This window comes from Nibrella saemangeumensis, assembly GCF_039541915.1.
GTDB lineage: Bacteria > Bacteroidota > Bacteroidia > Cytophagales > Spirosomataceae > Nibrella > Nibrella saemangeumensis.
On the sequence record NZ_BAABHD010000075.1, the window covers coordinates 1 to 57,115 of the forward strand.

A 57,115-nucleotide genomic window follows, 5' to 3' on the forward strand; every position below is an offset into this window, starting at 1 on the left:
CCGATGGTACTGCCTTCACCGGTGGGAGAGTAGGTAGCTGCCACCTCATCTATTTACAACCAAGAGCCGATCCTCACCGATCGGCTCTTGCTGTTTTAGCCGGTTATTATTTTAGTAGAGTTGGTCGGCTTTCATTTTTAGCTAATCTCTTTTGCAAATACTCTTTCTGCGATTATATTTGCAGGGCAATTCGGGGTGTAGCGCAGCCTGGTAGCGCGCTACGTTCGGGACGTAGAGGCCGGAGGTTCGAATCCTCTCACCCCGACAAAACTTATATAGTACGTGAACTTGTCTACAGTAAATATGATTTGGTGGTGGCGTTCTTCTCTCGCGGGATGAGCAGTGCCACCTTTTTGTATATACCTTATACGTATTAAAGGCCTACTGTCATTCCAGTAGGCCTTATTTTTTGCGCTTAATCTCAGTTGTATATGGAACCTCAAACGCTTACCAAAACCTCAGTCTACACAGTCAGCAGCCGTTACAAGCGAATGCTGGCAGATATCATTACGCCGGTTAGTATATACCTGCGCATACGAGACCGCTTTTTAAATAGCATCCTGCTGGAAAGTTCTGACTACCATGGTAACGAAAATAGCTTCTCGTACGTTTGTTTTGATCCGGTCGCCCGCTTTGAATACAACAACCAGATCCTAAGTGTCAAACTGCCTGGAGAAGAACAACAAATTCAGACTGTCAATAAAGAAGAAGTACGACAGGCTCTCCAACAGTTTAAAGACAGTTTTTATCACGAGAAGCTGAATTTCCCTTTTATCACAAATGGACTGTTTGGCTATTTTGGTTTTCCATCGGTTGAAAGCTTTGAGGACATCACCTTAACGGCCCATACTCCTGAAGAAAATAATATTCCCGCTATTGTATTTCAGGTTTACCGGTATGTAGTTGCCATTAATCATTTTAAAGACGAATTATATCTCTTTGAGCATAGTTACACTAAAGAGGGCGAAGGGCAACCGGAGAGCAATATCGAGTACATAAGCTCTTTAATCACCAGCCGCAACTACGCTACTTACTCCTTCAACACGGCTGGTCAGGAACAATCGAACTTTACGGATGAGGAGTACAAGGCAGTCATTCAGAAAGGTAAAGACCACTGCAAGCGTGGGGATGTTTTTCAGATAGTTCTCTCCCGTCGTTTCTCCACTCCATTTATCGGTGATGAGTTCAATGTTTACCGCGCCCTTCGCTCGCTGAATCCTTCCCCTTACCTGTTTTACTTCGATTACGGCAGCTTTAAACTATTTGGCTCTTCACCAGAATCGCAGATTGTCATTAAAGACCGGAAAGCAACTATATACCCCATTGCTGGTACCTTCCGCCGGTCGGGTGATGATGCGGCCGATGCTGAATTAGCGCAGAAGTTGTACAACGACCCCAAGGAGTCAGCCGAGCACGTGATGTTAGTGGATTTGGCCCGAAATGACCTTAGCCGGAACTGTGATGTGGTTAAAGTGGAGACGTTTAAGGAGGTGCAGTTTTATTCACACGTTATCCACCTTGTTTCAAAAGTAGTGGGTGATTTAAATGCCGAGGCTGACCCACTCCAAATCGTTGCGGAGACCTTCCCGGCTGGTACTCTCTCCGGCGCTCCCAAGCATATGGCTATGCAGTTGATTGACCGTTACGAAAATATTAGTCGCGGCTTCTATTCGGGTTGTATTGGCTATATGGGTTTCGATGGGGAATTCAACCAGGCTATCATGATTCGTACCTTCATGAGTAAGGATAATACGCTCTTTTACCAGGCTGGAGCCGGTATTGTGGCGAAGTCGGTGGTGGATAGCGAATCGCAGGAAGTACATAACAAACTGGCGGCTCTTCGGACGGCGATTGAGCAGGCAAAAACCTTGTAATACGAAGAAGCTATGAAACTGCTGGTATTAGATAATTACGATTCCTTTACCTACAACCTAGTGTATATCCTGCGTGAGTTGGGACATAAACCAGATGTCTTCAGGAATGACAAAATTGCACTGGAAGACGTGGCACAGTACGACAAAATTTTACTTTCTCCTGGCCCCGGCATTCCGTCTGAAGCCGGTATTATGCAGGAGGTAATAGCTACCTATGCGCCGGAGAAAAGCATTTTAGGTATTTGCCTGGGTCACCAGGGCATCGGCGAAGTGTTTGGGGCGAAGCTGGAGAATATGGATGATGTACTCCATGGCGTTGCGCACAAGGCGTATATCACCGACCAAAGCGACCGGATTTTTAAAGGTCTTCCTGAGGAGCTACTGGTAGGCCGATATCATTCCTGGACCTTGGCAGCAGACTCCATGCCGCCTGATTTGAAAATTACGGTAGTAGATGAGAATGGGGAGGTGATGGGGCTTTCGCATACGAAGTACGACGTTAAAGGCTTACAGTTTCATCCAGAGTCGGTGTTGACGCAAAATGGGGCGCAGATGCTGGTAAATTGGCTGGAGGCTTAGTGTCTTAGCCAGCACCGAGACGTCCGGTACGCCGGGGCGGGACCGCCCTGCTGGCTTCATAATCTTTGAAAACAAAATAAGCCAGCAAGGATGCTGGCTGAGACAAATATGAAAGAAATCCTAAATCTCCTTTTTGAGTATAAGTCGCTTACCAAAGAACAGGCTAAACAAGTATTGCTGGGTATCGGACGGGGCGAGTATAATTCCTCACAGATTGCCTCGTTTCTGACTGTGTATATGATGCGTCCGGTACGGTTAGAAGAGCTGGAAGGCTTCCGGGATGCCATGCTCGAATTGTGCCTGCCAGTTGATTTGGCTGCTTACGACGCGATGGACCTGTGTGGCACCGGCGGAGATGGTAAAGACACGTTCAATATTTCGACGCTGTCAGCCTTTGTGGTAGCGGGTGCTGGTCAGCGGGTGGCAAAGCATGGAAATCATGGTGTATCATCCCTGTGCGGTTCGTCTACAGTGATGGAGTATCTGGGCCACCGGTTCACAAATGACATCGGAGAATTGCAGCGCAAAATTGACGAAGCATGGATTTGTTTTCTCCATGCACCGCTGTTTCACCCGGCCATGAAGAACGTCGCACCTATTCGAAAAGAGCTGGGTGTAAAGACGTTTTTCAATGTACTAGGCCCCATGATTAACCCCTCAATGCCTCAAAAACAGCTCGTAGGGGTGTTTAGTCTTGAATTAGCCAGATTATATGCTTATCTTTATCAGCAAACGGATAAGCAGTTTATGATCCTCCATACCCTGGATGGTTATGATGAGGTCTCGCTTACCGGAGCATTTAAGATAATTACCAATCGGACGGAGCAGTTATTGGAGCCTAATCAGTTAGGTTTTAACAGGTTACAACCGGAGGAGTTATCGGGTGGAGAGTCGGTAGAAGATTCGGCGCGTATATTCATGAACGTGCTGAATGATATAGCAACTCCGGCACAAAAGCAGGCCGTACTCGCCAATGCGGCAATGGCCCTGCTGGCGTCTGAGCGAGCGGCAACCAAAGAGGAAGCTATCGCAATGGCCCGTGAATCACTGGAAAGCAAGCGGGCTTTGGCCAGCTTCAAAAAATTAGTGGCGTAACCGCCCGTCGTAACTGGAGCGTTGAACGAGCGAATGAACATTTTAGAGCAGATTGTCCAGCAAAAGAAAATTGAAGTAGCCCAGCGTCGGGCAGGTACATCGGCGCGGGAACTGGAACAGCGTCCTTCATTCAAGCGTACTCCCCTGTCGGCCAGACAAGCTATTTCTGCCTCCGACTCGACGGGTATCATTGCCGAATTCAAGCGTAAATCCCCTTCAAAAGGTATCATCAATGCATCGGTGTCCGTAGCAGACACTACGCAGGGCTATGTACGCGCCGGAGCGGCCTGCTTATCGGTGCTGACGGATGAGCCTTATTTTGGCGGAACACCTGATGATTTGCTCGCTGCCCGGCAGGCAAATCCGGCTACGCCCATTCTTCGTAAAGATTTTATCATTGACCCTTACCAACTGCTGGAGGCCAAAGCCTGGGGCGCCGACCTGATTCTGCTCATCGCAGCCTGTCTGTCGCCGGAGGAGGTATCCAGCCTGAGCCGCACAGCGCATGATTTAGGTCTTGAAGTCCTGCTCGAAGTACATGATGAGGAAGAACTGGACCGCACGCTTACCGATACGGTGGATTTGGTAGGAGTGAACAACCGTAACTTGAAAACGTTCGTAACGTCCGTCGATACATCGCTGCGGCTGGCGGAACGCATACCCGATACGTTTGTTCGTGTTACGGAAAGTGGCCTGCAGGATGCTGCCACGATGCTTATGTTGCGGGAAGCCGGTTATCAGGGCTTCCTCATTGGCGAAGCGTTTATGCGAACACCTTCCCCGGCGGATGCCTTGGCCGGTCTGGTGGCTGATTTAAGACGGCAAACTCCTTCCTTCACAAACAATCATACGCTATGAAAGTAAAAGTATGCGGCATGCGTGATGCAGAGAACCTGAAACAGGTTGCGGCTCTGGGCCCCGATTTCATCGGGTTTATCTTCTACGACAAATCTCCCCGGTACGTGGGCGAAGATTTGGATGTAGACGCGGTGAAAGCGTTACCCCGTTCTATCAAAAAGGTGGGCGTATTTGTCAACGCCAGTCCCGATTACATTCTTCGGACTGTAAAGAAGTACGACCTGCAGTACGTTCAGCTGCACGGTACCGAAACCCCGGACTTCTGTCGGAACCTGCGCAACAAGGGTATTAGCATCATCAAAGCGTTTACAGTCGATTCTTCTTTCAATTTCAGTATGCTGAACAACTACAAACTTTTCTGTGACTTCTTTTTGTTCGACGCAAAGGGAGACCAGCCGGGGGGTAATGGCGTTCGGTTTGACTGGAAGCTGCTGAATCGCTACGACAACGAGAAACCTTTCTTCCTAAGCGGAGGTATCGGTCCCGACAATCTAGACGCATTGGAGCAACTGAAGCACCTGAAACTGTACGGCATCGACGTAAACAGTCAGGTAGAACTGGTAGCCGGCTATAAAGACGTCGATAAGGTGAGTGCCCTTATCAAGCGGGTAAAGCCCGTTGAGCGCGAAGAAGTGGCTTAAACAGCGTACAACATAGCGTAACCGAAAGAACGGCAAAACCTGCCGTGTGTGCTAATATTCACTTTTCTGAATAGCGTTTGACAATGGAGGAGGTACTAAAAGAAACCTCGTTTGAGGTAGATAATAAAGGCTTCTACGGGCATTTCGGAGGAGCATTTATACCGGAGATGTTGTACCCGAATGTGGAGGAACTGCGGGAAAACTATCTCCAAATCATAAATGAGCCGGCATTTCAGGCCGAGTTCCAGGCCTTGCTGGTCGATTATGTCGGAAGGCCTACCCCCCTGTTCCTGGCCCGTCGGCTGTCGGAGCAACTGAATACGACAATCTATCTGAAGCGCGAGGACCTTTGTCATACCGGCGCACATAAAATCAACAATACCATTGGGCAGATTCTGGTCGCCAAGCGCCTGGGTAAGCAGCGCATCGTTGCTGAAACCGGAGCAGGCCAGCATGGCGTAGCCACGGCTACTGTATGCGCGCTGATGGGTCTGGAATGCATCGTGTATATGGGTCAAATCGACATGGAGCGGCAGAAGCCGAATGTCGACCGGATGCGGATGCTGGGCGCTACCGTAGTACCCGCTACATCGGGCAGCCAGACGCTGAAAGATGCTACCAACGAAGCCATGCGGCACTGGATTAACAACCCGGTTGATACGCACTACATAATTGGCTCGGTGGTAGGACCGCACCCATACCCCGATATGGTGGCGCGTTTCCAATCGGTTATTTCGGAGGAGATTAAGAAACAACTTACTGATAAAATAGGCCGGCCCAACCCCGATTACGTAGTCGCCTGCGTAGGGGGAGGCAGTAATGCCGCCGGAGCGTTCTTCCATTACTTGAATGAGCCATCGGTGAAATTAGTTGCTGTTGAAGCGGCTGGTATGGGTGTAGCAACCGGTCATTCAGCTGCCACTACGGCACTGGGTAAGCCGGGTGTACTACACGGCAGCCGCACGATTCTCATGCAAACCGAAGATGGTCAGGTAACCGAACCCTATTCAATTTCGGCTGGTCTGGATTATCCGGGTATTGGTCCGCTGCACGCGCATCTGTTCGACAGCGGCCGGGGTGAGTTCTGGGCCATTACCGACGAAGAAGCGGTACGGGGTGCCATGGAACTAAGCCGTCTGGAAGGTATCATTCCCGCCCTCGAATCAGCTCACGCGCTGGCGGTACTACCTAAATTAGGCTTACAGCCAAATGACATAGTAGTCATCTGCCTCTCAGGCCGGGGTGATAAAGACCTCAGCACGTATACGAAGTATATTAATGCGTAAAACGGTTTGTAAAACGGTTTTGAAATCCGTTGTACGGGTATGATTCAGGAGCCTCTTATCAAAAACAGAATTACTAACCTCTTCAATCGCAGGCGCGAGGAGGTATTGAATATTTACTTCACCGCCGGCTTTCCCCAGCTAGACGATACCATGCCTATCCTTCGGGGACTACAGGCTGCCGGGGTAGATATTGTGGAAATCGGAATGCCGTACTCTGACCCCGTTGCCGACGGTGAAACCATCCAGCAGAGCAACATGCAGGCGCTGGATAACGGCATGTCGCTGAAGCTGCTGTTTGAGCAGTTGCAGGGCTGTCGCAGCGAAATTGATGTGCCTATTCTGCTGATGGGGTATATTAATCCCATTCTGCAATTTGGCGTTGAAGCCTTCTGCCGGAAGTGTAACGAAGTAGGCGTAGATGGCGTAATCCTGCCCGACCTGCCGCTAGACCTCTACCGGGCAGAATACGAGCCCACCTTCCGCCTATACGGTCTGCAAAACATTTTCCTGATTACACCGCAGACCGCCGAAAAGCGTATCAGTCTGATTGATGAAGTCTCTGAAGGATTTATCTACATGGTATCCTCGGCTAGTATCACCGGTTCGCAGACGGGCGTTACCGATACCATGGTGGCCTACTTCAACCGCATTCAGGCTATGAACCTGAGAAATCCGCGACTGATTGGCTTTGGTATTAAAGACAACGAGACGTTCCAGACAGCCTGCCAGTACGCCAACGGAGCCATTGTGGGCAGCGCCTTTATCCGCCACCTGCAGCACGGCCCCGCTACGGCTGAACGAATCAAGGAATTTGTTGATATGGTGAGAGGGGCATAGCAAACTGACCGGCCAGGCTCCTCTCTTGGGTTCTAAACAAACGGTTTCATTAATTGAAAGAAGCGCCGAATTCCCGCTGATGCCAAAATACGTTTCGGCATCAGCGGGAATTACAGAACGCTCCATAATACCGGTCAGGGCCGCTGCATATTGAAATTTGCTTATCAGATTTACTTGGGCCAGGTTCCAACGCCCCCAGCCAGGTTGTAAGCCTTAAAGCCCTGCTCGCCCAGCAGTTGACAGGCCATACCAGAGCGACTGCCGCTCCGACAGAATACAAAATAGTCTTTATTCTTATCCAGGGTGGGAAGGGCGGCCCCAAGCTCACCGGAGGTAATGTCCAGATTTCTGGCGCCCGGAATTGTTCCAGAGGCAAACTCACTCGCTGTGCGCACATCCAGTAACTCGGCATTCTGACTCTGCTGATAAAGACTTTTGAAGCCCTTTCCCTCAAGACTCTCAAATTTTTTGGGAGCAGATTTAAAAAAGTTTAGCATGGGTTTACTGTTTTCGTTTGTAAACTGTTTACTCATTTACTTAAGCAAAGTTCGCCAGATAATCTTACAGGTTCCGTGACCTTGGTCACATAAGTTGATATCTTACACACTATCCAGGTTATGTACTTCAATGGAGTTGCGGTGCAGAGTAATGGCCCCTCGTTGTTCCAGCTTTTTAAGCAGCCGCGATATTACTTCACGGGAACTGTTCAGTTCGTAGGCGATCTGCTGATGGGATAGCTTGATGTCGGGGCCACTTACCTTAATATGACGTTTGAGGTAGAACAAAAGTCGCTGATCCAGGCTCTTGAAGGCTACGCTGTCCAGCGTTTGCAGCAGTTCTTCGAATCGCTGGCGGTACGAAGCAATGACGAAGTTATGCCAGCTTTTATACTTAGCCAGCCAAGCTTCGGTCAGGTGGGCTGGAATCAGGATGACTTCTGAGTCCTCAACGGCTTTCATCATAACCTGACTTTTCTCGCTGCGGGCGGTACACATGATCGACAGGGCGCAGGCACTACCCGGTTCCAGATAGTACATCAGAAACTCGTTACCTTCCTCATCTTCCCGGTATACTTTCAGCAACCCGCTCAGCACCAGGACGGTTGACCGGATATACTGGCCGGTTCGCAGGGCCTCGTCGCCTTCTTTCAATTGCCGGAGTGTACTCTGATTAGCAATCTCCTCGGCCAGCAAGGGCTCCAGTTGGGGAAATTGCTGTTGTAGGGTAGTTTTCGCTATGCTTTCCATTCCGTGACTTATCTGAGGGTAAGATTCTATATAACATAACCGTTTTACGGCAAAAAAAGTAGCCGACACAGGCGTTGCCGCGTCGGCTACTTTTTCTATCGCTATTTATTTAAACTGATTAACGGCTTCACTTAGGTCGAGGACTTTCACTCCCGGCAAAGCCGCTGCTACGATGCTGGTTCCGGCCGCTGAGCGGTACCCACCGGCGCAGTGTACCACCACCGGTTTGTGAGTTGGAACTTCTCCGGTCCGCTCACGAAGTTGGGGCAGTGGAATGTTAATCGCATTGGAAAAAAAGGTTTGCCCATCCACTTCCGATTCGTTTCGCACATCGATAATGGTGTAGCGATCAGGGGCCTGCTTAAACGCATTCAGGTCAATCGTTGGGTTGATCACTTCATCAATTGTGCCGTCGATGACGAAGGCTCCCCTGATAAAGCTCTCATACCCAATCTTAGCTGCCTTGGTAATCAGGCTGCTGAGTTTTTCCTCGTTGTCGGCAACCAGGTAATAAGGTTCCCCTGGCGCTACGATACTGCCCAGCCAGGTTTCAAATTTGTCACCCTCCTGAATATTAATAGCGTTCTTCAGGTGTCCGCGCTTGAATGTCAGCTGATCCCGGCCGTCGATAATAAGGGCGCCTTCTTCAGGCGTATAGTTGCTGCCGAGTATTTTAACCCCTTCTATACTGACCTGAAAAGCTGGTGCTCCCTGTTTGTTGACCGCAACATTATACTCAAAGTATTTAGGTATAAACGGCTGGTCTTCCAACATCAGTTTGACAAACTCGGCCTCGCTCATCGACTGCAACGCATAATTACCAATCTTCTCTCTACCAATAGTACTTCGGTTGTCTTCACTTAATCCTTTACCACACAGCGATCCGGCCCCGTGTGCCGGGTACACCCATACGTCATCCGCTAGTTTCATGAGTTTCTCACGAGTGCTATGGTACAACTGGCGGGCGAGTTGCTCCCGTTTGGCCGTTGTCTTACCCGCATTTTCACGCAGGTCCGGCCGGCCTACATCCCCGATAAATAGGGTATCGCCGGTAAATACAGCGTTAGCTTTCCCGTCATGTTCCAGCACAACGCTGATGCCGTCGGGAGAATGGCCAGGCGTATGTATTGATTTCAGCTTAATCTTTCCTATTTGAATCTCTGCACCTTCGTCAAAGGCTTTATGCGGGTAATCGGCTCCGACCAGGCTATGCGCATAAATAGTGGCTCCGGTGGTCTGGTGGATTTCCAGGTGGGAGCTGACAAAATCAGCGTGAGGGTGCGTTTCGATGACGCCAACAATTCGGGCACCGTTAGCCTTAGCATAATCATAGTAAGGCTGCGGGTCACGGGCCGGGTCTACCAAAACAATTTCTTGCTGACACTCGCTTAAAATCGCATACGAGTAATGGGCTAATCCTTTATCTTTAAACTGCTCGATTTTCATACGAAAAACTCTTGGGCTTATCTTCATTAAAGCGCTGGACTATCCAGGGCCTCTTATAGTACAAAGATACGGTAGGGCAATTCCGGCTACTGTGACGAACGTCACAGTAGTGGCTGTTCAGGTCCGGTTATTATAATTCTTCATACCTGACGTCTTTTACCGAATCCTTGGCCGACTCACTGACCGACTGCTTTCCTAATTCAGGTACACGACAGCCGGCCGGACCACAACCTACGTTGAGCACAGCCTGAATCAGTAAAAAGGCACCTAACAGCCCCAGCAGCGGCTGACTGTCTGTGTAGGCAGTCCAAAGAATAACTGTACCAGCCACTAGCCGGACAATTCGCATTATATCCCAGTTCTTAAGCATGACTTTCATCGTTTAAACGTTAAAATGCCTACCCTTTCATCAGATTACCTGATCAGTAATGCAACTTTGTAAATCTTTGCAGAGTTAGCTTATTGCCGGTGTACGTAATTTGGTTATTACTCAGGCAGGCAATACAAAGTTTACTTCATCAACTAAGCAAGGCTTTGTTTTAGTTAATGCAAAGTTCAGAAATTGAGCAGGCAATTTCAGTGATAAAAGTCACACGATAAGTTGGCAGTTGAGTATAAAGCCTCAGTTGCTATTCAAAGCAGGAGGTTATTCTGCCAGTAGGGCGCTTCGTTCGCTTAGAGCTGGTTTATTTACACTTACTTAACAAATAGCTTTACATGGAGAATCCCGTTCTGATTTTTGGAGCCGGTAATTTGGGCGTCACGGCTCTTGATATTTTTCATCGTAATCAGGTAGTGGTCTACGGTTTTCTGGACGACAACAAAGAGCTGCACGGGAAAGAGTATGGAGCTATTTCGGTGCTGGGTGAAACCGACGACGATGGTTTTCTGAGGCTCATTGGGCAGAAATGCGAAGCCTGCGTTGCGATTGGCGATGCGCGGGTTCGCAAGCGGCTCGTGAAGATGCTGAATGACCGCCGGCATGTACAGCCCGTCAATGCCGTGCATGATACTGCGGTGGTATCAACGTTAGCCAGCATCGGCCACGGTAATCTGATAGCCGCCCGCGCTGTTATCAATCCATTTGCCACCGTTGGCCAGCATTGCATTATTCAATCGAGTGCAGTTATTGAAAGCAATGTTGAACTCGGTGACTACGTGCAGGTCGGTACCGGATCTGTTATCAACAGTGGCGTAAAAGTAGAAGATGGAGCCTTTATTGGCACCGGTGTTACCATAATAGCCGGGGTAACCATCGGTAAAAACGCCCGCATCGGCGCAGGTTCGGTCGTGGTGGAGAATGTAGATGCCAACGCTACCGTATTCGGTAACCCGGCGAAGAAGATTTAGTGGGCAGTTTACAGTAGGCAGACTTGAAAAGCAACTGGTGGCTCTTTTTATCTGCCTACTGCAACTTGCCTACTCGACGTAAGACAGCTCATTGGCCAGGAAATCCTGGTATGTCTTTTCCAGACCTTCTTTCAATTCGATGCGGTGACGCCAGCCCATGGCGTGGAGCCGGGAAACGTCCATGAGTTTGCGGGGGGTACCGTCTGGTTTGTCGGTGTTCCAGCGAAGTTCGCCCTCAAAGCCAACGGTTTCTTTTATCTGTTCGGCCAGTTCCTGGATGGTGGTGTCTTCGCCCGTGCCGATGTTGACAAACGGCGCGTCGTTGTAGTTCTTCATGAGGAAAACGCAGGCATCGGCCAGGTCGTCGGCGTGCAGGAACTCCCGGCGGGGTGAACCCGTGCCCCAGACTTCGACATACGGCTGGCTGTTGACTTTAGCCTCGTGGAATTTCCGGATGAGTGCCGGCAGTACGTGTGAGTTTTGCAGGTCGTAATTATCGTTTGGACCGTAAAGGTTGGTCGGCATCACCGAAATAAAGTTACTGCCGTACTGGCTCCGGTAAGCTTCACAGAGTTTAATCCCCGCGATTTTGGCAATGGCATAGGGCTCATTGGTTGGCTCCAGAAGACCGGTCAGCAGCGAATCTTCTTTCAGCGGCTGAGGGGCCATCTTCGGGTAAATACAAGAAGAGCCCAAAAACATTAGCTTCTCTACGTTTGACTGATGAGCCGCCTGGATAATATTGGCTTCAATCATCAGGTTATCGTACAGAAACTCGGCTCGGTAGATGTTGTTAGCCCAGATACCGCCTACTTTCGCGGCCGCCAGAAATACGTAATCCGGTTTCTCCTGCGCAAAAAACTCGGCTACGTCAGCTTGCTGGCGAAGGTCCAGTTCGGATGAGGTACGGGTAATGATATTGTCGAAACCTTCGGCTTTCAACCGGCGAACGATAGCAGAACCCACCATTCCCCGGTGGCCCGCGATGTATATTTTAGATTGCTTTTCCACTCTGTATCAGTGCAAATGCCGTGATTTAGCGTTAATTTTAGGATACTAAACGGCGCTCTTCAGCGTTGCAAAACTAACACTCTTTGCGTACCAATCGTTTGCCTGTATGGCCAGAATACCTTTTTTGCTTTTGCTTTCGCCGATATTGTTATACAACGGGGCTTCGGCACAGACAACCTCGGCGTCGACAACCTCGGCTCCTGCTTCCTTTACTACCAGCGAAAAACCAGTTTTAGCGCCCACCGGCACTAAGGGAAACAATATCAACGACCTGTTTTCCGGTGCATTACCTGACCTCGGCCTGAAGATAAAGCGGATGAAGGAGGCCAGCAAAAAGATGCCGAAGAAGAAAGTCTCGAAAACAGACTATGCTGGCTTACCGATGGTGAAGGCATCGACCAAATACGGCAGCGGTGACCGGGCTATCATTGAAGAATTTCATGTGTTGAAAACTTACCAGGATCCGAACCCGTATGCGCGGGAGATTTTCTGGTACGACTCTAAAGGTCGACGGGTGACGAGTTCGGTCATTAAAGACAAATCGCAGGCGCAACTGCTTCACGGTCCCTATAAACGGTACCAGGCTGGTAATCTCGTTGAAGAGGGTTATTATTATGCCGGTACGAAAGACGGCCGCTGGGAAAAGTATGACCAGAAGTTCATGCTGCTGGATAAAATCAATTGGTACCGGGGTTTCCCGGCAGAATCGCGCATCACCTACTACGATTCTGCCCATACGAAGATTAAGGAAATCATTCCCATTGAGTACGGCCAGACGAAGGGCCGTTACATGGCCTTTCACGAGAACGGCCAAATCGCTGTTGACGGTACCTACGACAATGGCATAAAAGTGGGCCGCTGGACCGAATATTACCCCAACCCTCAGCGCCGGATGCGTAGGAAGTTGATGCAGTACGGTCGCGACCGCTGGGACACTGATTTTGAGCCTTACGTTATCAGTGAGTGGGACGAAAAAGGCAAAATGGTCTACGAGAGACCGAAAGAGAAGACTACAACTGCGGTTGAGGAAGAAGAGACAGATAATTAGAGTAGGCAGGTTGCAATAGATAGGAAAAACACGAGCCGGACTATGAAAATAGTCCGGCTCATTTTATTGCTCATAAATTGTCGTTGACAATGGCTGCCTACTGAAGACTGCCCACTGCTTACTTAAATACTCCCTGGGGGTCGGGCTGCTTACTAAGAAGCTCGTTTAAGAAGGTTAGGTCAATTACCGACATATCCTGAACGCGGGCTTTGTGGAAGTAGTCCCAGGCTTTGGCGTACTCAGCCCGTTCGTAGTTCACCAGCGCCAATTTAATAAGTGCACTTGGGTTATTCGGTACGATGGTAAGCGATTTCTGCAGGAGCGATTCGGCATCGTTCAACTCGTTCAAATCCTGCTTTTCCTGGTACAGCCGAATCTGAACCGTAGCCAGGTCGGTCATCAGCACTACATTGGTGTCGGCAACATCCAATCCTTTTTTCAGCATCCGCACGGCCTGCCCCAGATCATTTCGCTGGTAGCTTACTACTCCCAGGCCCCAATAGGAATCTGAGTTTTTTTCGTTCAGCAGCCACGCCAGGTTAAAGCGGTAGGCGGCTGTGTCTAACTGACCTTCGGATAAATAGTCCCAGCCACGGGCGGAGAAAAACTGGCTGGCTTCGTGGCGGCTGCTAAAATTCTGGTCACACTCATTGAGGAATTGGATATCACGACCAATCTGCTCGGCTGTTTTGGCACGCTCGCCGAAGAGCGGCAGCACGTGGGCGGCCGTAGTCACCTGCGGGGCAGCCGGTGCCGTTGAAATAGCCGGCGATTCAACCGGTTTGCCTTTTACTGCGGTATCGGCCGTACGCGCCGATGTGATCAATTGCTTGTTTTCAGCCTGTGTAAACGATTTCTGAACCGGCTGAGCCTGCGTCAGAAAAGGCAATAGTGTAAAACCGCACAGCAGATACCGGGCGGTAACTGACGATACCACATTGGGGAAAATCCGAATGCTCATTCTGGACATATACTACTCTGTTCCGTTAGAACGAATAGACCAGTAAATTAGTGCATTATCCCAAAATTACCTGCGTCCATTGCGGGGCTTGGTACGACGGTTGCCGGACTTGGGACCGGTAGAAGCGGCTTTCGGTCTATCGCCGGCAGCTCTGGATTTACCCGGAGTCTTACTTTTGGTGTCCGCGCCCGGATGCGATTTTTTCTCGTGAAAGGCTCCCTGAAACGTTGGGTCCTCTTTTTTACGCTGCTCGTCAATTTCCCGCAGCATCGCCTGCTGCTCATCAAACGGTGTCGCTGTAACCTCCACGCCTTCCGGAACTGGCTCCCGTGGGATCTTCATCCGGATTATTTTCTCAATCTTCCTGATATGGTATTCTTCCGGTGCCGTCAGAAACGTTATAGCCTCCCCAGTACGGTTTGCCCGACCGGTCCTGCCAATCCGGTGAACGTAATCTTCATAGATCAGCGGGACGTCAAAGTTAATCACATGGCTGACTTCTGCAACATCAATCCCCCTGGCGGCAACATCCGTAGCGACCAGTACCCGGATGTTACCCTCCTTAAATGCCTCCATGGCGTTAATCCGGGTATTCTGGCCTTTATTGGCGTGGATAACTTTGATGCCGTCTTCGGCGACGACTTTCCTGGCCAGAAATCGATAAATGTTTTCGGCGTTTTGTTTGCTGCGCGCAAAAACAATGACGCGGATAAAGGCTTCATGGCTAATCAGATGCGCCAGCAGGTTTATTTTCGTCCGGAAGTTAGGTACTTCATATAACTTCTGACTGACCATATCGGCCGTTGATGCCTGAGGGGTTACCTCAACCCGCACGGGCGCTTCCAGAAACTCGGCCGACAGCCGCTCTACCTTTTCCGGAAACGTGGCAGAAAAGAGCAAATTCTGCCGCTTAACCGGTATTATCTCCAGAATGCTGCGGATCTGGTGCATAAACCCCATATCCATCATTTTGTCGGCCTCGTCCAGCACCATTGTCCGGATGTCTTTAGTTGCAATCTCACCCATCCGGTAAAGGTCCAGAAAGCGGCCCGGTGTGGCCACCAGAATATCGACGCCTTTCTGTAAGGTTTCTATCTGGGTTTTGGGGCCAAGACCGCCGTAGAGCGCCAGATGCCGCAAATCGGTATATTTCCCCAGCTCACCAATGGCCTGGTCAATCTGCATCACCAGTTCACGGGTCGGAGCCAGAATGAGCGCCCTGGGCTTTTCCCCCTGCGCATATTTCACTTTCATCAGCAGAGGCAACACATAAGCGGCTGTTTTGCCCGTTCCCGTCTGGGCAATCCCCAGTACATCGTGGTTACCCAGCACCAGCGGAATAGCTTTTTGCTGAATAGGTGTCGGCTCAGTATAACCCGCGTCCGCTACCGCATTCAGCAATTGCCGGTTCAGCTTAAAATCGTCAAACGAAGTGATTTCCATAGTGCAAAGGTAGGGTTTTTAGCAGTGGGATTTACCCCAGCAACTCCTCTACCAACTGCCGCGCACCAATGTAGAGGGGAGTGCGCTGGTGAAGATTGGTGGGTTCAATGTCGAGGATGTCGCGGAAGCCGTCGGAGGCCCGGCCGCCGGCCTGCTCGGCCAGGAAGGCGAGCGGGAAACATTCGTACAGCAGCCGCAATTTACCTTTGGGGGTCTTTTCGGTGGGTGGGTAGAGGTAGATACCGCCTTTGATCATATTACGGTGAAAGTCGGCCACGAGGGAGCCGATGTACCGGGCCATGAAGTTTTTTTGCCGGCAGCTATCGACATAGTCACGCACGGCGGCTGGGAACATGGGGTAGTTACCTTCGTTGCAGGAGTAAATGGTGCCGGTGACCGGACTATTGATTTCGGCATGGGACAGGAAAAACTCGCCGAGCGAATGGTCGTAGGTAAAGCCGCTTATGCCGTGACCGGTCGTGTAGACGAGCATGGTAGAGGAGCCGTACAGGATATAGCCGGCGGCTACCTGCTTGCGGCCCCCCTGCATAAAATCATCGATGGTGGCGCGGGTGCCTGTGGGCGTTACCCGGCGGTAGATGGAGAAGATGGTGCCGATGGATACGTTTACGTCGATATTGGATGAGCCGTCGAGCGGGTCCATGGCAACTACGTACTTGGCGTGGTCGTTGCCGGTGTAAATAATTTCCTCGTCTTCTTCTGAAATGATGGCGCAGACTTCTCCGCCGTTCTTCAGGGCCCGGATGAACCGGATATTGGCGATGACATCCAGCTTTTGCTGGCATTCCCCCTGTACATTGTTGGCTCCGTACGCGCCGGTTACATCGATGAGACCAGCCCGGTTAATCTCCCGGTTGATGATTTTACCGGCCAGTGCTATATCCCGTAACAATTGCGATAGTTCACCGGTGGCAAACGAAAAGTCGCTCTGCTTCCGCATGATATAGCGGTCGAGGGTGACGCCCACGGGCAGGGCGTACGTCTTTACAGGCTCCATGTTGGTGCTCATAATCTTAAGTTGGTTGATGAAGTAGTCGCTGAGGTGTCAGACGTCAGCGCAGAGAACAAGTTACGTATAGAGGGCCAACCTTGTCAAAAAACTTATTATCTGTTCGGTGTCGGCCTCAGAACCGGCGCAGTACCTTCTCCACCCCACTGACGTAGCCGCTACCGAACAGGTTTACGTGAACCAGCAACGGGTAGAGGTTATAAATGGGCACCCGTTCTTCAAAGTCGTCTTCGAGCGGGAACGTCTCATTATAGGCATCGTAAAACCGTTGCTCAAAACCACCAAACAGTTTGGTGAAGGCCAGCTCGGCTTCCCGGAAACCATAATACACAGCCGGGTCAATCAAGGCCGGAGCGCCTTCCTCGTTTACCATCACGTTGCTCGACCAGAGGTCGCCATGCAGCAGCGCCGGACGCTCGTTGGGGAGCAGATCAGGGAGATGACGGTGCAGTCGAAAAAAACGGTCGTAGAGGTCTTTGTCGATTAAGCCCTTGTATAGCGCCATACCTGCCTGAGGGAGCAGCCGTTGCTGGAAGAAAAACTCCGGGCCGTTAGTGCCGGGGGTATTGTCCTGCGGCAGAGAGCCAATAAAATTATTAAAGTGGAGGCCAAACGTCGGCTGGGTATGCGAATGGATTACCGCCAGCGAATGGCCTAACGTCTCCCAGTAATTGCGTTGGGGCGTAGCGGAGTCGATATACTCCAGCAACAAAAAAGATTTATCATGTTGTTGCCCGTAGCCAATTACGTTGGGAATATGAATGGCTTCTGTCTTTCGCAATAAATCGAGTCCCCGGGCTTCGGACTCAAACATACCTGCCTTGTCGGCGGTGTTCCATTTGGCAAAGTATAGGCCCTCGGAGGTAAAGACCTGGGCGGCTGTGTTGATGTCTCCCCCGGAGAGAAACCGGGCTTCAACAACCTCGACGGAGTGGCCCAGGGCCAGAAACAAGATATTTTCGAAGAAAGCGAACTGCTCATCGCCTGACCACATACGTATTTCGAGTAACTAATTTGGTATTTTTGCCCTTCGGAAGTGGGGTATATGAACGCACAAATAGAAAAACTGTACAGGTTGGCCGGCAGGCCGGACCGCCGGATTATCGGATTGATGTCAGGAACATCGCTGGATGGCCTCGACGTTGCCCTATGCCGTATTGCCGGTAGCGGTAGTACTACATCCGTCACCCTGACGCACTTTGCTACGATACCGTACGGCGACGACATTAAAGCCGAAATCCGTAAAGTCTTTGCTAAGAAGGAAATCGATTTTCAGCATCTTTGTTTGCTTAACCCCTGGATTGGTCAGCTACACGGCCGGATGATTCTGGATTGTCTGAGCCAATGGGGCGTCTCTCCGGACGAGGTTGATTTGGTTGCCAGCCACGGGCAAACGGTTTTCCACGCCCCCAAAATTCTGCATAAGCTCGAAAAATTTCCCAATGCCACGCTGCAAATCGGCGACGGCGATCATATTGCGGCCACGACCGGTATTATTACCCTGAGTGATTTCCGGCAAAAGCATACCGCCCACGGGGGCGAAGGTGCTCCGCTGGCCGTTTACGGCGATTACTTTGTGTTCTCAAAAAAAGGCGAGAACCGTATTCTGCTCAATATGGGCGGTATTGCCAACTTCACCTACCTGCCTGCCGACCTGGACGCGGATAAGGTGTTTACGACCGATACAGGACCGGGCAATACGCTGATTGATACCTTTACCCGGCGATCATTCGGCAAGCCTTATGATGTGGATGGAGAGATTGCCGCCAGCGGAAAGGTAAACACCGACTTACTGGCGGCTCTGAAAAAGGACCCGTTCTTTACCAGTCCGTTCCCGAAAACAACGGGCCCGGAACTGTTTAGCCTGGATTATGTACGGCTGGCGCAGCAGCGAAGCCAAACCACCTCGCTGTCTCCGGAAGACCTGGTGGCCACGCTGACCCGTTTCAGTGCTGAGACTATTGGCGAGGCCATTCAGCGGGTACTGGACAGTAACGAACAATATCAGGTTTATATGAGCGGGGGCGGCATGCATAATCCGGTGCTTACCGATGCCATTCAGAAGTTGTTGCCGGATTGTCAATTCAGCCGGACCGATGACTTAGGCATCTCCGGCGACGCCAAGGAAGCCGTTCTGTTTGCCGTGCTGGCCAACGAAGCCGTAGCCGGCGGAAATACCTCATTCGGCGACCGGCAGGGCGTTCCCACCGTAACCATGGGTAAACTATCATTTCCAAAATAGTCTGAAAACTGACAAAAATGACTAATGTCATTATCATTGGCGGGGGTATCGTAGGCTTAGCCACAGCCTTGCAGCTTAAAAAGCAGCGCCCCGGCCTCACCGTAACAGTAATTGAAAAAGAACTGACGGTTGCTCGTCACCAGACCGGTCACAACAGCGGAGTTATCCACTCGGGCCTGTATTACAAACCGGGCAGCCTGAAAGCCACGAACTGCATTCGGGGGTACCACATGCTGCTTGATTTCTGCAATCGGGAAGGAGTTCCCTACGAATTGTGCGGGAAAATTGTGGTGGCAACCCGGCCGGAAGAAGTGCCTCAGCTAAACATGCTGTTTGAGCGGGGCCAGCAGAATGGCCTTACCGGCCTGAGAAAGCTGACCTTAGCCGAAATGCGGGAGATAGAACCGCACGTTACTGGTATTGAAGGTATCCGGGTGCCGCAAACCGGCATTATCGACTACAAGCAGGTGGCGGAAAAATACGCCGAACGGTTCCAGGCTTTAGGCGGGGAGTTGCGGCTGGGGGAACGGGTAGAGAACGTAACGCCGGGCAACAGCCTATCCATCGTGGTGACGAATAGAGGCACCTACGAAACCAAGCTGGTGGTAAACTGTGCCGGGCTGTATTCCGACAAAATTGCCCAACTGACACAGCGGGAGCCAGTTAACCTCCGCATTGTGCCGTTTCGTGGTGAATATTTCAAAATTCGACCGCATAGGGAATATCTGGTCAAGCACCTGATCTACCCCGTACCCGACCCAAACTTCCCATTCCTGGGCGTTCATTTTACCCGCATGGTACACGGTGGTGTCGAAGCCGGTCCGAACGCTGTGCTGGCGTTTCAGCGGGAGGGATACCGAAAGTCAGATGTAAATCTGAAAGAACTGTACGAGACGCTGACCTGGCCAGGTTTCCAAAAAGTAGCTGGCCGATACTGGCAAACCGGCATGGGTGAGATGTACCGTTCGTTTTCCAAAGCGGCCTTTACAAAAGCCCTTCAGCAACTAATACCCGAAATTCAGGAAGCAGACCTCGAAGATGGCGGCTCTGGCGTGCGCGCCCAGGCCTGCGACCGCACCGGGGGCCTGCTCGACGACTTTGCTATTCTGGAAACAGACAAAGCCATCAACGTCTGCAATGCCCCTTCACCGGCCGCCACCTCGTCGTTATCGATTGGGCAGACCGTATCGGAGAAGGTACTGGCGCGGTTTTAGAGACTCCTGCGCTTTTGGTTTGTTAATAGATTTACTATGAAAGTAAGACCTGCCCTGCTCATACAGCGCGATAATAAGATTCTGGTCATGCACTACCGCTACGGTGGCGAAGATGTGTACGCACTTCCCGGCGGTAATCCGGACCGGGGCGAGACCTTAGATGTAGCGGTTATTCGCGAATTACAGGAAGAATTAGGTGTGGATGTAGAAGTAGGTCCTATTGCATTTGCCGGCGAAGTCATGGTGCCTACGGCGAAGGATGATATACTGCATGTCGTGTTTACCGGTGAAATTACAGTAGGAGACCCCGGTCTCAATCCGGAACATACCACGGCATTGGCCGTAGTCTGGATGCCCGTTTCAGAATTAGACAGCCTGAATATGTATCCCAACGTCGGCCGGCAGATTCAGCGCTGGCTGAATACCCGAAACAACCTGGAGTACATTGGTAAGATAAATCAGCAGTTTTTTGGATGATATTACATGTCCCGGCCAGCAGGGCGGTCCCGCGCCGGCGGACCGGACGTCTCGGTGCTGGCCGGGACATTAACCAAACTCCCCACAATCATACCTACAGCACTCGCCAGTAGGCCGTACAGCATTGGCGGAAATTCGGTTTCAAGCCAGAGGCAGATAAGCCAGACTATGAAACCGAGGCTAATGGACGCCAGACAACCCGTCAGATTGGCACGTTTCCAGTAGATACCGGCCGTTAGCGGGACAAATAAGGAAACCAGACTGAAGGCGGAGGACTCCCCAACCAACTCAAAGATATTCATCTCCCGCGCTGTTGACATCCAAACGCAGATGATGGAGATGGCGGCTACGGCAAGCCGGATGATGTACAGCAGGGTACTGTCCTTTATGTCAGGCCGAAAGAATTTCACAATATTTTCCCCAAATACAGTAGCCGGGGCAAGTATCGCACCGCTGGATACGCTCAGAATAGCCGAGGTAAGCGCACCAAAAAACAGAATCTGTAAAAAGAGATTGCCGTGCCGGAGAACCATATTGGGAATGAGCAGTTGGTTATCGGCCGGCAGATCAGGGTGTAGCCAGCGGGCGCTTAACGCAATGAACAGGGGCAGCGCGGCCACTGTCAGGTACAGGCCAGATGCCAGGTAGGACGCCCGCACCGTTGTATTCTCCGATTTGGCCGACATGACCCGCTGAAATACGTCCTGCTGCGGAATGGAACCTAATCCTATAGTAAACCAGGCCGCTATATATCCCGAAATTTCTTTAAAAGAACCATGTGGATAAAAGCGGAAAAATCCCTCCGGCGTGCGTCGCTGAATGGTTTCCCAGCCGCCAACCTGATTCCAGAGTGAGACTGCCAGCACCAGCAGGGCAATAATGATGATAATGTTGTGGATGAAGTCGGTGACGGAGATTGACCACATGCCGCCCAGCATAGTATAAATCATCACAATGGTGGCGCTGGCCATAATGCCGTATGCCATGGGTAGGCCCATAACCACGTTTAGTACGATACCAATAGCGATAAGCTGCGCGGCAATCCAGCTAAAATAGGAGGGAATGACGATAATCGCCGACAGCAACTCAGCCGAGCGACCAAATCGCCGGCTGAAGTAATCGGAGAAGGTGGTAATATTGAGCCTGTACAAGGGTCGGGCATAGAAAGCACCCACCAGAAACAGACATAACGCTGACCCAAAGGGCTCTTCAATAATGGCCGGAATACCTCCCTCAACAAACATAGCCGGTGCCCCCATGATCGTTTCCGAACCAAACCAGGTAGCAAACGTAGCCGAAGCGGCCAGCACCAACGGCAACTGCCGGCCCGCCAGCACAAAATCCTGTGACGTAGTTACTTTCCGGGCTGCCCAGGCACCAACGGCAATGTTGGATAGCAGGTAGATGGCAATGAAGAGGGTAAGCATAAAAAGTTCGGGCCAGCAAGGATGCTGGCCCGTCGAAAATAAAAATAAAAGTTTTCAAAACCAGCAGGGCGGTCCGACGTCTCGGTGCTGGTTAAGACTTTTACAACCGAATCGTGTCCGGCAGATATTTGGCAATCAAATCTTCGTAGTACGGCTTCAATTCGCTAACCACCGGCGGCTTCGGACTCTTCGAGTACAAATCGTACGGGTTGAACTTGTTTACCCATTTAAACATCTCCCGGTCGTGGTCGTCCATCAGGTGGTCGTAGGCGTGCTCACGGTGCTGGGCGTAAAACGAGTGGTAGCGCATCATGTACAGTGCCGGTTCGGGCATATACGGCTTCATCATCTGGTACAGGTACTCGTCGTGTCCCCACGACATATGCACGTTGCGCAGGCCACAGTTCGGCTCATACACGCCGTATTTGGTATTGTAGCGCTCGTCTTTCGAGTCCGGATTCAGGTCAAAGAACTCGGGATAGACAATTCTATCCGAGTGCTGGCAGCCCACCGGGAAGGTATCGCCCACCACGGCCCACTGCGGTTCACCAAACAGACACAGGACTTTGCCCATGTCATGCAGGAAGCCCGTCAGCACAAACCAGTCAGGGTGACCGTCGGCCCGGATAGCTTCCGAGGTCTGCAACAGGTGTTGTAGCTGGTCCAGGTCGGTATCGGGATCTGAGTCGTCGATAAGCGTGTTCAGGAATTCGGCCACTCCCCACACGGGCATCTCCTTCTTATCGAACTTCAGAAACTCCTGCTCTTTCTCCATTACGAAATCATACGTCTGATAGGTATGATTTAGCCGGTAGAACTCCCGAACGGTATCGCGGCCCGGATTATCGTAGTTCCGATAATCCTCTTTCGCTTTATGTTCTGGTTCCGGATAACGTAGCAGGATATCATCTTCCCACTGTTCGAGGCTATCAAGGGGTGCTTTCTCTTGTTCTGATAAGGAGGCAGCTTTCATATCAAGTGTCTGTTTGTCAGGTAAACTTACAGTCAAAATTACATAACTTGGATTAAAACACGATTAGTTCTGATGGAACGGTTCACCAAAATACCGTATATAACACCATCAGGATGCTAATGATTGCGGCTGAGCCGATTACGAAGGAAGGCGTCACGCGGAACATTCGCCTATCAACTTCCAGTCCCTTCGGATTTTGCCGGCTGCTGGGGTCAAGCAACGTAATCACAACCATAAGCGCCACATCAATACAAAATACCCATGTGGTGCGGTGCAGGAAGGGGATTTCGTCGGCCTGAATGCCAATGATTTGCATCAACTCCGGCCAGAACTTCAGCAGCGTCGAAAACGGAATGGTCAGAATGGCTACCGTTAGGGCGGCTTTGGTGGTGGTACGTTTCCAGAAGAAGCCCAGCAGGAAGATGGCGAATACCCCTGGCGTCAGGAAGTTGGTATACTCCTGAATGTATTGGTACACCTGGTCGAATGACCGAAGCATTGGGGCAATGATGATGGCGATGATAAATGACACAATTACGGCCCAGCGACCTACATTCACCAGCTTACGCTCGGAGGCATTTTTATCAAAAAACTTCTTATAGATATCCAGCGTAAAAATAGTGGAGATACTATTGCATTTCCCGGCCAACGAGGCTACCACTGCCGCGGTTAGGGCTGCAAAGGCCAGTCCCTTCATCCCGGCAGGCAGCAGATTCATCAACACCGGATAAGCCTGGTCGGGCTTCACCACCCCGGTTGGGTCGGTCATGGCCTGCTGGAAGGTACCGTTTTTGAACAGAACGAAAGCGGCAATACCGGGTATAACCACAATCAGAGGGATAATCAGCTTCAGGAAGGCGGCAAATAAAATACCACTGCGAGCTGTCTTCAAATCAGCCCCCAGCGCTCGCTGAACAATGTATTGATTACAACCCCAATAGGACAGGTTGTTTATCCACATACCGCCGGTAATGAGCGCCATGCCGGGTAGCACATTATAATGAGGGTGCCCCTGCGCAAAATACATATGAAAATGGTCATCAGCCTGATCCCGAAGCATACTCAGGCCGCTGAGAACACCCTGTCCGTTGTTCTGCGTCGATACGAGTTGCAGCGCCAGGTAGGTAACAACCAAACCTCCGCAAATGAGTACAATAACCTGAATGACATCGGTGTAGCCAATTACCTTCATGCCGCCGAGAGTAATGAAAATAGCGAAAACGGCCAGCCCAATGGTACAGGTCGTAAAGGAAATACCGGAAATGGTCTCCACCGCAATAGCACCCAGGTATAGAATGGATGTCAGGTTAACCAGCACATACACAATCAGCCAGAAAATGGCCAGAATGGTACTAACGGTATCATTATACCGCTGCGCCAGAAACTGCGGCATCGTGTAAATTTTGTTTTTGAGGTAAATCGGGATGAAGAACACGGCCACAATCACCAGCGTGGCGGCTGCAATCCACTCATAAGAGGAAATGGCTAATCCCATGGCAAAGCCGGAGCCGGCCATACCGATAAAATGTTCGGCAGAAATATTAGATGCAATCAGTGAAGCGCCAATGGCCCACCAAGTCAGTGACCCTTCGGCCAGGAAGAAATCTTTGGTATTGGTCTGACCAGATTTTTTACGATGATAAATCCAATAGCCGTAGCCGGAAACAACAATGAAATAAACACAGAAGACCGCATAATCGGCCCAGTGCAACTGATTCATAAGGCAGGAGCAGGAATAGGTTTACGTATAGCAAGGAAAAGTAGTACTTTTTGTGCTACTTCGCAACGTAAAACGGGAAAGAAAAGAACTCAAAAGGACTTTACCAACGTTTTAGAAGCGTTTCTGATCTGATTATAAACTGCTTTTTACAATTTACAATGGCAAAAGAATTTCTAATGCTCATCGCAGGCGCTACCCTAACACTGACGGCCTGCGGCCAAAATCCTACCGCACAAACCGGTGCTGTTAGCGCAAGTACGGCCAATCTGCCTCCCGTCGAGACAAAAGAACCCAACACGCCGGCCTATAAGCCAGCCTTTGCCGGTCAGACGCGGGTTGCCGGGGTAAAAACATCGGCCAGCTACGAAGGCAAAGTATTGAGCAACGACCTGAAGAATCCCTGGGGTATCACTAACCTGCCCGATGGACGGCTGCTGATTACCGAGAAAGGGGGCACCATGCGGATTGCCACAAAGGATGGTCAGCTAAGCGCTCCGATTACCGGCCTGCCAACGGTTAACGCCAATGGCCAAGGTGGTCTGCTGGGCGTGCGGGTCGACCCTGCTTTTGCGCAGAACCGGATGGTCTACTGGGTTTTCTCAGAGCCGCTGTCTGACGGTAACCTGACTGCGGTGGCAAAGGGAAAACTGTCGGCCGACGAAAAGAAGATTGAAGGTGCCACGGTCATTTACCGGGCTACGCCAGCCTACAAGGGTACCCTGCATTATGGTGGACGAATCCTGTTTGATAAAGATGGAAACCTGTTTATCAGCACCGGCGAGCGGTCTGACCTGGTCACCCGGCCGCAGGCGCAGGATGTCAATTCGGGCCTGGGTAAAGTCATCCATATTACGACGGATGGAAAGCCGGTTGCCGGAAATCCGTTTATTGGTAAAGAGGGAAGACCCGAAATTTATTCGTATGGGCACCGGAACGTACAGAGTCTGGCCATTCATCCGGTAACGGGTGACCTGTGGGAAGGTGAGTTCGGTCCACGCGGTGGTGATGAAATCAATCGTGTTCAGCCGGGTAAGAACTATGGATGGCCTACCATTACCTACGGAATCGAGTATCGGGGCGACAAAATTGGTGCCGCCATTCAGCAGAAAGAGGGAATGGAACAGCCTGTTTATTACTGGGACCCGTCGATTTCGCCCAGCGGCATGACCTTTTACACGGCTAACAACATACCGGAATGGAAAAATAACCTGTTTGTGGGTGCCCTCAGCGGTATGCACATTGCGCGGCTGGTGATTGCCAACAATAAGGTGGTCGGCGAAGAGCGCTTGCTATCAGGTGAGAACCAGCGCTTCCGGGATATTACCCAGGGTAGTGATGGTGCCTTGTACGCCGTTACCGACCAGGGACGGTTGTATCGGATTGACAAAAAATAAGGTATTACCGTCAAGGGTATTACGAGAAAAGCCCGTGGCCTATCTGACCACGGGCTTTCGCTTTTCCGGAGAGAATTTGAGACTACAAATTCGAGAAGTCAAAATCTTCCAGGAACCGGGTGGTGAAGTCCCCGGATTTGAAGCGTTCGTCGTCCATCAGTTTAATGTGGAACGGAATGGTGGTTTTTATACCCTCAATGACGAACTCCTGCAAGGCCCGCTTCATCCGCGTAATGACTTCTTCCCGCGACTGTCCGGAGACAATCAGCTTGGCAATCATGGAGTCATAATTGGGCGGAATGGTGTAGCCGGCGTACACGTGGCTGTCGATGCGTACACCGTGCCCACCGGGGATGTGCAGGTTGGTGATTTTACCGGGTGATGGACGGAAGCCGTTGGCCGGGTCTTCGGCGTTGATGCGGCACTCCATCGAATACAGTTTCGGCGTATAGTTACGGCCCGAGATAGGCACCCCGGCGGCTACCTTAATCTGCTCCTTAATCAGGTCGAAGTCCGTTACCTCTTCGGTAATCGGGTGCTCTACCTGAATCCGGGTGTTCATCTCCATGAAGTAGAACTTGCCGTACTTGTCGACCAGGAACTCAATCGTACCGGCACCTTCGTATCGAATGGCCTGCGCACCTTTAATGGCGGCCTGCCCCATTTGTTCCCGCAATTCGGGTGAGATAATAGGAGAGGGCGTTTCTTCGACGAGTTTCTGGTGCCGGCGCTGAATGGAGCAGTCGCGCTCCGACAAGTGGCATACCTTACCGTATTGGTCACCCACAATCTGGATTTCAATATGGCGGGGTTCTTCAACAAATTTCTCCAGGTACAGCCCGTCGTTGCCAAAAGCGGCACCGGCTTCTACGCGGGCATCGTTCCAGGCTTTGTCAAACTCACCCTCGTTGCGGATGATGCGCATCCCGCGGCCACCACCACCGGCGGTAGCCTTTACAATAACGGGGTAGCCCATTTCTTCGGCCAGCCGCTTGCCCTGTTCAACCGACTCCAGCAGGCCTTCGGAGCCGGGAATTACCGGAACACCAGCCACTTTCATGGTTGCTTTGGCCGTAGCCTTATCACCCATGGCGTTAATCTGGTCGGCAGTAGCACCAATGAACTTTATGCCGTAATCGGCGCAGATTTGCGAGAACTCGGCATTCTCAGACAGGAAGCCGTAGCCGGGATGGATGGCATCGGCACTGGTTACCTCAGCGGCTGAGATAATGCTGGGTATATTTAAATAGGATTGTCGACTTGGGGGAGGTCCAATACAGACCGCTTCGTCGGCAAACCGGACGTGCAGGCTGTCGCGGTCGGCGGTCGAGTAAACGGCTACTGTTTTGATGCCCATTTCCCGGCAGGTCCGAATGATGCGTAGTGCAATTTCCCCCCGGTTGGCAATAAGTATCTTCTTGAACATACTAGATGGGTTCTACCAGGAACAGCGGTTGGTCATATTCTACCGGTGTGGCATTCTCGACAAGTACCCGCACAATGCGGCCCGAAACTTCTGACTCAATTTCGTTGAAGAGTTTCATGGCTTCGATGATACAGACCACCTTGCCAGGCTTTACCTCATCGCCCAACTCAACAAGCGACGGTGCATCCGGGCTTCCTGAGCGGTAAAACGTACCAATCATCGGTGACTTGATGGTGATGTAATTGGAGGTATCTGCCTTCTTTTCCGGAGCCGGAGCGGCCGCTGGGGCAGGAGCCGGAGCGTTTGCAGCGGGAGCAGCAGGAGCCTGAACAGCGGCAGGAACAGATGCCGGCGCAACTGCCTGATGGGCAGACGGACCACTTGACCCGTAGCGCTTCACGCTGATTTTCAGGTCGGAGGTTTCAATATTCACCTCATCCAGCCCCGACTGGGCGATGAAATCAATTAGTCGTTGAATGTCTTTGGTATCCATAGTTGTTGGAGTATCACTACTTTACTCGTTCTACGTAATCGTATGTGCGGGTGTCAACGCGAATCTTTTCGCCTTGCTCAATAAAGAGCGGAACCATAATCTTGGCACCTGTTTCTACTTCAACTCGTTTTTTCGGGCTGTTGGCCGTATCGCCCCGAATGCCTGGCTCGGCATAGGTCACTTCCAGTTCTACGAACGGAGGCAGTTCACAAGTCAGCGGGGTTTCGGTTTCGGCGTTGATCAGGATCTCTACTTCCTGGCCTTCTTTCATTAGGTCGGCACCTTCAATCAGCTTCTCGTCGAGGTTAATCTGATCGAAGGTCTCGTTATCCATAAAGTTGTACCCAGCTTCGTCTTTGTAGAGGTACTGATATTTACGGCGCTCTACGCGTACCGGATAAATTGTTACACCCGAGTTGAAGGTGTTGTCCAGCACTTTACCAGACGTTAAACTTTTTAGTTTTGTACGGACAAAAGCGGCTCCCTTACCGGGCTTCACATGCTGAAACTCGGTAACCTGGAATAAGTCGTTGTTGAAGTTAATTACCAATCCATTGCGGATGTCTGCGGTCGTTGCCATAACTCAAGTAAAGAAAAATGTATACAAAAAATGAATAAGGATACCGGCATGAGTCCGGCAAGTATTCATTACGGTCCGTCGCACGGCGGTCCGACGTGCGGGACATTCAAATTAAAATGCCCACTTCACATAAACGGCGCCCCACGTAAAACCGCCCCCAAAGGCCGCCAGCACCAGGTTATCCCCCTTTTTCAACTGCGACTGGTAATCGTAGAGGCAGAGCGGGATGGTGGCCGCGGTGGTATTACCGTAATGCTGAATATTCAGCATTACCTTACTGGCATCAATACCCATGCGGTTGGCTGTGGCATCTATAATGCGCTTATTGGCCTGATGCGGCACCAGCCACGCTACGTCTTCACCTTTCAGGTTGTTGCGCTCCATGATTTCGGCAGAAACATCGGCCATGTTTTTTACCGCGAACTTGAAGACCGATGGGCCATCCTGGTAAGCATAGTGCCAGCGCTTCTCGACTGTTTCGTGGGTGGCCGGATAGCGGCTGCCGCCTGCTTTCTGGAACAGATGATGCTGCCCTACTCCGTCTGACCGCAGAATTGAGTCCAGAACGCCGTAGCCTTCCGTATTGGGCTCCAGCATCACCGCGCCGGCTCCATCGCCGAATAACACACACGTTGTCCGGTCTGTATAATCGACAATGGCCGACATTTTATCCGCACCAACTACAATTACTTTCTGGTACTTTCCCGTTTCGATAAACTGGGTGCCAATAGTTAGAGCGTACACAAAGCCCGAACAGGCAGCCTGAATATCGAAACTTCCTACATTGCGAATACCCACCATGTCGCAAATCAGGTTGGCCGTGGCCGGAAATACAAAATCGGGGGTAGTGGTGGCGCAAATAACCAAATCTACTTCTTCCGGTTTGGTATTCGTTTTTTCGAGCAGGCCCTCAACCGCCTTTGCGGCCATGTGCGAGGTACCCATTCCTTCTCCTTTCAGAATCCGGCGCTCTTTAATGCCCGTCCGGGTGATAATCCATTCGTCGTTGGTTTCCACCATGCGCTCCAACTCAGCGTTTGTCAGCACATAGTCCGGTACATGAGCGTGAATTCCGGTAATCGCAGCTCTGGTGGTCATGTTTCGGGGGTACGTATTCACATAAAAAAAGCCCGGCTCAATTAGCTGAGGGCTTGTGCAATCTTCGTGTAAGCGTCTGACTCGACCTGTCGGATGGCCAGATTGATCATATTTTTGATGGCAAGGGCTGATGAGATACCGTGCGCAATAATTACGTTACCATTTACGCCAATAATGGGGCTGCCGCCTACCGCTTCGTAGTTGGTTTTATCAATAAACTCATCCCGAATGCCTCGTTCCTGCATCAACGAGTATAGCGATTCACCGAACTTAAAGACGATATTACCAACAAAGCCATCGGTCACAATCACATCGGCAGCATTCACAAACAGATCACCGCCTTCGATATTGCCGACAAAGTTGATTTTACGGCTGTCTTTCATCAACTGGTAAGCAGCCTGGGCAATCAGAGAACCTTTCTGCTCTTCGGTGCCGATATTCATCAGCGCCACTCGTGGCTTGTCAATACCGAGGGTATACTGGGCATAAATGGAACCGATTTCACCAAACTGAGCCAGCATTTCGGGCTTGCAATCCGCGTTGGCACCAATGTCGAGCATCACGGCATAGCCACCGGCTTTCTGCGGGACAAATCCCGCAATGCAGGGCCGCATAATGCCTTCGATGGCCTTAATACTGAACAGGGCACCTACGTGCATAGCGCCCGTGTTGCCGGCGGAGCAGAACGCGTCGACCTGCTTCTCCTTTAAAAGCTTAAACCCAACTCCGATGCTGGAATTGGGTTTCTGGGAGAGGGCTTTCGTCGGATGCTCGCCCATCTCAATGACATCATCAGCGTTGACTACCTCAATAGCATCTACTGACGTACTCGACGCTGACGCGTGTTTCTGTATTAACTGGTCTACTACGGCTTGCTTCCCTACCAATACAATCTTCACATTTTCCGGCAATCCGGCAGCGGCCATTACTACTCCTTCCACGATAGCTTCAGGAGCGAAATCGCCACCCATAGCGTCTACTGCAATTCTCATCGACAATTCGGTCAAAAACGCAATTCTGAAAAATCGTGTAAAAATAGACAGGTGACCGGCAATAAAAAAGTATTCCGCGTTCATCTTTCGGTCAGACTCCTGCGAAATACTTTTTAATCAGAGCCCGGCCAGGGGGCTATTAGCCTGCCTTATACAGTCGGAGCGTAGTTCTCAACAACCATCTTGCCTTTGTAAAAGAGGTTACCCTCAAATACGTGAGCGTGGTGGCGCTGATGCACTTCACCCGTTGTTGCATCGGTCGAGAGTGTTACGGCCGTTGCTTTATAATGCGTTCTACGCTTATCACGCCGGGTTTTCGAGTGTCTGCGTTTGGGATGTGCCATCTTGTATTATCAGTTTGCAGTTTACAGTATTCAGTTATTAATCAGAACCTGAGCGTTTCGTACGGTAGGTACCACTCAGGTATTTAGTTGTTGTTCAATTTTCGCAACGCTTCCCAGCGTGGGTCAATCGGGGCCTGGTCATCATCCGCCTGTTCGGCATCGGAGCGATAAATCAGCTTACCCTCGGTTTCGTCATCTGCCTCCTGTTCTTCTTCCTCCCGGAAGCGGGGATGCAGTTTCTTCATCGGCAGCGACAAGCCAATGAAGTCGAAGATGTAGCGGGCCACGTTGATAACCGGCGTATTACGCAGAATCAGCTCAATCTCGTCGGTCAGTTCTTCGTTATGGTCCGAGAACTTCAGCACATGCTTCTGCCGGATGTCGATAGGCTCGTCGAACGTATCGAGACTCCGGTCGCAGGTCAGTTCTACCTGGCCTACAATGTGAAAGTTGAGCTGAATCATGGTCTCCGACTTGTCCAGCGTCACGTGTGTTTTGAACGCGCCTTTTTGGATAAGTTGCTGGTCCATAGCTTCGAAGAACTTATCGCCCGATTCAAAATCAAACTCGTAGCGCTTGTTCTCCAGCCCGAAGATGTTGATGTCGTATTTACGTAATTCGGTCTCCACCTCAGTCCTCCGTAAAATAAGACCGCAAAGATACGAACCTTTTGTGAATCAAGAAAGAACCGGCTTACATTTCTGTAACTTTGTGGGGGAAAGGAGTGCGTAGGAAGCAGCGGAAAGACAAATCGTCTTACAGGACGTTATCTTTGAAAAAAATACTGGTATGACAACGGAAGACCTTAAAGCAGATATTCACCAACTCGTAGAACGTATACAGGACCCGCAGTTTCTGAATGCTGTATACACTATTTTGGAGAAGCAAGCAGCCTCTGAGCGTGACTTCTGGACCGCCCTTACTCCGGAACAGCAGGCTGGCATTGAGGAAGGTATAAAGGATGCCGAGGCTGGGCGTGTCCGTACCATGGCAGATGTAATGAGGAAATATTAGTGATGGACGAATATCAGATTATTTTCACCGAAAAAGCAGAAAGAGACCTGGATGGTATAGTTGACTACTTATCACGAACGGTTTCTTCTCGCGTCAAGACAGATTTTCTAGCCTTACTTTCTGATAAGCTTGCTAATCTTAGTAGGATGCCTTTCATGTACAGAGCTTCAGCTTCCAAACCTGGTGTAAGAGAATGTGTTGTCAATCCACAGACAATACTTTATCATCGAGTCGTTGAAAACCGGGTAGAGTTGCTGGCTATCCAGAGTAGTCGACGCGGGTAGCTGGTATAGATAGCTTTTTATAGTTAATATGAAAAACGCGCTTCTCATCATTGATACCCAGTACGACTTCTGCCATCCGAACGGTGCCCTCTTTGTGCCGGGAGCGGAACAGGATGTTGAACGAATGGCCAACCTGATTCGGAAGTATTCGGACAAGATTGACCATATTGTGGTGACGCTGGATACCCACAAACTGCTGGATATTGCACATCCGCTGTTCTGGCACGACGACCAGGGCAATCACCCCCAGCCGTTTACCCGCATCACCTATGCCGAAGTAGAAGCCGGTACATGGGTTCCCCGCTTTGTCGCCGAAAAAGCCCGGCAGTATGTACGTGACCTGGAAGCAGACGGACAATTCGAGCACTATATCTGGCCCGAGCACTGTCTGATTGGCTCCAGGGGAGCCGCGCTGCACGATACGCTTCTAGAAGCCCTGAAAGATTGGTCACGGCAGCGGGAGTTGGATTATAAAGCCGTACAGAAGGGTGTACACCCGCTCTCTGAGCACTTCGGTATCTTTCAGGCGCAGGTGCCGGACCCCGCCGTGCTGGAAACGCAACTGAATACCGACCTGATTGCCGACCTGGAGCGTTTTGATAATGTATACCTGATGGGCGAGGCTAAATCGCATTGCGTGGCAAATAGCCTGAAACAGGTAATGGATTTTGCACCGGGCTTTTTGCCCAAGATAGTTGTCGTGAATGATTGTATGTCGGACGTAACCGGCCTGGGTCATTTAGCTGACCCTATTTATGCTGCGGCTCGTGAGCGAGGAGTCCGGTTTGCTGAGTCGGAAACGTTGGTTATAGAAAGTTGAATGACTGAATAATTGAATGATTGACTTATTTCGTAAGAACCGCGCTTTTTTTCTGACTTATTTGGTGGCGCTGGTGGGGGTAGGCATACTCCAACTCATTTACACGAAGGAAGAACTCATCCGGTGGGTAAATTCCTACAACGCACCCTGGGCAGACGTGTTCTTCGACAATGCAACCTACCTCGGCGACGGAGCGTTTTCGTTCATCATCATTGCGATCCTATTCATCCGGTCGAAGTGGATGGGTATTCTGGCCAGTGGAAGCTTTGCTATTTCAGGGTTACTATCAATCTTTCTGAAACGAGTAGTATTTCCGCATAATCTGCGACCGTTGAAATACTTTGAACATTCGGATTGGGAGTACCACGTTCTTAAGGGACTTGACATCCACAGCTACAATAGCTTTCCCTCAGGGCACACCATCACCGCATTCGCCGTTTTCAGTCTGCTGGCCATGCTCGACGAGCGGAAAGGCCGGGGTTGGGCGTTGGCGCTGTTAGCTATACTCGTAGGCTATTCCCGTGTTTACCTGTTTCAGCATTTTGTAGAAGATGTGTATGCGGGCTCTATTGTGGGAACACTGTCTACGCTCCTGGTATTCTACTATTTTAACTTATGGCGCGAACGTCGCCGGCTTAAAGAGCGAACCGAGAGTATGGGCGATTTATAAGAAGCGGGCTCTATCGGAATACTCTTCGGCGGAAAAAGACAAAGCCATTTTCTTCGCTGATTAACTCCAGATTTGGATTATAGCGGTAATCATCCGCTGATGTTATCTTTGTAATCAGAAACGTCGGCTTATCTACTGGGCCGTTCAGCAGGTAGTTCTCGTCGCGGGTTTTGGGGTTTACCGGGGGCTTTTTCCGGAAGTAAAAGAGCTGGGCGTAGCTTTTATAGCCAATCGGTTCCACGTAAACATCCTGGTCCTGCTTAGCCTGGTAAAAGTCGATGACGGTGCCCTGGGTATACTGCTCTATTTTTGGCACCACCTGCGCCAGATAGAAAAGTAAACAGATGGCGGTAGTCAGGTAAAGACCGGTTACGGCCCGGAAGCCGGCTCGTGGCACCCGCACAATCCACCAGATAATGGCGATGCCGTACAGTAGCCCAATCAGCCACTCCCAGCCTGCCCAATCTACAGGGGCCTGAAGATTCGCTACGGCAAAAGGGTCCTTAATATACGGGGTAAGTGCAGCGGCATTCATGCCGACCAGCGGCACGGCCGCCAGCAATAAGCCCCAGATGCTACCGATAAAGATAAGGCCAATAGTCGTCCAGCGGTTCCAGCTAACCCTGCCGGTCAGGTACTGATGCAGATGATATGCCGCCAGATACGATACCGGGAACCACGCCATGGACGAGTAGTGGACAATCTTTGTCCGGACGATAGAGAACAGAATCATCACGACCCAGAAGAGAATCACCATCCACTGCCGAAACATTTCGCCATTCACCGGTTTATCAGTATCTGAAGCGGGAGCGGCTTTCCAGGCTTTAAGGTAGCGAATGGCCAGTACTGAAATAGGAAAGCAGCCCAGCAGCACCACCACAAAGTGATAAAAGAATGGCTGCGCGTGACCGGCGTCTGGTGTGACAAACAGGCGAATCTGGTAATCGATAAACTCCTGAAAGAACCACCACCCGTTCTGAGCCAGCTCCAGTCCAAACCAGAGGGATGCTACCACCAGCGCACAACCCAGCAACAGCAGGATATTGCGGAAACTCAGGACAGGACGGAAGCGCTGAAGCCCCCAATAAATCAGGAAGGTCAGCGCCGGCAGCAGTCCGCCGACCGGTCCTTTGGTCAGCACGGCTAGTCCAATGAATAGTCCCGACAGGGCTGAATAGCGAGTGGCGCGGGATGTACCATATACCGAAACGGCGTTGACCAGATACCAGACACCCATGAAAATAAAGAAGTTGAAAGTCGGGTCGATAATGCCGGATTTGAAATAGAGGTGGGGCGTAAAGGAGCCCAGATACCCAAGTGCCCAAAGCAACCCAAACTGTGGATTGTAAAGCCGACGGCCGATGAGGTAAAGGATTACTAAGGTAATAATGCCAATAATTGCATTGGGAAACCGGGCGGCAAACTCGCCGATGCCGAAGACTTTCATGGCGGTAGCCTGCATCCAGAAGAACAGGGGTGGCTTTTCCCAGAACGGCTCAAAGTTAATTTGAACCCGCGTGAAGTTACCGGTCACCAGCATCTCCCGCGCCGATTCGGCGAAATTGATTTCGTCCCAGTCGAACAGGTGTACCCGTCCCAGAAAGGGTATGTAGAACAGAATGCCAAGAAACAGCAAGACAAGCGGATAGAACCGGGGTGGAATTTTAAGCATGAATCAGCGGGTGCCCGGTGGTACAGGCATGGTGCAAAGGTAACAAAACCGGGTGTGTTCTTTACTTAAGCTGACTGGCAATCCACTCCATACCCCGGTCGAGCATCAGACACGCTAATCGGACGCGGTTGTCAAAATCAGCGTTCCCCGTCTCTTTGGTCTTCAGGTACTGCCGCACCAGCCGGACATTATCCGTTACCTGAAGCGGAGCTACGTCCTCATCGGTCTCGGTCCGATAGGGATTAAACACCGGAAGACTGGCGTCGAAATGCTGGAAGAAGAGGTGATTGCTCTCCGTTCGTACGGCACACAGAATACCACTGGCGCGGGAGATAGAGGGTGCCAGACTGCCTTCCAGTCCCCGCTTCATCACCACCACCGCGTCAAAACCCGCCATCAGCGCCAGTTCCGCCATTTTCATCTGGTACGTGATATGAAATACGGAGGTGACGAGCACACGGGCCCGGCAGGGGTTCAGGACTTTTTCGAGGGTGGCGAGAAACGGTCGTTTAATCATGGCGCGTCGGCGGTCGACCCAGCGGTCGAGGGCGGGGGAGAGGGCTTTCTGGTCGAGTATCCAGCCGAACGGCTCTTCGGGGGTGTGGAGTTCGTGGTTGCTCTGGAGCATCGGACACCCCAGGTACAGGTACAGGTCGTGGGCGTTTACACCATACTTAGGTCCGGCGGTGCGACCCACCGAGGATATCACACCATAGCCTCGCTTTTGCAGGTGATTGGCCAGCAGTGGGGTAATCAGGTACGAATGCTCAACGCCATCGAACGGCTCGGCCAGTTGAATGATGGTCTGATTAATAGTAGCCGGCTGTTGAAAACCGGGGGTGATGGTCTCCATCGCGGCATCATACAGCCCCTTGTATTCATCATTGGTTTCGTGACGAACCCGCAGGATGCTGGCCGCCATGGCCCGAAACGTCTCGCAGGAGGCATCCGGCCCTTGCTCATCGGAGAACAGGTAAGTACCCAACTGGTGGGCCTCGCTGGTGCGGAGGGTATGCCCGCGCAATAGTTTGGTGCCGATAGGCAGTAGGCGGGTCGGCAGTTCGGGGCAGAGCTTGTTAATCAGGAACGTAGGGTGTGAGAAAGCACCCCGGCCGAAAATCGTTTCGAGTTGCCGTTCCTCGTCGGTGGGGCCTTTCGTAATGAGTGCACCAATAAACGCGCCTTTTTGCAGCGGGTCGGTCTCAGGGGACAACAGGGCCTGTCTGCACTCCTGGAGTAAGTCAGTGGGTAACGGTTTACTACCGTGTTTGCCGATACCGATGTATTGGATGCCGCGCCCAAGTACAGTCGCTGTCGGTTCGGTCAGTACGCTGTTTAACGGTTGCATAAGCAGTGGGAAGAGCCGTTAACGTTTTGACAAGATCTATCAAAGTTGTAAGGAAAATTTCCGGAAACCTACTCGAAGGCGTTAGAATTTCTTTAGAAGCCAAATAAAATTTTATAGTAGCACGATAGCACAAAAATTTATGATTTAACGTTTAAACAAAAAGGTGCCATTTAGCTACGGAAGTATAGTTGCAGGAAGGCGGCCAGTTCCATCAACCAGGCCACGCCGAGGTGAATGAGTACCCCGCCCCAGATGCTTCGACTGTACAAGGCAAAGACGCCTAACAGATACCCACCAACCAGGGAAGAGATGGTTTCGCCCAGCGGTTTGCCGAAGTGAATACTGGCATATACTACAATCATCGACAGTACGGTACCGGGGCCTAACAACCGGCTTAGCCCAATAACCAGAAAGCCCCGAAACATTAGTTCGGTCGGTATAAAGTCCCAACCGTAGGCGAGTTCAAAAATGAGCGCCGTTACCCACTCCGGTACGCCGAAAAACTCGTTGGCATTGGTGTCTTTATAGCTCGGGTAGAAGCTTAAGAAATCGGGCTGAAACGAGGCCCAGGTTATCAGCGGCACCATTATCAGCAGCAGACCGGCGTACATTTGCAGCCCCGCCCGCTTGGGACGTATTCCATAAAAGCCGGTATGCTCGCGATCCCACAAGCGGTAGTACAGGTACAGCGGCAAAGCCACGGTAATTACAGAATGCAGGTTGCTGAGGCAGCGATAGGCAAACGTGTAAATCTCTCCATCGAACAGTTGCTCACTCCAGGACACATAGCCGTAGAAACCGGCGTAGTACGAGTAGACGGTCAGCCCAAACAGGGTATGTATCCAGAATCGTCGCTGGCGGAGCACATCCTGTTGCCGATGGAAGTACGTCCATATCAGCACACCTCCGTAATAAGCGACCGAATACAGGCAGAAATACAAGAGCGGGCGCATATAGCTGCCCCGGTAGTTGTCGATGATGCTGTTTTCGAGGTCCAGCCAGTAGTTGATGGCTATCAGTATAGCGGCATACAGGGCCGTGGTCAGGTAGAGGTCAGTCCGGAAATCAGCTTGTAGGTGGGTGCGCAGGTAGCGCCAGAGCGTACGCATAGTATTCGCAAAATAAAGCTATTTTCGGAGCGAATCTATGACAAAACGAACATGGCTGATTTTAATAAACAGGTAGCGCTTGTCACCGGAGCGGCATCGGGTATTGGCCGGGCCACGGCACTCGCCTTTGCCCGGCAGGGGGCCGAGGTGATAGTCTCCGACGTTAATGCCGAAGGTGGACAGGAAACCGTCGCTCTGATACAGGAAGCCGGTGGTAAAGCAACATTCATCCCCTGCAACGTCGCCGATCCCGATGAAGTGGAGGCCCTCATCCGGCAGACGGTGGAGACTTACGGCCGGCTCGATATTGGTATCAACAACGCTGGCATTGGCGGAACCTTCGCAAAGTTTATTGACCAAACACTGGACGATTGGAACCGGATGCTGGCCGTAAACCTGAGTGGTGTTTTTTACTGCATGCAGGCTGAAATACGGCAGATGTTGGCGCAGGGTGGGGGCAAAATTGTCAATATCTCGTCGATTGCCGGGGTGCGGGGTATGCCGAATGGGGCACCCTATAGTGCCGCCAAGCACGGCGTATTAGGTCTGACTAAAACAGCCGCGCTGGAATATGTTCGGCAGAATATTCGGGTCAACGCCGTTTGTCCGGTATATACCCATTCGGGTATGGTGCATGAGTTAATGAATATGGCACCGGGAATGGAAGAACGGATGCGCCGGGTTATTCCAATTGGGCGATTTGGGCAGCCTGAAGAAATTGCGCAGGCCATTCTGTGGCTGTGTTCCGACGAAAATGCCTTTTGTACCGGTCAGGCTATTCAGATGGACGGTGGGCTTACGGCGGGATAAGCGTCAGGGATTCCTTTGCACCAACTCATTGATGGTGGCAGGCACCTCCGGTTCACCTTTAAAGAAAGCGCCTTGCTTGCCCTGGGTCAGCGCCCAGCGGTGCAGCCAGGAAATGCCACCTTTGCCCACATAGCGGTCTGCCGACTGGTAGGCGGGGTCTTTTAGCGCTTCGTCCAGCGAGACAAACGAATAGCCTTTCCTGTGTAAGGCGGTCAGTAATTGCCCAAGGTAATCGGCGTTAATAGCGTTGGCGTGTAAGAGTAGCGTTTGTGGTATCTGCCGGCCAAACAGCGAATCAGACTGCGCTTCGTAGTAGTCTATGTAGCTGGTCATGTAGGCGATGTATTGCCGACCCACCTCAGCCGCCAGCGTTTTACCGTCCTGTAGTAAGGCATTATCGTAAGCGCGGGAAAACAAATAGTCGGAATTATCGACGGTAACGGGTGCTTCACGGTAGCCGCGCTGGGTCAGTAACTGCTCAATGGAGTCTTTCTTCGCCTGAGTTGGACCTTTGCGGAGAAACGGATGCCGGAAGTACCGAAACGATTTACCTCGTCTTTCAACCAGGTCTTTCGTCAGTTGCTCACCTTTGATAACATCTTCGGCGTATTCGGCGGATGAAATCTGGTTGATGTCCTTATGCGCGTAGGTGTGGTTTCCCAGCTCCACACCGGCATCGAGCCATTTGGTTAGGAGCGCCAACTGGCTTTTGTCAGGCTGACCATCGGAATAAAGTAACCGCCCAATCACAAAGCCGATAGCCGGCGCTTTGTGGTCTTTCAGATGCTTCAGCAGGCGGTGGGTCATCTGGACTTTCTGTTCCGATGTACGGTAATAGTTGGAAACCGTCGGCAGGTCGTCAATGGTTATGGCAATTTTCTTCTGAGCTTGCACACAACCGGAAACCAGGAGAAGGGCAATGAGGAGAAAGCGCATGTTTATGCAATGTTTATTATACGTTAAAAGTACCTAAGCGAAACGGATATATTATTACGATGGCTAACCATTTTTATTCCAAACGTGACCTCACCTTTCACCTGTACGAAGTGCTGAATGCGGAGCAGTTAACTCGCTTACCCTATTTTCAGGACCATAACCGGGAGTCTTTTGAGATGGTGCTGGACGCGGCCGGTCAAATAGCTGAGTCGATGTTGAAGCCGCTGCTGACGGAGATGGACCGGAAAGAACCGCAGTTGGTCGACGGCAAAATTCGAGTCCATTCGGGTATAAGGCCAATCATCCGGCGGTTTGGCGACGATGGGTGGATTAACGCGCCGTTCTCGTACGAAGAAGGTGGTCAGCAATTCCCGGCTACTATCATGAATGCCGCTACCTTTATTTTCGGGGCAGCTAACTACTCATCCAGCGTATTTCCGTTTCTGACTACCGGAGCTGCCAACCTACTGCGTAGCTTCGGTTCTCCGGAGCTCATTGAGACCTTCACCCCAAATATGTACGCCGGACGCTGGCAGGGAACCATGGCCCTGACGGAACCCGACGCCGGCAGTTCGCTCTCCGACATTACCACCACCGCCGAAGCAACCGACCAACCGGGTGTTTACAAAATTCGTGGGCAAAAGATTTACATATCCGCCGGTGACCATGATGCCTGTGAGAACATAGTTCATCTGATGCTGGCTAAAATCAAGAGCGGTCCTTTGGGCGCTAAGGGTATATCCCTGTTTGCCGTACCGCAGAAGCGCCCGGAGAATGGTCATCTACTCGATAACGATGTCTTAACGGCGGGCGTTTATCACAAAATGGGTTACAAGGGCGCACCCATTGCCCACCTGATGGTTGGCTCCAACGATGGCTGTATTGGGTATCTGGTCGGTGAGCCGCACAAGGGGCTCAGTTATATGTTCCAGATGATGAACGAAGCCCGCATTGGCGTAGGGATGAACGCGGTATCCATAGGCACCGCAGCGTACTACGCATCACTGGAGTACGCCCGAGAACGTCCGCAGGGCCGACCTATCGCAGAGAAAGACCCTAGTAGACCCCAGGTGCCCATTATCCGCCATGCCGATGTCAAGCGGATGCTGCTGTTCCAGAAAGCGGTTTTGGAAGGCTCCCTGGGATTATTGTTGCAGTGCAGCTACTATGCCGATTTGGTACATGCCGCCGAGGGAGACGAGAAAGAAAAGGCGGCTCTGTTGCTGGATTTGCTAACCCCCATCGCCAAATCGTACCCTTCCGAGATGGGCTGTCTGACTACCAGTGCGTCTGTGCAGATTCTGGGTGGTGCGGGATATACGACTGACTTTCCGGTGGAGCAGTTCTACCGCGAAGCCCGGATTCACCCCATCCACGAAGGAACAACCGGAATCCACGGCCTTGATTTGCTGGGCCGGAAGGTAATAATGCACAACGGCAAAGCCGTGACGCTTCTGCTGGCCGAAATCCAAACCGATATGGCTGCGGCACAAGTATCTCCAGAAGGCGAAGCGCTAAGCAACCAGCTTGGAGCGGCTCTGGTTGTGCTGGACAAGGTGACCCGGCACCTGCTCAGCCTGGCCCCATCTGATACGGAAGCTTTTTTGGCTGATGCTACCCTTTATCTCGAACTATTCGGCCATGTTGTCATTGCGTGGCAGTGGCTCCGACAGACTACAGTCGCGCGACAGGCGATAGCGAATGTTCATGACGATGACCAAAATTTTTATCAGGGAAAACTGATGGCCGCCCGTTACTTTTATGAATACGAATTAGTGAAAATCCACGCGCTCTCCCGGCGGCTAATCTCCGCCGACCGGGTAACGATTGAGATGCAAAATGAATGGTTCTAGTATGCTGTTAACTATCCTCACCCTCACATCCCTCGCCATCATCGTTCGGATTGTATCGAATCCGCTGTCAAACGTCTTCCAGAAGCAGCTGACGCAACGCTCGGCAGAGCCCCTGTTTATCACTTCGGCCACATACGGCTTTTTGAGCTTACTATGCCTGTTCTTCTGGCGAGAGATTGATTTTGCCACGCTGCCGACGTCCTTCTGGTGGAATGCCGTTATAATTAGCCTGCTGGCGGTGCTCGGAAATGTCTTTCTGGTGAAAGCCTTAAAAACGGGTGACCTGTCAATTTTGGGTCCTGTTAACGCGTACAAGTCGGTAGTCAGTATTGTCTTTGGTATGGTGCTGCTCAATGAAGTACCCAGTTGGGCCGGTATGCTGGGTGTGGCGCTGATTGTGGTAGGAAGCTACTTTGTGCTGGGTTCGGGTCGGCGGGGGCAGGGATTTAGCTGGGCGTTGCTGAAACAATCGGCGATTCAGTTGCGGCTGGCAGCCCTGGTTTGTTCGGCCATTGAAGCGGTTTTTATCAAAAAAGCCATGCTGCTATCATCGCCCGTAACTGTGTTTGTCTTCTGGTGCGTGCTGGGATTTATTATGACTCTGCTCTGGATTGTGTTGGCCCTGCGCGAAAACTGGAAAGAGCAGGTCGGGCTGCTGTTTTCGCAGAAAATCACGTATTTGGCTCTGTTTCTGTCGGTGGGGCTGATGCAGTTTTCGACGAATGTGGCCTTTGGCGGTACACAGGTGGGCTATGCCTTAGCCTTATTCCAGACGTCGGCGCTGCTGAGTGTCGTGTTTGGTTATCAATTTTTTAAGGAACGGGATATTGTGCAGAAACTCGTCGGGGCCGCTATAATGGTAACCGGGGCAGTGTTGATAGTGGTGTTTAAGTAAACTAACTTGTCGCCTGTATCTGCTTCATCGGCAGGTAACCCAACATGGACGATATCTTCTCAACCAACCAGACCCGCGACCTTATCCCGCGCATTCGGGAGTTTGTCGAAACTGAACTCATTCCGCTCGAAAACGCTGAGCACCTGACCGGTAATTTCTCCACCGTAGCCCGCATACTGGACCAGAAACGTGAGCTGGTCAAAAAAGCCGGTTTGTGGGGCCTGCAGCACAGCGTAGAGGAAGGCGGTCTGGGACTAACCCTCTGCGAATTCGGGCAGGTCAGCGAAGTGCTGGCGTATAGTCCCTTTGGGCATTATACCTTCAATTGCCAGGCACCTGACATCGGTAATATGGAGCTGATGCACAAATACGCACCAGACGACCTCAAGCGCCAGTACCTGGAGCCGCTCAGAGAAGGTCACATCCGGAGCTGTTTCTCCATGACCGAGCCGGAATTTGCCGGTTCCAACCCAACGCGGCTGGGTACCACAGCCGTTCGGGAGGGGGACGAATACGTAATCAACGGGCATAAATGGTTTACCAGCTCGGCCGATGGGGCCGCTTTTGCTGTGGTGATGGCCGTAACCAACCCCGACGCGGCTCCGCACCGCCGGGCCAGCATGATTCTGGTACCGACCGATGCGCCGGGTTTTGAACTGGTCCGTAACATCTCCATTATGGGTGACGCCAGCGACCATTGGGGCAGCCATGCCGAGGTGAAATACAACGAGGTGCGGGTGCCTGCCTCTAACCTGATTGGTGGCGAAGGTATGGGCTTTACCCTGGCGCAGGAGCGGCTGGGACCCGGCCGGATTCACCACTGCATGCGTTGGATTGGTATCAGCGAGCGGTGCTTCGACCTGATGTGCCGCCGGGCCGCTACCCGCGAGATAGAGCCGGGCGTGATGCTGGGCGAGAAGCAGTTTATCCAGGGCTTCATTGCCGAGAGCCGGGCCGAAATTGATGCCGCCCGCCTGATGGTGCTGCGCACCGCCAACCAGATTGACCAGTTCGGTGCGGCCGCCGTTCGCAATGAGATTTCGGCCATTAAATTCTTTGTGGCCAATATTATGCTCAAGGTCGTAGACCGGGCTATTCAGACCTACGGCGCGATGGGTATCACCGACGATATTCTGCTGGCCTGGTACTATCGCCACGAGCGCGGAGCCCGCATCTACGATGGTGCCGACGAAGTACACAAATCCGCCCTAGCCCGCAGCATTCTGAAGGGTTACGGACTGGATGTAAAGAAAAAAGCGGCTGATATGGCAGCTACGAGGGCTTAAACGCCTTTTTGTATGTTGTTTTTGTCATGCTGACGAAGGAAGCATGACAAAAACCGACAATTACTATTCACCCATGACCAATCTCAAATCTGATACCCCCACCACCGTCCGCTCCGGTGAAGAATTAGACAAAGATGCCTTACAAGGGTACCTGACTACTCAAGTGCCGGGCTTTGGGACTATAACGGATATAGGGCAGTTTCCCGGCGGCTACTCGAACCTGACGTATTTGTTAAAAATAGAAGGGCAGGAGTATGTGCTGCGCCGGCCACCGTTCGGAGCGAAGGAAATAAAAGGCGGGCATGATATGGGCCGGGAGTTTCGGGTGCTGTCGATGCTGAAAGCGGCTGGCTATACCAAGATACCGGAGCCGGTGGTGTTCTGCGAAGACGAGTCGGTGCTTGGCTGCCCGTTTTACGTAATGGAGCGGGTGCCGGGCATCATCCTGCGGGCGTATATGGCGCCTAAGCTAAACCTACTAGCCGAACAGATGCGGCAACTCTCGGAAGCCTTGGTTGATAACCTGGTGGATCTCCACGCGATAGCTATTCACCAAACCGGCCTGATAAACCTCGGTAAGCCGGATGGGTACATCCGGCGGCAGGTGGAGGGCTGGCACAAACGCTACCTGGCCGCCCGGACCGACGACCTGCCCACCATGGACCAACTCGCCCGCTGGCTGACAGATACCCTGCCGACCGAAAACCCACCAACGCTCATCCACAACGACTACAAATACGATAATGTCGTACTCAACCCCGACGACCTAACCGACATTCGCGCGGTGCTGGATTGGGAAATGACCACCGTAGGCGACCCACTAATGGATGTGGGTACTTCCTTATCCTACTGGGCCGAGGCCAATGATGGTCCTTTCGAGAAATCCTTTAACCTGACCTGGCTGCCCGGCAACTTAACCCGCCAGGATTTTGCCAACCGCTACGCCGAACGCAGCGGCCGTGACATTTCCAACCTCTTGTACTATTACGTATTCGGACTTTTCAAAAATGCTGTGGTTATTCAGCAGATTTATGGCCGGTACAAGAAAGGACTGACCAAAGACGAGCGGTTTGCCACGCTACTGACGGGTGTTCAGGCGCTAGCGGAGAAGGGAGTAAGGGCAGTGGATGCCGCGAAAATTTAGAGTAATTCGAATGGGTATTACATATATTGCCAAAGGGCTTTTTAAAGGCATCCTCTTAGGGAGCCTCCCGGTTCTACTGCCGCTAATGTCAGGGTATCTGATGTACAGACTTATGGGGTGGGGATTAAGAAAAGTTTATAAAGGAAGGGTACATAGAGTGCTACATTGGTTCCTGGTGGTTGCCTTTACCCCCCTTCTTCTGCTCCTACTGGTTAGCATTGTACTTTTTATTGACTCCTATTATCCTCAGCAGTCATTTAATCAAACAACCTGGCTCCACCAATATCAAGACCGCTACCAGTACAAGGATGATTTGATCAGTAATAAGAAGTTAATCGGAAAAGATAAACAAAAGGTCCTGGCAATGCTAGGTCAACCTGACTCTTATCGTGACGGGTATGAGTTGATGCGTTCTAGTGTTTGGCAGTATAAATCTGGCTGTGAACCAAAACGAATTGGGTTTTTGGATATCTGTTCGACCGCTCAATTCAACGTATATTTCCAAGGCCATTATGTGGCCAGATGCGAATACCAGCAGTCCATATTTGATTAGCAGGCGAAACGCTGTAGCCAAAATTCTATATTACACATGTCATTGGCCATAAACACCACATCAGCATTAATCAGTAATCTCAAAATCATTGCCTTCGACGCGGACGATACGCTCTGGGTCAATGAGCCGAATTATATAGACGTTGAGAAGAAGATTCACACCATTCTGGAAGCACACATTGATGCCGAAACGATTTCGAAGCACTTCTACAAGACGCAAATCACTAACCTGAAGCTGTTCGGTTACGGGGCTAAGGGGTATATACTCTCCATGATCGAAACCGCTATCGAACTAACGAACGGAGAGGTAACTGGAAAGGAGATTCAGCAGATTATTGACACCGGCAAACAACTGCTCGACTTCCCAATTGAACTGCTGGACGGCGTCCGCGACGTGCTCGACTCCCTGGCCCATCGCTACGAATTGATGATCCTGACTAAAGGCGACCTGTTCGACCAGGAGAGCAAGATTGCCCGATCGGGATTGGGTTCATACTTTCATCATATGGAGATCGTCAGCGAGAAGGATGAGCGTACCTATCAGCGCATTATCAAGCGGTATGGCTTGCAGAACGATGAGTTTATGATGGTGGGTAACTCGCTCCGCTCCGATATACTGCCGGTGGTACATATCGGAGCGAAAGCGGTGTATGTGCCTTACCAGATCACCTGGGGGCACGAAAAAGTCAACGAAGAGCAGTTAATCGGCAAATCCTTTGTGCAACTGGGCAGCCTGCGCGATTTGCTGTCGTTCATCCCGGATGAATCGACGCAATGAGCGGCTACTGGTTAGCGGACACTGTTTTCTCCCGAATAGCTTTAAACTCCGATCCCTGCTTCCATTGCGGTAATTTGTCGCCAGAGGCTAAACGCTTGCCAACTTCGAACATGAGTTTCAGGTCTTCAACGGCTCCGGCCAGGGTCCAGGTTTTAGGGTCGTATTCGTCGGAGGGGCGGTGGTAGTGTTTCTCGCGGTATTCGTCGGCGAGTTTTGCTCCATATTCCTTGCCTTTTCCCTCTACGTCGGTACCCGTTTCTGTATACAGCGCCGGAACGCCTACTTTGGCAAAGTTGAAGTGGTCGGAGCGGTAATAGTAACCGGCTTCCGGATGCGAATCAATCGCCAGATAGCGGCCAGCCTTTTTCGCCTCCTCGGCCAGAATGTCTTCGAGTTCCGACTGCCCGCTACCGACAACAATGATGTCTTTGGTCTTGTCAAAAGCATTCAGCCCGTCCATGTTGATGTTGGCCACCGTTTTATCCAGCGGATACACCGGGTTCTCGGCGTAGTAGTTTGACCCTAAAAGCCCCTGTTCTTCCGCCGTGACCGCCAGAAAAATAATGGTCCGCTCCGGTTTAGGATTTGTGTTCTTAAATGCCCGTGCCAGTTCCAGAAGACCGGCCGTTGCGCTGGCGTTATCTATGGCTCCATTATAGATTGAATCACCGGTTTCGTCGGGTTTGCCGATGCCGAGGTGGTCCCAGTGCGCGGAGTAGATAACGTACTCGTCGGGCTTGGTCGAGCCGGTGATTTTGGCAATTACGTTGTGTGATTTGTCGTAAGTCGCCTTCACTTTCATGCTCGTCGACAGGTTCACGTTCAGGGGCACCGATTTAAAACCCCGCTGTTTGGCTTTGGTCAGCAGCGATGCATCCATGCCGGCAGACGTCAGCAGCCGATTGGCGGTTGGTTCGGATACCCATCCGATGACATCGCAGTTCGGTATGTTTTTGCCCCGGTTGTCCAGTTGTAGCCGTGAGCCGTTCCAGTTGTTCTGCACCACGCTGAACGGGTAGCTGGCGGCTGCTGTGTTATGCACAATCAGGCAGCCTTTGGCACCCTGTCGGGCGGCTTCTTCAAACTTATAAGTCCAGCGGCCGTAGTAGGTCATCGTTTTACCTTTAAACAGCGTAGAGTCGCCTGAGCCATAGCCGGGATCGTTCACCAGTACCAGCACGACTTTGCCTTTTACGTCCAGACCAGCGTAGTCGTTCCAGTTGTATTCCGGCGCTACCACACCGTAACCGGCAAAGACCAGTTCCGCTTTGTCCAGCGTAATAGTTGGGTTGGTTTTGTTGGTCCAGATGACGTAGTCGTCGTATCCCTTTAGCTGAAAACTGCCTTTGGGCCCTTGCACCTGCATGGTTGGCGCGGCCTCGGTGGCAATGTTCACCATCGGTACATCCTGAAAATAGCTGTCGCCGTTGCCCGGTTCAGCACCAGCGGCTGCAAACTGCGCCTTCAGGTAGTTAATAGTTTTGGTTTCACCTTCGGTAAATGGCTTGCGACCCTGATATTCATCGGATGACAGCACAGCGATGTGTTTACCTAAGCTGTCGGAGCTTAAAATTCCGGCGCTATCAGGCTGAGTGTTGCCGGCTGTTTCGGTATTCTGGCTGCAGGAGGCAGCTAAGCAGGTTATGGCTACAAGGGCAATACCAGAAAATACTTTGTGCATATGCAATTAGTGGTTGGAAGTGTGTAAAGCGGTTTGTTTTTGCTCCAGTAGCGACCGGATCGGTACTGCCACAGTTTCGGGGTGGAATACCAGGCAAAAATGGTCCCCCGGTACGTCCACATAGGGTTCATCGGGCGCAGCCACAATATTATCCCGGCAATTGTGTATTCGCAGATCCGGGGTGACGGTCAACGGAGGCACCGGTGCAAATAATACTAAAAGCTGCTGATAAATATAGGTACGGTCCATTTTACGCATTCCCTCCAGCAAGGCAGTATATAACGCACGAGTTTCGTCAAACGGATACGTTTTCTTAACCCAGTTTACAAACAGGGCGCTTTGGCCCATACCCAGCTTTGCCATCCATTTCAGGAGTCTGATATTTTTGACGGGAAAGGTCACTTTAAGCTGATTAGTATACGACCCGATTTGTACAACCGTAGCGCCGTTTAAACTTTTAATCTGTATAGCAATCCAGCCGCCCATTGAGTGGCCGATGACTACGTCCTGGTCCGTAATGCAATATTTGCCGCTCAGGTAGCGGGCCAGCGACAAGGCATTAATGGGTTCCTGGGGTTTCCACTCAGCAAATTCGTCCTTCAATGATAGGCGGAGTGTTTCGCCCGGCGGCAGGTGTGGTACTAATGGATCGAAAATAGTAGGGTCCTCAACGTAGCCGTGTATTAGAATATAGCGTCTCATTAGAAAAGCAAAAGGCTATAATGATGGTAGTAAATATAACCGGAAAGCTACTGGTATCAACAATCTAAGTAAAGTTGCTATTCCAATAAAGTAGGGTAATAGTATAGACTAAAGGTTGTATATTTCGTTAATAAAAAATAACCGATGGATCTTATTATGAATCGTATCTTCCTCTTTGCCCTTGCCCTGCTGTTCACCGTATCGGCTTCGTATAGCCAGAGCAATTCTGCACCAGGTGCCAAAAAGATCAAATGGCTGACGATTGAGGAAGCCTACGCGCTGAATAAAAAGAACCCGAAGAAGTTTGTTATTGATGTATACACCAACTGGTGCGGCTGGTGCAAGGTCATGGATAAAAATACCTTTACCGCCCCGGCCATTATCGATTTTGTCAACGAAAACTTCTACCCGGTTAAACTGAACGCCGAACAACGGGAAGATATTACGTTAGGGGAGCATACGTTTAAATACATGGCTTCGGGCAGCAGCGGTGTTCATGAACTGGCCGCTGGGTTGCTGCAAAACAAGCTGAGCTACCCCAGCACCGTATTTATGGATGAGCAGTTCCAGCTTATTCAGCCGGTGGCGGGCTATATGGAACCTCGGATTTTTCATCAGGTAATTACCTACTTCGCTGGTAACTACCATAATAAAGAGCCCTTCGACCAGTTTAAAACCGGTACATACGTGACCGACTTCAAACCAGCTATGCCGGGTGTGGTTAAGCCGGATTAATGGTTGAAAAATGGGTAAAATCTATTACTTTTGTAGATTAATTGCCTTTTACCCAAATTTCATCACAACATGAATAAACAAACCACAATTTTAGCTGTGGCTGTGCTGTCCGTGGGGATGCTGTCCATGACGCCCCCGGACAAAGATCCTAAAAAGAAGTTTATTGACCGGGATAACATGGATTTGAGCGTAAAGCCCGGCGATGATTTTTACACCTACGCCAACGGTAACTGGCTCAAGAAGAATCCGGTACCAGCCTCCAAAACCAGTTGGGGAAGTTTTCACGAGCTGCGCGATAAAAGCGCCCAGGCTCTGAAGAGTCTGCTCGAAGATGCTGGCAAAAACACCAGCAAAGGCCGTTTGCAGCAAATGGTTGGTGACTATTACGCCAGCGGTATGGATAGCGTAACCATTGAGAAATCAGGTTATACGCCTATTAAGCCCGAACTGGCCCGCATTGATGCCTTAATAGACCTGAATAGTGTACTAGACGAAATGGCTTACCAGCGTACTCAGGGTAATGGTATGCTGTTTGGCTTTGGTGTCAGCCAGGACCGCCGGAACGTTAATAAATACATTCCTCAACTTGGACAAGGCGGTACTACCCTTCCCGACCGCGATTATTACCTGAAAAACGACGCTCGCAGTCGTCAGGTACGCGATGCTTACCGCGATCACCTAACCAAGATGTTTGCGCTGCTTGGTGAGACACCCCAGCAGGCTACCCAAAGCGCGGCTACCGTACTGCGGCTGGAAACTGCATTGGCTCAGGCACAGATGAGCCGGGTAGAAATGCGCGACCCGCAGAAGACCTACAATAAGTTTACGGTAACGGATTTTTCCAAAACGACACCAACCCTCAGCTGGAACCGGATTTTAGACCAGTTTGGGGCCAAAAAGCAGGATACCATTCTGGTCAGCAATCCCAGGTTTTTCCGCTCTGTCGATAGCCTGCTAAGCGCTACGCCTGTTGCCGACTGGAAGACCTACATGAAATGGAACATCGTGTCTGATGCTGCGCCTTACCTGAGCAGCCCGTTTGTGAAACAGAACTTTGAGTTTAGCAAGGTACTAACGGGCCAGAAAGTACAGACACCCCGCTGGGAGCGTGTGAGTGGTCTCGTTGACCGTCAGTTAGGTGAGTTGCTGGGTCAGTTGTACGTGCAAACGTACTTCAAACCGGAAGCGAAGGAGCGCATGGTCAAACTGGTGGATAACCTGGAAGCGTCGTTCAAAGAGCATATCAACGGTCTGGATTGGATGAGCCCTGAGACCAAGAAGCGAGCCTTAGGTAAACTGACTTCGTTTAAGCGGAAGATTGGCTACCCGGATAAGTGGGAAACCTACGAAGGCGTAACCATCAAACGCAACGACTTCTACGGAAATGTAAAGAGTGCGCGCAAGTGGGCTTACAACTACAATGTCACTCGCCTGGGCCAACCGGTTGACCGTACCCGCTGGGGTATGACACCACCAACCATCAATGCCTATTACAACCCGGTCAATAATGAAATTGCCTTCCCGGCGGGTATCCTGCAATTTCCGTTTTTCGATGCGGAAGCCGATGACGCCATCAACTATGGTGGTATTGGTGCTGTAATCGGACACGAGATGACGCACGGTTTTGACGATTCTGGTCGCCAGTACGATGCCGACGGTACCCTGCGCGACTGGTGGACCAAAGAAGATGCTGATAATTTCAAGCAGCGAGCTGATAAGGTAGTAGCTCAGTTCTTCGGCTATAAAGTGCTGGATACCCTGAGTGTAAACGGCCGCCTGACCCTGGGCGAGAATCTGGCCGATTTAGGCGGTCTGGCTATCGCTTATGATGCCTTCAAAAAGACCAAGCAAGGGCAGTCTACTGAGAAGATCAACGACTTTACGCCCGACCAGCGGTTCTTCCTGTCGTGGGCGCAAGTCTGGCGGGCAAATGTATTACCTGAAACACAGGCTCAGCTGATTCTGACGGATCCGCACTCGCCGGGTCGTTACCGCTGCAATGGACCCGTCTCGAATATTGATGCCTGGTACCGGGCGTTTAACGTTCAGCCGGGCGACAAGATGTACAAAGCGCCGGAAGACCGGATTCGCGTCTGGTAATTGTTAATCGAATACATACTTGAAAAAAGCCGTGGCCAAAGCTGCGGCTTTTTTACTTTTGCAGCCTATGCACACGACAATCAGTATACTGGGGTGCGGCTGGCTGGGACTACCGCTGGCTGAAAAGCTCATCAGCGATGGCTATACCGTAAAAGGCAGCACTACATCGGCCGAAAAGCTGCCGTTGCTGAATGCCAAAGGTATTGACGCTTATCAAATACAGCTTACCCCTGAACCGCAGGGAAATTTGGCAGCGCTGCTCAGCGCCGATATCCTGTTGATCGATATACCGCCCAAAGCCGGCCGGTTTGGTGAGGCATTTCATCCGGACCAGGTACAGGCGGTTGTTCAAGCAGTACGGCAATCTCCGGTTAGGCGGGTTCTGTATATAAGCTCTACCTCGGTCTACCCGGAACTGAATCGGGAAGTAACAGAAGAGGATGTCATACGTGTGGAGCAGTCGGCGGCTCCGGCCCTGGTGCAGGCGGAACAACTGGTACAAAGCCTGACGCCGGAACAGCAAACTACCATCTTACGCTGTGGCGGCCTGATGGGCTACGACCGTATTCCGGCTAAATACATCGCCGGCAAAACCGTAGATAGTGGCGCTGTGCCCGTCAATTATATCCATCGCGATGATGCAGTAGGAATTATTACTGCAGTTATAAAGCAGCAGTTAACCGGAGTATTCAACGTAGTAGCGCCGGAGCACCCGACCCGCGAGGAAATTTACAGGCGAAGTTGTGCAGATTTTGGATATGCCTTGCCAATGTTTATAGAATCAGACAAATTTATTCCGTACAAAATAGTCAGCAGTAAGAAACTCAGCGAGGTTACTAGCTATAAATTCAGGTACCCCAACCCGCTCGATTTTTACTATAACAAAATTTAAAACTGCCATTTAACCCGCACCGAAAGATTCCGGCCTAACTCATCAGCAAAATACCGGAAACGGTTCAGGTAATCGCGGTAGGTAACGTCGAACAGATTCGTTACCGTCACGCCAAGCTCCAACTGCTGATGTTCACTCAGCGGCAGCATACCGCCCGCTGATAAGTTCCATAGGCTATAGCCTGGTGGGGGGGGCATAAAATCGCTGTTGGCCGGCACCCGGTTCTGACGTGCAACCGACAGATTGCCCATACTTAGGTACGCATCCCGAAACCCGCCCGCTTTGGCTAGTTCATAACGAAGAGCGTTTTCCCAACGGTTGGGTGGTATCATCACGATGGACTGGTTTTGCCGTACATCCTGTACGTACAGGTAAGATGGCTTGGTGGTCCAGTTGAGGCCTGCGAGCAATTTTACGTTCACTGTTGCATCAAAGCCGGTGTAAAGGGCATCAGTCTGTGTATAGCGGAAATAAGGAAAGGCACCCCGGATGGTTAAAATTGGTGTTTCCTGTGGCTTCAAATAGATATAGTTGCGGATGGAGTTATAAAAAATGTTCACCTCAGCCTGCACCCGCTGACCCTGATAGTCACTGCTCAAACTATAATTATAAGCCATTTCTGGTCGAAGGGTAATGTCACCCTGTTCGTAGGCCGCTGCGCCATGATGCACCCCTTCGCTGAACAATTCACTGACGTTCGGGGCCCGCCAGGCAGTTCCGGCATTGAAGCGTAACTGCCATTTCTCCTGCACCGAATACGTCGTGCCCAGCGTTCCGGAGCCGGAGTTAAATATGAAAACCGGCTGGTCCAGCACGCCGTTAACATACCAGAATGCCTGCATATGGCGCAGGTCGTAACGCAGACCCGCTTCCCACTCCCACTTACCGATGCGCAGCTTCTCAATCCAGAATAACCCTGTATTGTACAGACGGAAATTAGGAATCAGCGGCCGGCCGTTCATGATATTAAATTGATACAGACCGCTGATGCCGGCGGCACCACTCAGCTTGCCAAAAGGGCGGTGGGTATACGCCAGGTCGCCGGTGTAGGTGGTAAGCCGGAAGCGGAGTTCAGGACGGTTAAGTCCGGCGAGGGAGTCGTTGCGTGGCCGGTGCAGATCATACTCCCTGCGGTCGTCGAACTGCCGCGCCAGTGTAAAGGTCCATTCTCCACCTGCGGAGGGCTTCAGGGTTGTTTTCCACTTCAGCAAATCATGCTGAATCTGCTGGTACGGACGCCCGATCTTATAGCTGAAGCTGGTCTTTACCAGTGGCTGTCTGGTCTCCAGTACCTGCTGCAGGTCAGTGAGGCTGCCGATATGAGAGCCGGAGAAAATACCAATTCTGGAATTAAAGCGGCTGTAAAATAATTCATTACGCCAGCTTCCGGTTCGGTAACCGACGGAGGCCGAAAAATTTTGCTCAGCCAGGCCGGTATTATCCAGATAATAGGCCGGGGTTTGCAGATTACCGCCCCGTTTCAACGTACCCTGTAGCCGCCAGCCAAATGCACTTGCCTTACCAAAAGCCCCTTCGGTTTGCAGCGAGGCTACCCCCTGACGGCCATTGGTGAAGCCAACCATATTTAGCGATCCGTGTAAGCCAGGCTGGGTAGGTAGTGGGGCAGGTTCTACCAGCACGACCCCTCCAATGGCATCGGAACCGTAGCGCACTCCTGAGGCACCTTTAATAACGGTAACCCGGTTAGCTACAAACGGGTCAATCTCAGGGGCATGTTCTGAGCCCCACTGCTGACCTTCCTGCCGGATGCCGTTATTCAGGATCAGCACCCGATTGCTGTGCATTCCGTGAATTACCGGCTTGGTTATGTTTGCCCCCGTTTGCAGGGTAGTGACCCCACTGATCGCCCGTAGCGCATCGCCCAGTGACTGTCCACGGGTTTGCTCCAGGTTCCGGCCTTCAAGGCTGGCGATAGTCTGGCTGTTAAGGGCATCGGTGCGTTGGGCCGTTACATTGACGTTGTTCAAGTGAATAACCTCTTCCGGCAGCAGCAAGTCCTGCTGTTCAGCAGTATCGGGATGATCAAGTTTAATAGACTGCTGAACTTCTTTGTAGCCGACAATCCGGCTGAGCAAGGTGTATTGACCCTGACAAAGCTGGTCAAGCCGGTAAGCGCCGTTAATGTCGGTCACGGTACCCTGACCTGTTTCTTTGATCAGGACGGTAGCACCTGGAATGGGCTGGCGAGAGTCCTTATCCAGCACAACGCCTTTCACAAAACAGTGGCAGGTTGACTGTGCCCAGGTGGGGAATACAGTCCACACTCCAAAAAGCCACACAAAAATTCGGAAAAGCGACATGTAAACAGGGTAATTATCAATGGTAAGCACAAAATTACTGCTTATTCGCAACATTGTTGCAATTTAAACGGCTGACTTACCCCTATGTTTAGCTTTTTCACCAAAAATTATTAGAACGACATTAGAACTTGTTTATGTTTTAGCGAGGAATAGTTAAACAGAAGTTGAAGGACACATTCCACAGTGTGTGGGGAAAATTCCACACTTTGAGATCAACACCTCAACAAATTGTTGGGCCGTTTACAAATAAAACGCATATTTAAACAGCTGAAATTGACGTTTTTGGGGGTGAAACGGTATTCAGGAAAAAAAAATTGGCAGGATTGGTTGCTTTTTTGTTTAAGTCCTGTATAAATTTGGTTCAACAAAAATAGATACAACCATGACAGCGCTTGAATTCACCTATCATATTGGCAAAGTGTCGAAGTCGTTACGGCCATTCGCTCTCCGGCTGACGAAGGATGTGGAAGATGCCAACGACTTGTTACAAGACACGCTGTTGAAAGCTTTTACCAATCGGGATAAGTATACGGACGGTACAAACCTGAAAGCCTGGTTGTACACCATTATGAAGAATACATTCATTACTAACTATCAGCGTATGGTTCGTAAGAATACCTTCATCGATACAACCGATAATTTACATTACATTAACTCGCTGGATAGCAGCACCGATAATACAGCTTACTCAACCTTTGCTCAGGAAGATATCAACCGTGCGGTTAACGGACTGGATGAAACCTACCGCACTCCGTTTATGATGCACTTCCGGGGATTTAAATATCATGAAATTGCGGCAAAATTGGACATACCTATTGGTACTGTGAAAAATCGTATCCATATTGCACGTAAAGAACTGAAAGACAAGTTGAAGGTTTATGCCCATCTCAACGTCTAAGCACCAGGCAATCCAAATCGCTCCGGCGATCGTAGATATGATTGAGTAGTTTTTGGTTAAAAAAGAGGAAGGTTCCGAAAAGTTAGATGGTTTCCGTCTAACTTTTTTGGTTTTTAGCCAAACGTATACACCCCCGCCCGTATTTGTACCTGTAAATGAGTCAACCAAAACGTATTATTGTCATTGGATCAGGCTTTGCCGGTCTATCGGCCGCAACCAGCCTGGCCGATAAAGGCTTTGCCGTAACCATTTTCGAAAAAAATGAAATGCCCGGCGGACGGGCCAGAATTTTCCAGGCCGAGGGCTTTACCTTCGATATGGGGCCGAGCTGGTACTGGATGCCTGATGTGTTTGAAACCTACTTCGCCCGATTCGGTAAAAAGCCGTCTGATTACTACAATCTGGTCCGGCTAGACCCATCTTACTCGGTTATTTTCGGTCCTGATGACGCCATTGACCTCCCCGCTGATTTTAATCAGCTAAAACAACTGTTTGAGAGTATTGAGCCCGGTAGCGGAGGTCGGCTCGACGAGTTTTTGCGGCAGGCTGCCTATAAGTATGAGGTGGGTATCCACAAGTTCGTCTGGAAGCCCAGCCGCTCTATTACCGAATTTATGAGTCCGCGCCTGTTGTATGATGTCCTGCGGCTCGATGTCTTTCAATCGTTTGCCAGTCACGTCCGCAAGTTTTTCAGTAATTCTAAGCTGCTTCAGTTAGTGGAGTTCCCAATTCTGTTTCTGGGTGCTACGCCGGAGAATACACCAGCCATGTACAGCCTGATGAATTATGCCGAAATGACCATGGGCACCTGGTATCCGATGGGAGGTATGCATGAGATTGTAAAGGGTATGGTTAGCCTGGCAGAGGAGAAAGGTGTGCAGATTCTGCTAAATCATACGGTAGAGCATATTGAGGTTGTTGGCCGGTCGGCCCGGCGGGTGATTACGGATAAGGGGTCTTTTGCCGCTGATGTGGTGGTGGCCGGGGCGGATTACAATCATGTCGAGACCAATCTGGTTGACGCTGAATTTCGTAACTATAGCGATACCTACTGGCAAAAACGGGTTATGGCACCCTCGTCGCTGTTGTTCTATCTGGGAGTAAACAAGCGGGTGCCGCGTCTGCGACACCATAACCTGTTCTTTGATGAAGATTTTACGCTCCATGCGCAGGAGATTTATGAAACGCCCCGCTGGCCCAGCCGCCCACTGTTCTACGTTTCGGCTCCGTCGGTTACTGATCCCGGCGTGGCACCCCCCGATTGTGAGAATTTGTTTATTCTGATACCCGTGGCCCCCGATTTAGATGACCCCGAAGAAACCCGGGAGCATTATTTTAATCTGGTCATGGATCGGCTTGAGACGTATACAGGTGTAACTATTCGTAACCATCTGATATACAAGCGAAGCTATGCACATCGGGACTTTAAAACCGATTATAATGCGTTCCGGGGAAATGCCTATGGGCTGGCTAACACGCTGTTTCAGACCGCGTTTCTGAAGCCGGGCCTGAAAAACAAAAGGTTAAAC

The 57,115-nt window shown here is 51.1% G+C and carries 54 protein-coding genes and 1 tRNA gene (1 of these 55 cut by a window edge); 29 read left to right on the forward strand and 26 right to left on the reverse strand.

The window, feature by feature from the left end:
* Positions 1-191: 191 nt before the first annotated feature.
* The 8 genes from ABD949_RS21060 to trpA all read left to right on the forward strand — a co-directional run bounded on the left by ABD949_RS21060 (position 192) and on the right by trpA (position 7,170).
* Positions 192-265, forward strand: a tRNA-Pro gene (locus ABD949_RS21060).
* Positions 266-431: 166 nt separating this feature from the next.
* Positions 432-1,874: an anthranilate synthase component I family protein gene (locus ABD949_RS21065; RefSeq protein WP_345246708.1), complete on the forward strand. Its 1,443-nt coding sequence runs from the start codon at positions 432-434 to the stop codon at positions 1,872-1,874.
* Positions 1,875-1,886: 12 nt separating this feature from the next.
* Positions 1,887-2,453 (forward strand): anthranilate synthase component II, encoded by a 567-nt coding sequence (locus ABD949_RS21070; protein WP_345246711.1) that lies wholly within the window; start codon positions 1,887-1,889, stop codon positions 2,451-2,453.
* A 108-nt stretch (positions 2,454-2,561) separates the two neighbouring features.
* Positions 2,562-3,548, forward strand: coding sequence for an anthranilate phosphoribosyltransferase (trpD, locus tag ABD949_RS21075; protein ID WP_345246713.1), 987 nt, complete (start codon positions 2,562-2,564; stop codon positions 3,546-3,548).
* 33 nt (positions 3,549-3,581) lie between these two features.
* Positions 3,582-4,406: an indole-3-glycerol phosphate synthase TrpC gene (trpC, locus tag ABD949_RS21080; RefSeq protein WP_345246715.1), complete on the forward strand. Its 825-nt coding sequence runs from the start codon at positions 3,582-3,584 to the stop codon at positions 4,404-4,406.
* Positions 4,403-5,047 carry a phosphoribosylanthranilate isomerase gene (locus ABD949_RS21085; RefSeq protein WP_345246717.1) on the forward strand — a complete coding sequence of 215 codons (645 nt, stop codon included), beginning with the start codon at positions 4,403-4,405 and terminating at the stop codon, positions 5,045-5,047. The genes trpC and ABD949_RS21085 overlap by 4 nt, the downstream gene beginning before the upstream one ends.
* A gap of 83 nt (positions 5,048-5,130) precedes the next feature.
* Positions 5,131-6,333, forward strand: a complete 1,203-nt coding sequence (trpB, locus tag ABD949_RS21090; RefSeq protein ID WP_345246719.1) for a tryptophan synthase subunit beta — start codon at positions 5,131-5,133, stop codon at positions 6,331-6,333.
* A 39-nt stretch (positions 6,334-6,372) separates the two neighbouring features.
* On the forward strand, positions 6,373-7,170 hold the full coding sequence (gene trpA / locus ABD949_RS21095; protein WP_345246721.1) for a tryptophan synthase subunit alpha: 798 nt from the start codon (positions 6,373-6,375) through the stop codon (positions 7,168-7,170).
* A gap of 170 nt (positions 7,171-7,340) precedes the next feature.
* On the opposite strand, the gene ABD949_RS21100 is transcribed toward trpA, so the two are convergent.
* The 4 genes from ABD949_RS21100 to ABD949_RS21115 form a co-directional block, all read right to left on the reverse strand.
* On the reverse strand, positions 7,341-7,667 hold the full coding sequence (locus ABD949_RS21100; protein WP_345246724.1) for a rhodanese-like domain-containing protein: 327 nt from the start codon (positions 7,665-7,667) through the stop codon (positions 7,341-7,343).
* 102 nt (positions 7,668-7,769) lie between these two features.
* Complete coding sequence (locus ABD949_RS21105) at positions 7,770-8,417, reverse strand: Crp/Fnr family transcriptional regulator (RefSeq protein ID WP_345246726.1); 648 nt, start codon at positions 8,415-8,417, stop codon at positions 7,770-7,772.
* 105 nt (positions 8,418-8,522) lie between these two features.
* Positions 8,523-9,863: an MBL fold metallo-hydrolase gene (locus ABD949_RS21110; RefSeq protein ID WP_345246728.1), complete on the reverse strand. Its 1,341-nt coding sequence runs from the start codon at positions 9,861-9,863 to the stop codon at positions 8,523-8,525.
* Positions 9,864-9,993: 130 nt separating this feature from the next.
* Positions 9,994-10,233 (reverse strand): hypothetical protein, encoded by a 240-nt coding sequence (locus ABD949_RS21115; protein ID WP_345246730.1) that lies wholly within the window; start codon positions 10,231-10,233, stop codon positions 9,994-9,996.
* A 347-nt stretch (positions 10,234-10,580) separates the two neighbouring features.
* Here ABD949_RS21115 and ABD949_RS21120 point away from each other — a divergent pair, with 347 nt between their 5' ends.
* Positions 10,581-11,213: an acetyltransferase gene (locus ABD949_RS21120; protein WP_345246732.1), complete on the forward strand. Its 633-nt coding sequence runs from the start codon at positions 10,581-10,583 to the stop codon at positions 11,211-11,213.
* A gap of 69 nt (positions 11,214-11,282) precedes the next feature.
* Here ABD949_RS21120 and fcl read toward each other — a convergent pair whose 3' ends face one another.
* Entirely contained in the window at positions 11,283-12,224 is a 942-nt protein-coding gene (gene fcl, locus ABD949_RS21125) for a GDP-L-fucose synthase (RefSeq protein WP_345246734.1), read from the reverse strand.
* 106 nt (positions 12,225-12,330) lie between these two features.
* Here fcl and ABD949_RS21130 point away from each other — a divergent pair, with 106 nt between their 5' ends.
* Positions 12,331-13,272: a toxin-antitoxin system YwqK family antitoxin gene (locus tag ABD949_RS21130; RefSeq protein WP_345246737.1), complete on the forward strand. Its 942-nt coding sequence runs from the start codon at positions 12,331-12,333 to the stop codon at positions 13,270-13,272.
* Between the two features lie 118 nt (positions 13,273-13,390).
* Here ABD949_RS21130 and ABD949_RS21135 read toward each other — a convergent pair whose 3' ends face one another.
* From ABD949_RS21135 to ABD949_RS21150, 4 genes are all read right to left on the reverse strand, one after another.
* Positions 13,391-14,242 (reverse strand): tetratricopeptide repeat protein, encoded by an 852-nt coding sequence (locus ABD949_RS21135; protein WP_345246739.1) that lies wholly within the window; start codon positions 14,240-14,242, stop codon positions 13,391-13,393.
* Between the two features lie 57 nt (positions 14,243-14,299).
* Positions 14,300-15,676, reverse strand: a complete 1,377-nt coding sequence (locus ABD949_RS21140) for a DEAD/DEAH box helicase (RefSeq protein WP_345246741.1) — start codon at positions 15,674-15,676, stop codon at positions 14,300-14,302.
* Between the two features lie 31 nt (positions 15,677-15,707).
* Positions 15,708-16,706 (reverse strand): class 1 fructose-bisphosphatase, encoded by a 999-nt coding sequence (gene fbp / locus ABD949_RS21145; RefSeq protein WP_345246743.1) that lies wholly within the window; start codon positions 16,704-16,706, stop codon positions 15,708-15,710.
* Between the two features lie 115 nt (positions 16,707-16,821).
* Complete coding sequence (locus tag ABD949_RS21150) at positions 16,822-17,706, reverse strand: fructosamine kinase family protein (protein WP_425576789.1); 885 nt, start codon at positions 17,704-17,706, stop codon at positions 16,822-16,824.
* Between the two features lie 45 nt (positions 17,707-17,751).
* Between ABD949_RS21150 and ABD949_RS21155 the strand changes: the two genes are divergently transcribed.
* From ABD949_RS21155 to ABD949_RS21165, 3 genes are read left to right on the forward strand one after another with little or no spacing between them, the layout of a single operon-like run.
* Positions 17,752-18,948: an anhydro-N-acetylmuramic acid kinase gene (locus ABD949_RS21155; protein WP_345246747.1), complete on the forward strand. Its 1,197-nt coding sequence runs from the start codon at positions 17,752-17,754 to the stop codon at positions 18,946-18,948.
* 17 nt (positions 18,949-18,965) lie between these two features.
* Positions 18,966-20,162, forward strand: coding sequence for an L-2-hydroxyglutarate oxidase (gene lhgO, locus ABD949_RS21160; protein ID WP_345246749.1), 1,197 nt, complete (start codon positions 18,966-18,968; stop codon positions 20,160-20,162).
* A 36-nt stretch (positions 20,163-20,198) separates the two neighbouring features.
* On the forward strand, positions 20,199-20,639 hold the full coding sequence (locus ABD949_RS21165) for an NUDIX domain-containing protein (protein WP_345246751.1): 441 nt from the start codon (positions 20,199-20,201) through the stop codon (positions 20,637-20,639).
* Positions 20,640-20,641: 2 nt separating this feature from the next.
* Here the strand turns inward: ABD949_RS21165 and ABD949_RS21170 are convergent, their stop codons facing one another.
* From ABD949_RS21170 to ABD949_RS21180, 3 genes are all read right to left on the reverse strand, one after another.
* A complete protein-coding gene (locus ABD949_RS21170) occupies positions 20,642-22,066 on the reverse strand; it encodes a high affinity choline transporter 1 (protein ID WP_345246753.1) in 1,425 nt (474 codons plus the stop codon).
* Between the two features lie 100 nt (positions 22,067-22,166).
* Complete coding sequence (locus ABD949_RS21175) at positions 22,167-23,039, reverse strand: inositol oxygenase family protein (protein WP_345246755.1); 873 nt, start codon at positions 23,037-23,039, stop codon at positions 22,167-22,169.
* 82 nt (positions 23,040-23,121) lie between these two features.
* Positions 23,122-24,759 (reverse strand): sodium/sugar symporter, encoded by a 1,638-nt coding sequence (locus ABD949_RS21180; protein ID WP_345246757.1) that lies wholly within the window; start codon positions 24,757-24,759, stop codon positions 23,122-23,124.
* A 176-nt stretch (positions 24,760-24,935) separates the two neighbouring features.
* Here ABD949_RS21180 and ABD949_RS21185 point away from each other — a divergent pair, with 176 nt between their 5' ends.
* Positions 24,936-26,153: a PQQ-dependent sugar dehydrogenase gene (locus ABD949_RS21185; RefSeq protein WP_425576784.1), complete on the forward strand. Its 1,218-nt coding sequence runs from the start codon at positions 24,936-24,938 to the stop codon at positions 26,151-26,153.
* An 82-nt stretch (positions 26,154-26,235) separates the two neighbouring features.
* Here the strand turns inward: ABD949_RS21185 and accC are convergent, their stop codons facing one another.
* The 7 genes from accC to ABD949_RS21220 all read right to left on the reverse strand — a co-directional run bounded on the left by accC (position 26,236) and on the right by ABD949_RS21220 (position 31,715).
* A complete protein-coding gene (gene accC / locus ABD949_RS21190) occupies positions 26,236-27,579 on the reverse strand; it encodes an acetyl-CoA carboxylase biotin carboxylase subunit (RefSeq protein ID WP_345246761.1) in 1,344 nt (447 codons plus the stop codon).
* A 1-nt stretch (position 27,580) separates the two neighbouring features.
* Positions 27,581-28,072, reverse strand: coding sequence for an acetyl-CoA carboxylase biotin carboxyl carrier protein (accB, locus tag ABD949_RS21195; protein ID WP_345246763.1), 492 nt, complete (start codon positions 28,070-28,072; stop codon positions 27,581-27,583).
* 16 nt (positions 28,073-28,088) lie between these two features.
* Positions 28,089-28,652 carry an elongation factor P gene (gene efp / locus ABD949_RS21200; protein ID WP_345246765.1) on the reverse strand — a complete coding sequence of 188 codons (564 nt, stop codon included), beginning with the start codon at positions 28,650-28,652 and terminating at the stop codon, positions 28,089-28,091.
* 111 nt (positions 28,653-28,763) lie between these two features.
* Positions 28,764-29,750, reverse strand: a complete 987-nt coding sequence (locus ABD949_RS21205; RefSeq protein ID WP_345246767.1) for a beta-ketoacyl-ACP synthase III — start codon at positions 29,748-29,750, stop codon at positions 28,764-28,766.
* A gap of 41 nt (positions 29,751-29,791) precedes the next feature.
* Positions 29,792-30,742 (reverse strand): phosphate acyltransferase PlsX, encoded by a 951-nt coding sequence (gene plsX, locus ABD949_RS21210; RefSeq protein WP_345246769.1) that lies wholly within the window; start codon positions 30,740-30,742, stop codon positions 29,792-29,794.
* 149 nt (positions 30,743-30,891) lie between these two features.
* Positions 30,892-31,086, reverse strand: a complete 195-nt coding sequence (rpmF, locus tag ABD949_RS21215) for a 50S ribosomal protein L32 (RefSeq protein ID WP_345246771.1) — start codon at positions 31,084-31,086, stop codon at positions 30,892-30,894.
* Between the two features lie 83 nt (positions 31,087-31,169).
* Positions 31,170-31,715, reverse strand: a complete 546-nt coding sequence (locus tag ABD949_RS21220; protein ID WP_345246773.1) for a YceD family protein — start codon at positions 31,713-31,715, stop codon at positions 31,170-31,172.
* A 160-nt stretch (positions 31,716-31,875) separates the two neighbouring features.
* Here ABD949_RS21220 and ABD949_RS21225 point away from each other — a divergent pair, with 160 nt between their 5' ends.
* The 4 genes from ABD949_RS21225 to ABD949_RS21235 are packed head-to-tail and all read left to right on the forward strand — an operon-like array spanning position 31,876 to position 33,874.
* Positions 31,876-32,100: a hypothetical protein gene (locus ABD949_RS21225; protein ID WP_345246775.1), complete on the forward strand. Its 225-nt coding sequence runs from the start codon at positions 31,876-31,878 to the stop codon at positions 32,098-32,100.
* 2 nt (positions 32,101-32,102) lie between these two features.
* Positions 32,103-32,384 (forward strand): type II toxin-antitoxin system RelE/ParE family toxin, encoded by a 282-nt coding sequence (locus tag ABD949_RS30850; RefSeq protein ID WP_425576785.1) that lies wholly within the window; start codon positions 32,103-32,105, stop codon positions 32,382-32,384.
* 28 nt (positions 32,385-32,412) lie between these two features.
* Positions 32,413-33,204 carry a cysteine hydrolase family protein gene (locus ABD949_RS21230; protein ID WP_345246777.1) on the forward strand — a complete coding sequence of 264 codons (792 nt, stop codon included), beginning with the start codon at positions 32,413-32,415 and terminating at the stop codon, positions 33,202-33,204.
* 16 nt (positions 33,205-33,220) lie between these two features.
* Positions 33,221-33,874: a phosphatase PAP2 family protein gene (locus ABD949_RS21235; protein ID WP_345246779.1), complete on the forward strand. Its 654-nt coding sequence runs from the start codon at positions 33,221-33,223 to the stop codon at positions 33,872-33,874.
* A 10-nt stretch (positions 33,875-33,884) separates the two neighbouring features.
* On the opposite strand, the gene ABD949_RS21240 is transcribed toward ABD949_RS21235, so the two are convergent.
* The 3 genes from ABD949_RS21240 to ABD949_RS21250 all read right to left on the reverse strand — a co-directional run bounded on the left by ABD949_RS21240 (position 33,885) and on the right by ABD949_RS21250 (position 38,003).
* Positions 33,885-35,546: an ArnT family glycosyltransferase gene (locus tag ABD949_RS21240; RefSeq protein ID WP_345246781.1), complete on the reverse strand. Its 1,662-nt coding sequence runs from the start codon at positions 35,544-35,546 to the stop codon at positions 33,885-33,887.
* A gap of 61 nt (positions 35,547-35,607) precedes the next feature.
* A complete protein-coding gene (locus ABD949_RS21245) occupies positions 35,608-36,894 on the reverse strand; it encodes an anthranilate phosphoribosyltransferase (protein ID WP_345246783.1) in 1,287 nt (428 codons plus the stop codon).
* Positions 36,895-37,064: 170 nt separating this feature from the next.
* A complete protein-coding gene (locus ABD949_RS21250) occupies positions 37,065-38,003 on the reverse strand; it encodes a CPBP family intramembrane glutamic endopeptidase (RefSeq protein ID WP_345246785.1) in 939 nt (312 codons plus the stop codon).
* 51 nt (positions 38,004-38,054) lie between these two features.
* Here ABD949_RS21250 and ABD949_RS21255 point away from each other — a divergent pair, with 51 nt between their 5' ends.
* Positions 38,055-38,813 carry an SDR family NAD(P)-dependent oxidoreductase gene (locus tag ABD949_RS21255; protein WP_345246787.1) on the forward strand — a complete coding sequence of 253 codons (759 nt, stop codon included), beginning with the start codon at positions 38,055-38,057 and terminating at the stop codon, positions 38,811-38,813.
* A gap of 3 nt (positions 38,814-38,816) precedes the next feature.
* Here the strand turns inward: ABD949_RS21255 and ABD949_RS21260 are convergent, their stop codons facing one another.
* Positions 38,817-39,749 (reverse strand): polysaccharide deacetylase family protein, encoded by a 933-nt coding sequence (locus tag ABD949_RS21260; protein WP_345246789.1) that lies wholly within the window; start codon positions 39,747-39,749, stop codon positions 38,817-38,819.
* A 59-nt stretch (positions 39,750-39,808) separates the two neighbouring features.
* Here ABD949_RS21260 and ABD949_RS21265 point away from each other — a divergent pair, with 59 nt between their 5' ends.
* The 5 genes from ABD949_RS21265 to ABD949_RS21285 all read left to right on the forward strand — a co-directional run bounded on the left by ABD949_RS21265 (position 39,809) and on the right by ABD949_RS21285 (position 46,257).
* A complete protein-coding gene (locus ABD949_RS21265; RefSeq protein ID WP_345246791.1) occupies positions 39,809-41,602 on the forward strand; it encodes an acyl-CoA dehydrogenase in 1,794 nt (597 codons plus the stop codon).
* A 1-nt stretch (position 41,603) separates the two neighbouring features.
* Positions 41,604-42,497, forward strand: coding sequence for an EamA family transporter (locus tag ABD949_RS21270; RefSeq protein ID WP_345246793.1), 894 nt, complete (start codon positions 41,604-41,606; stop codon positions 42,495-42,497).
* 44 nt (positions 42,498-42,541) lie between these two features.
* A complete protein-coding gene (locus tag ABD949_RS21275) occupies positions 42,542-43,783 on the forward strand; it encodes an acyl-CoA dehydrogenase family protein (protein ID WP_345246795.1) in 1,242 nt (413 codons plus the stop codon).
* A gap of 43 nt (positions 43,784-43,826) precedes the next feature.
* Entirely contained in the window at positions 43,827-44,927 is a 1,101-nt protein-coding gene (locus ABD949_RS21280; protein ID WP_425576786.1) for a phosphotransferase family protein, read from the forward strand.
* Between the two features lie 589 nt (positions 44,928-45,516).
* Positions 45,517-46,257, forward strand: coding sequence for an HAD family hydrolase (locus ABD949_RS21285; RefSeq protein ID WP_345246797.1), 741 nt, complete (start codon positions 45,517-45,519; stop codon positions 46,255-46,257).
* 4 nt (positions 46,258-46,261) lie between these two features.
* Here ABD949_RS21285 and ABD949_RS21290 read toward each other — a convergent pair whose 3' ends face one another.
* Positions 46,262-47,938: a M28 family metallopeptidase gene (locus tag ABD949_RS21290; protein ID WP_345246799.1), complete on the reverse strand. Its 1,677-nt coding sequence runs from the start codon at positions 47,936-47,938 to the stop codon at positions 46,262-46,264.
* Positions 47,939-47,944: 6 nt separating this feature from the next.
* Positions 47,945-48,640: a lipase family protein gene (locus ABD949_RS21295; RefSeq protein WP_345246801.1), complete on the reverse strand. Its 696-nt coding sequence runs from the start codon at positions 48,638-48,640 to the stop codon at positions 47,945-47,947.
* Positions 48,641-48,796: 156 nt separating this feature from the next.
* Here ABD949_RS21295 and ABD949_RS21300 point away from each other — a divergent pair, with 156 nt between their 5' ends.
* From ABD949_RS21300 to ABD949_RS21310, 3 genes are all read left to right on the forward strand, one after another.
* Positions 48,797-49,375: a thioredoxin family protein gene (locus ABD949_RS21300; RefSeq protein WP_345246803.1), complete on the forward strand. Its 579-nt coding sequence runs from the start codon at positions 48,797-48,799 to the stop codon at positions 49,373-49,375.
* 69 nt (positions 49,376-49,444) lie between these two features.
* Complete coding sequence (locus ABD949_RS21305) at positions 49,445-51,475, forward strand: M13 family metallopeptidase (RefSeq protein WP_345246805.1); 2,031 nt, start codon at positions 49,445-49,447, stop codon at positions 51,473-51,475.
* Positions 51,476-51,542: 67 nt separating this feature from the next.
* Complete coding sequence (locus ABD949_RS21310; protein ID WP_345246807.1) at positions 51,543-52,367, forward strand: NAD(P)H-binding protein; 825 nt, start codon at positions 51,543-51,545, stop codon at positions 52,365-52,367.
* On the opposite strand, the gene ABD949_RS21315 is transcribed toward ABD949_RS21310, so the two are convergent.
* Positions 52,364-54,688 carry a TonB-dependent receptor gene (locus tag ABD949_RS21315; protein ID WP_345246809.1) on the reverse strand — a complete coding sequence of 775 codons (2,325 nt, stop codon included), beginning with the start codon at positions 54,686-54,688 and terminating at the stop codon, positions 52,364-52,366. The two genes, ABD949_RS21310 and ABD949_RS21315, sit on opposite strands and share 4 nt — an antisense overlap.
* Positions 54,689-55,070: 382 nt before the next feature.
* On the opposite strand from ABD949_RS21315, the gene ABD949_RS21320 reads away from it, so the two are divergent.
* The gene (locus ABD949_RS21320) at positions 55,071-55,586 is read left to right on the forward strand and encodes an RNA polymerase sigma factor (RefSeq protein WP_345246811.1); all 516 of its coding nucleotides are present in this window, start codon (positions 55,071-55,073) and stop codon (positions 55,584-55,586) included.
* 155 nt (positions 55,587-55,741) lie between these two features.
* Positions 55,742-57,115 carry the 5' portion of a phytoene desaturase family protein gene (locus ABD949_RS21325; protein WP_345246813.1) on the forward strand. Its footprint extends 156 nt past the window's final position, so the window shows 1,374 of its 1,530 coding nt (coding positions 1-1,374); its start codon is at positions 55,742-55,744; its stop codon lies off the right edge, out of view.

Excerpts from the sequence above, each read along its gene's own strand:
- ABD949_RS21065 (WP_345246708.1), top strand. The coding sequence starts at position 432 with ATGGAACCTCAAACGCTTACCAAAACCTCAGTCTACACAGTCAGCAGC.
- ABD949_RS21070 (WP_345246711.1), top strand. The coding sequence starts at position 1,887 with ATGAAACTGCTGGTATTAGATAATTACGATTCCTTTACCTACAACCTA.
- trpD (WP_345246713.1), top strand. The coding sequence starts at position 2,562 with ATGAAAGAAATCCTAAATCTCCTTTTTGAGTATAAGTCGCTTACCAAA.
- trpC (WP_345246715.1), top strand. The coding sequence starts at position 3,582 with ATGAACATTTTAGAGCAGATTGTCCAGCAAAAGAAAATTGAAGTAGCC.
- ABD949_RS21085 (WP_345246717.1), top strand. The coding sequence starts at position 4,403 with ATGAAAGTAAAAGTATGCGGCATGCGTGATGCAGAGAACCTGAAACAG.
- trpB (WP_345246719.1), top strand. The coding sequence starts at position 5,131 with ATGGAGGAGGTACTAAAAGAAACCTCGTTTGAGGTAGATAATAAAGGC.
- trpA (WP_345246721.1), top strand. The coding sequence starts at position 6,373 with ATGATTCAGGAGCCTCTTATCAAAAACAGAATTACTAACCTCTTCAAT.
- ABD949_RS21100 (WP_345246724.1), bottom strand. The coding sequence starts at position 7,667 with ATGCTAAACTTTTTTAAATCTGCTCCCAAAAAATTTGAGAGTCTTGAG.
- ABD949_RS21105 (WP_345246726.1), bottom strand. The coding sequence starts at position 8,417 with ATGGAAAGCATAGCGAAAACTACCCTACAACAGCAATTTCCCCAACTG.
- ABD949_RS21110 (WP_345246728.1), bottom strand. The coding sequence starts at position 9,863 with ATGAAAATCGAGCAGTTTAAAGATAAAGGATTAGCCCATTACTCGTAT.
- ABD949_RS21115 (WP_345246730.1), bottom strand. The coding sequence starts at position 10,233 with ATGCTTAAGAACTGGGATATAATGCGAATTGTCCGGCTAGTGGCTGGT.
- ABD949_RS21120 (WP_345246732.1), top strand. The coding sequence starts at position 10,581 with ATGGAGAATCCCGTTCTGATTTTTGGAGCCGGTAATTTGGGCGTCACG.
- ABD949_RS21130 (WP_345246737.1), top strand. The coding sequence starts at position 12,331 with ATGGCCAGAATACCTTTTTTGCTTTTGCTTTCGCCGATATTGTTATAC.
- ABD949_RS21135 (WP_345246739.1), bottom strand. The coding sequence starts at position 14,242 with ATGTCCAGAATGAGCATTCGGATTTTCCCCAATGTGGTATCGTCAGTT.
- ABD949_RS21140 (WP_345246741.1), bottom strand. The coding sequence starts at position 15,676 with ATGGAAATCACTTCGTTTGACGATTTTAAGCTGAACCGGCAATTGCTG.
- fbp (WP_345246743.1), bottom strand. The coding sequence starts at position 16,706 with ATGAGCACCAACATGGAGCCTGTAAAGACGTACGCCCTGCCCGTGGGC.
- ABD949_RS21155 (WP_345246747.1), top strand. The coding sequence starts at position 17,752 with ATGAACGCACAAATAGAAAAACTGTACAGGTTGGCCGGCAGGCCGGAC.
- lhgO (WP_345246749.1), top strand. The coding sequence starts at position 18,966 with ATGACTAATGTCATTATCATTGGCGGGGGTATCGTAGGCTTAGCCACA.
- ABD949_RS21165 (WP_345246751.1), top strand. The coding sequence starts at position 20,199 with ATGAAAGTAAGACCTGCCCTGCTCATACAGCGCGATAATAAGATTCTG.
- ABD949_RS21170 (WP_345246753.1), bottom strand. The coding sequence starts at position 22,066 with ATGCTTACCCTCTTCATTGCCATCTACCTGCTATCCAACATTGCCGTT.
- ABD949_RS21175 (WP_345246755.1), bottom strand. The coding sequence starts at position 23,039 with ATGAAAGCTGCCTCCTTATCAGAACAAGAGAAAGCACCCCTTGATAGC.
- ABD949_RS21180 (WP_345246757.1), bottom strand. The coding sequence starts at position 24,759 with ATGAATCAGTTGCACTGGGCCGATTATGCGGTCTTCTGTGTTTATTTC.
- ABD949_RS21185 (WP_425576784.1), top strand. The coding sequence starts at position 24,936 with ATGCTCATCGCAGGCGCTACCCTAACACTGACGGCCTGCGGCCAAAAT.
- accC (WP_345246761.1), bottom strand. The coding sequence starts at position 27,579 with ATGTTCAAGAAGATACTTATTGCCAACCGGGGGGAAATTGCACTACGC.
- accB (WP_345246763.1), bottom strand. The coding sequence starts at position 28,072 with ATGGATACCAAAGACATTCAACGACTAATTGATTTCATCGCCCAGTCG.
- efp (WP_345246765.1), bottom strand. The coding sequence starts at position 28,652 with ATGGCAACGACCGCAGACATCCGCAATGGATTGGTAATTAACTTCAAC.
- ABD949_RS21205 (WP_345246767.1), bottom strand. The coding sequence starts at position 29,750 with ATGACCACCAGAGCTGCGATTACCGGAATTCACGCTCATGTACCGGAC.
- plsX (WP_345246769.1), bottom strand. The coding sequence starts at position 30,742 with ATGAGAATTGCAGTAGACGCTATGGGTGGCGATTTCGCTCCTGAAGCT.
- rpmF (WP_345246771.1), bottom strand. The coding sequence starts at position 31,086 with ATGGCACATCCCAAACGCAGACACTCGAAAACCCGGCGTGATAAGCGT.
- ABD949_RS21225 (WP_345246775.1), top strand. The coding sequence starts at position 31,876 with ATGACAACGGAAGACCTTAAAGCAGATATTCACCAACTCGTAGAACGT.
- ABD949_RS30850 (WP_425576785.1), top strand. The coding sequence starts at position 32,103 with ATGGACGAATATCAGATTATTTTCACCGAAAAAGCAGAAAGAGACCTG.
- ABD949_RS21230 (WP_345246777.1), top strand. The coding sequence starts at position 32,413 with ATGAAAAACGCGCTTCTCATCATTGATACCCAGTACGACTTCTGCCAT.
- ABD949_RS21235 (WP_345246779.1), top strand. The coding sequence starts at position 33,221 with ATGATTGACTTATTTCGTAAGAACCGCGCTTTTTTTCTGACTTATTTG.
- ABD949_RS21240 (WP_345246781.1), bottom strand. The coding sequence starts at position 35,546 with ATGCTTAAAATTCCACCCCGGTTCTATCCGCTTGTCTTGCTGTTTCTT.
- ABD949_RS21245 (WP_345246783.1), bottom strand. The coding sequence starts at position 36,894 with ATGCAACCGTTAAACAGCGTACTGACCGAACCGACAGCGACTGTACTT.
- ABD949_RS21250 (WP_345246785.1), bottom strand. The coding sequence starts at position 38,003 with ATGCGTACGCTCTGGCGCTACCTGCGCACCCACCTACAAGCTGATTTC.
- ABD949_RS21255 (WP_345246787.1), top strand. The coding sequence starts at position 38,055 with ATGGCTGATTTTAATAAACAGGTAGCGCTTGTCACCGGAGCGGCATCG.
- ABD949_RS21260 (WP_345246789.1), bottom strand. The coding sequence starts at position 39,749 with ATGCGCTTTCTCCTCATTGCCCTTCTCCTGGTTTCCGGTTGTGTGCAA.
- ABD949_RS21265 (WP_345246791.1), top strand. The coding sequence starts at position 39,809 with ATGGCTAACCATTTTTATTCCAAACGTGACCTCACCTTTCACCTGTAC.
- ABD949_RS21270 (WP_345246793.1), top strand. The coding sequence starts at position 41,604 with ATGCTGTTAACTATCCTCACCCTCACATCCCTCGCCATCATCGTTCGG.
- ABD949_RS21275 (WP_345246795.1), top strand. The coding sequence starts at position 42,542 with ATGGACGATATCTTCTCAACCAACCAGACCCGCGACCTTATCCCGCGC.
- ABD949_RS21280 (WP_425576786.1), top strand. The coding sequence starts at position 43,827 with ATGACAAAAACCGACAATTACTATTCACCCATGACCAATCTCAAATCT.
- ABD949_RS21285 (WP_345246797.1), top strand. The coding sequence starts at position 45,517 with ATGTCATTGGCCATAAACACCACATCAGCATTAATCAGTAATCTCAAA.
- ABD949_RS21290 (WP_345246799.1), bottom strand. The coding sequence starts at position 47,938 with ATGCACAAAGTATTTTCTGGTATTGCCCTTGTAGCCATAACCTGCTTA.
- ABD949_RS21295 (WP_345246801.1), bottom strand. The coding sequence starts at position 48,640 with ATGAGACGCTATATTCTAATACACGGCTACGTTGAGGACCCTACTATT.
- ABD949_RS21300 (WP_345246803.1), top strand. The coding sequence starts at position 48,797 with ATGAATCGTATCTTCCTCTTTGCCCTTGCCCTGCTGTTCACCGTATCG.
- ABD949_RS21305 (WP_345246805.1), top strand. The coding sequence starts at position 49,445 with ATGAATAAACAAACCACAATTTTAGCTGTGGCTGTGCTGTCCGTGGGG.
- ABD949_RS21310 (WP_345246807.1), top strand. The coding sequence starts at position 51,543 with ATGCACACGACAATCAGTATACTGGGGTGCGGCTGGCTGGGACTACCG.
- ABD949_RS21315 (WP_345246809.1), bottom strand. The coding sequence starts at position 54,688 with ATGTCGCTTTTCCGAATTTTTGTGTGGCTTTTTGGAGTGTGGACTGTA.
- ABD949_RS21320 (WP_345246811.1), top strand. The coding sequence starts at position 55,071 with ATGACAGCGCTTGAATTCACCTATCATATTGGCAAAGTGTCGAAGTCG.